Raw genomic sequence first — 53,400 nt, 5'->3', positions numbered from 1 at the left:
GCCCATATAGGTCGGCCCATGCATCAGCGCGGCCGTGGCCCGGTCGTCCCAGAAGGCTTCGAACACGCGGGTGGTGGCGATGGTCGCGGCCAGCGCCATGGTGCCGCCGGTCAATGCCTTGGACAGGGTCACGATGTCGGGCACCACATCCGCCGCCTCGCAGGCGAACATCGTGCCGGTGCGCCCGAAGCCGACGAAGATCTCGTCGAAAATCAGCAGGGCACCGATCCGGTCCGCCGCCCGGCGGAGCCGCGCCAGCACCTCCGGCCCATGCATCTTCATGCCGCCGGCGCCCTGCACCAGGGGCTCGACCAGGATCGCCGCGATGCGCTCGCCATGGGCATCGAGGAAGGCGTCGAAACCTTCGGCCTTTTCCTCGTCGGTCGGCAGGTCGACCACGAAATGCTGGGGCAGCAGGCCGGTGAAGAGGGAATGCATGCCCTCGTCCGGGTCGCAGACCGCCATGGTACCGATGGTGTCGCCGTGATAGCCGTGGCGGAAGGACAGGAACTTGTCCCGCCCGTGCAGGCCCCGGTTCAGGAAATACTGCATCGCCATCTTCATGGCGACTTCGACCGAGACCGAACCCGAGTCCGAGAAGAACACGCGGGAGAGATCGCCCGGCAGCAGGTCGGCCAGGCGGGCGGCCAGGCGGAGCGCCGGCTCCTGCACCAGGCCGCCGAACATGACATGGGGCAGGGCGGCCAATTGCGCCTCGGCCGCGGCGCGGATATGGGGGTGGTTATAGCCGTGGCAGGCGGTCCACCAGGAGGCGATGCCGTCGATCAGCTCCCGCCCGTCGGCCAGGCGGATGCGCGTGCCTTCGGTCGACACCACCGGCAGCGGCGGCGTCACCGTCTTCATCTGGGTATAGGGCAGCCAGACGTGCCCGTAGCCGGCCGAATACCAGCCGGGAACGTCAGCGCTCACGGGATCACTCGGCGGCGTCGGCCCGGGGGGCGGCCTCGCAGGGGGCCGCCATCGGGCGAATCCCTAAGCGCTCGAACAGGCGGCGGTCCTTTTCCTGGGCCGGGTTTTCGGTCGTCAGCAGCTTGGGGCCGATGAAGATCGAATTGGCGCCGGCCAGGAAGCACAGGGCCTGCATCTCGTCCGACATATGCTCGCGCCCGGCCGAGAGGCGGACCATGGAGGCGGGCATCAGGATCTTGGCGACCGCGATGGTGCGGACGAAATCGATCGGGTCGAGATCGGCCTCGTTGCCGAGCTGGGTGCCCTCGACCTTCACGAGAAGGTTGATCGGCACGCTTTCCGGATGCTCCGGCAGGTTGGCCAGGGTGAGCAGCAGGCCGGCGCGGTCGTCCAGATCCTCGCCCATGCCGACGATGCCGCCGCAGCAGACGTTGATTCCGGCGTCGCGCACATTGGCCAGCGTGTCCAGCCGGTCCTGATAGGTCCGGGTGGTGATGATCTCGGAATAGAATTCCGGCGAAGTGTCGAGATTGTGGTTGTAGTAGTCGAGCCCGGCGTCCTTCAGGCGCTGGGCCTGCACGGCGTTCAGCATGCCGAGGGTGACGCAGGTCTCCAGCCCCATGGACTTCACGCCGCGCACCATCTCGATCACCTGGTCGAGGTCGTGGTCCTTCGGGCTCCGCCAGGCGGCACCCATGCAATAGCGGCTGGCGCCGGCTTCCTTGGCGCGCTTGGCCTCTTCGAGCACGGCGCCGACCGCCATCAGCTTGGAGGCCTTGAGGCCGGTATCGAATTTGGACGACTGCGGGCAATAACCGCAATCCTCGGGGCAGCCGCCGGTCTTGATCGAAAGAAGCGTCGACATCTGCACGTCGTTGGCGTCGAAGAAGCGGCGATGCGCGGTCTGCGCCTCGAAGATCAGGTCGGCGAAGGGCTTGCGGAACAGGGCCTCGACTTCCTCGCGGCGCCAATCGTGGCGGAGCCCCGGGGCCCCGGCGGCGGAAGCGGTGGAAGTGGTGGCGGTGATCTCGGTCATGGGCGACCCAATCCTCGGCAACAGTCGAGACGTCGATCGACGGCGACGGCCGACGATCCTCAGCAGGTTAGCGCCGCAGACTATGCCGCTTTGCGGCGAGGTCAATAGCAGGATGGACTAGGTCCCTAGACCAGCAGGGGATTGACCCCCGCGTCGATTGGCGCCAGTGTGCGCCGCCCCTCAGGGAACACCATTCGCCATGCAGTCTCTCGATGCCTTTGCGGCGGCCAAACTGGCCGACTTGGACGCCCGTCACCAGCGGCGCACCCTGGTCGCCACGGCGCGCCTCGACGGGCCGCTGGTCAGTCGCGGCGGGCGGCAGTACGTCTCCTTTTCCTGCAACGACTACCTGAATTTCGCCACCGATCCGCGCCTGAAGGCGGCGGCGATCCGCGCGGTCGAAGAGCATGGCACGGGCGCCGGGGCCTCCCGCCTGATCACCGGCAACCACCCGCTGATCGAGGAACTGGAAGTGCGCTTGGCCCGGCTCAAGGGTACGGAAGCCTGCTGCGTTTTCGGTTCGGGCTATCTCGCCAATGTCGGCATCATCCCGACACTGGCCGGGCGCGACTGCCTCGTCGTGGTCGACGAGCTCGCGCACAACTGCATCAATGCCGGCGCCAGCATGGCCCAGGGCCAGGTCACTGTGTTCCAGCACAACGATCTCGACCATCTGGCCGCGATCCTGGCGGCCGAACGGGCGAAATTCGCCCATGTCCTGGTCGTCACGGACGGCGTCTTCTCGATGGACGGCGACCTCGCCCCCCTCGCTGAGATGGGCGAGCTCTGCGCCCGCCACGACGCTTGGCTGATGGCGGACGACGCCCACGGCATCGGCGTGCTGGGCGGCGGGCGCGGCTCGGCCCATGTCGGCGGGACCGCCGCGGTGCCGCTGCAGATGGGCACGCTGTCGAAGGCGATCGGTTCCTACGGCGCCTATCTCTGCGCCTCGCAGCCGGTGATCGACCTGATGAAGACGCGCGCCCGGACGGTGGTCTATTCGACCGGCCTGCCGCCGGCTGCCGTGGGCGCCGCGATCGAAGCCCTGAACATCATCGAGAACGAGCCCGACTATATCGAGTTGCCGGTCGCCAAGGCGCGGCGCTTCTGCCGCGCCCTGAACCTGCCCGCGGCCGAGAGCCCGATCGTGCCGATCATCGTCGGAACCGAGACCCGTGCCCTCGACGCCCAGCGCCTGCTGGCCGAACAGGGCTTCCTGGTCGCCGCGATCCGGCCCCCGACCGTGCCGGCCGGGACTTCGCGCCTGCGTTTCGCCTTCACGGCGCGCCATACCGATGCCGATGTCGACCGCGTCGCGAGCGTATTGCGGGAACGCGTATTGTGACGCGCTGCCTCTTCGTTTCCTCGCCCGGCACGGAAATCGGCAAGACCCTGGTCACCGCCTCGCTCGCCCACCAGCTCCGCGGGGCGAACGCCCGTATCCTGAAGCCGGTGGTCAGCGGCTACGAGCCCGAGACGGCGGCGGAGTCCGACCCCGGCCTGATCCTGGCCGCGCAGGACCGCGCGGTCGGCGAAGCGGCAGTCGCCGAAATCGCGCCCTGGCGCTTCAGGACGCCCGTCGCCCCCGATCTCGCCGCCCGCATCGAGGGCAAGGCGATGACTGCGGCCGAGATCGCCGCCTTCTGCATGAAGGCGGCGGAAGGGGCTGATTTCCTGGTCGTCGAAGGGGCCGGCGGCATCATGGCGCCGATCGCCGAGCGCGAGACTTTCCTCGACGTGCTGGCGCTCACCCGCTGGCCCGTGCTGCTGGTGGCCGGTTCCTATCTCGGCACGCTCAGCCATATTTTCACGGCCGTGGAGACGATCCGCGGGCGCGGCCTGACGGTCGCCGGCATCGTGATCAGCGAGAGCGTCGAGAAGTCGCAGGCGATCCCGGAGCTGCTCCGCTCGATCGCCGCATTTCTGCCGGAATTGCCGGTTTGTGTCGTGCCCCGGCTGGCGGGACCGCGGCCTTGGGCCCTGGCCCCTCCGATGACACAATTTCTTGTGGGTAAGTCATCATCTGGTGTGGCGCCAAAAGCGCCTGCCGAGATATAGTGTTTTTGTAGCGGTCAACGCCGTTTAGTGGGAGAGAGGACAACGATGTCCTGGACCGATGAGCGCATCGCCACCCTGCGCGAACTGTGGGAGCAGGGCCTCAGCGCCAGCCAGATCGCCGGCAAGCTCGGCAACATCACGCGCAATGCCGTGATCGGCAAGGTCCACCGTCTGGGCCTGTCCGGCCGGCCGAGCCCCGTGCGTGCCGAACGTCCGGCGGCCCCGGTCGCTGCCGCCCCGGCGCCGGCCCCGAAGCCGGCCGAACCCGTACGCGCCGCGGTGGCGCCGGCCCCGCGGCCGGTCCGTCTGGTCGGCACCCCGGTGGAGGCGGTCTCGGCCGTTCCCCGTGCGGCTGTCGCCAAGCCGGCGTCCGCGCCGGTGCCGGCCAACACCGAGGCGGAACCGATGGTCCGCGCCTCGCTGCTTTCGATCAACGATCGCATGTGCAAATGGCCGGTCGGCGACCCGGGCGAAGCCGGCTTCCACTTCTGCGGCCGCCGCGCCCAGACCGGAATGCCCTATTGCCAGGATCACGCCCGCATCGCCTATCAGGCGGCCACGCCCAAGGCGCGCGAGAAGCGCGACCGGGACCGGGAACGCGAGCGCGAGCGCCTGCTGCGCAGCCTGTCGTAATCCAAGAAACGGGGCCTTCGGGCCCCGTTTCGCTTTCGGCGCGACGGGCAGCTTAACCTTGTCTTGAGGGATATCGTGCCATTTTGGGGGCATGTCGAAACCAGTCGCCGAGTCGCTGATCTCCCCCCGACTGCGCCATCGCTTGGCGGAGATCGAAAACCTCGTTGCCCAAGAGGGTGACGGTATATTGGTGTGCGAAGCGGGAGACCTCGATCCGCCGTTTCCGCGCATCGTCTTCGCCAACGAGGCCATGGCCCGCCTGACCGGCTACGACCAGCGGGAATTGGAGGGTCAGACGCCGCGCCTGTTCCAGGGGGCGTCGACGGATCCGGAAACCAGGGCCGGGATCCGCAAAGCCCTCGCCGGCAAGCGCAAGCACCGGGCCGAAGTGCTGAATTATGCCAAGGACGGCCAGACCTATTGGGTCGAGATGGACGTCGTGCCGGTGGTCGATCCCGATTCCGGCCACCTGTTCTTCGTCTCTTTCGAGCGCGACATCACGCGCTGGAAGCGGCTGGAAGCCGAATTGTCCGAAGCCAACGAACGGGCCGACCGGGCGACGCGGGGGCGGAACGACTTCATCGCGACGGCGATCCGGGAATTGCGCTTGTCGGTGGGCAGCCTGCTAGGCCATCTCGAACTGCTCGAGCAGGGCGAAATGACAGCGCTACAGCCGCCGCTGATCGCCGCTTCCCTGCGCAATGCCCACAATCTGGCCGACCGGCTGGACGACATTCTGGATCTGGACCGGGTGGACGCCGGGGCCACGGACCCGGGTCAGGTACAGAGCCTCAATCTGCGGGATTTCGTGGCCGACATCGATCTGCTCTTCGGTGCCGTGGCCAATCGCTCCGGCCTGCATTTCGAGACTGTCTTGGGGGGCGGCCTGCCGACGACGGTCGACGTCGACATCCCGCACCTGCGACAGCTCGTCACCTGCCTGGTGCGTGACGCCATGCGCCGGACCGAAACGGGGGGCATCGCCGTGGTCCTGGAAGGCTGTGGCGAAGGGCGGTTGCAGGTGGCGGTGCACGACAGCGGCGCCACGCGCGACGAGGATTCCCTCGGGGTCGGTGTCGCGCGGCGCATCGCCGGGACACTGGGGACCGGCCTCGGGATCGACCTCGCCCCGGGCGAAGGTCTCTCCTGTTGGATCGATCTGGCCGCTCCGGGGGCGAGCGCCGCGGCCGATCCGCGGGGGTTTGCCGAGTGGCGGCAGGCGATGCGGGCCGGGGCGCAAATCGCACTCCCGAAACGAAGCCAGGTCCTGCGCGTCGAAAAGGGCGAGCCGGTCAGGGTGCTGGTCGCGGATTCCGACCCGATGGAGCGGGCCACCCTGGCGCGCCAGCTCCAGTCGCTCGGGGCGCGCGTGGACATCGTCGCCAACGGCGCCCAGGCGCTGATCATGGCGACGGCCGAGACGCCCTACGACTTGGTGCTGTTCGACATCGGCCTGCCCATTGTCGCAGGTGGCGATCTGGTGCGTGGCCTGCGCGCCCATGAGGAGCTTCATGGCCTGCCGCGCGTCCAGGCCGTCGCCCTGGCCGACGAGACGGAGAAGGCCGAGGGGGCCGGGGCCGACCTGGTCCTGCTGCGGCCGGTCGGCCTCGGCCAGTTGGTCGATCTGCTGAACACGGGCGACGAAGCGCCTTCCGATCAACCGGCGATCGACCTGGCGGTCCTGAAGGCACGGCTCGACATTGCCGATTCCTTCGACCTCGCATCGGTCCTGGCGGTCTTCGCCGAAAAGCTCGACGATCTCGAGCGGGGCCTGGCCAGGGCGATCGCCCGGCGCGACGCAGAGACGGCCAACGACCTGCTGCACGCCCTCACGGCCGAGGCCGATTGGGCGGTGGCCCAGCCGCTGCAGGCCGCAGTCTCTCGCTGCCGCCTCGCGGTCGGCAACAACGATTGGGATTTCGCCGATCGCAGCCTGCAACGGTTGGCGTCCGAAACGCTGCGCATTCGCGCCGTGCTGGACGGTATGCTGGGGGCCTAGCGATCCGGCTGTTCGCGCGCGTCCAGCCGGAGTTCCAGGAAGGCGAGGTCGAGCCAGCGCCCGAACTTGGCGCCGACCTGGTGCAGCAGGCCGGCATGTTCGAAGCCGAGCGCCTTGTGGAGGGCGATCGAGGTTTCGTTGCCGGCCTCGATCCCCGCCACCATGACATGCTTGCCGAGCGCCCGCGCCCGCTCGATCAGGGCGATCATCAGGGCGCGGCCGATGCCGCGGCCGCGGGCGTCGGCGGCGACATAGACCGAATGTTCGACCGTGTGGCGATAGCCGTCGAAGGCGCGCCAGTCGCCGAAACTGGCATAGCCGAGCACGGCGCCGCCGTCGTCGACCGCGACCAGCACGGGATAGCCGGCCAGGCGCCGGGCTTCGAGCCAAGCCGCCCGGTTGGCGGCATCGACCAGGGTCTCGTTCCAGATCGCCGTCGAATGGGCGACGGCGTCGTTGTAGATCGCCAGGATGCCCTCGACATCCCCGGGCCCGGCGTCGCGAATCTGCATGTCGATCGGCCTATACCACCTCGTAATAGCCCATCATGCCGGTTTCCTGGTGCTCGATGATATGGCAATGGACCATCCATTTGCCCGGCAGCCCGGCGACGAAGGCGATACGGATCCGCTCCTTCGGTTCGACCAGCACGGTATCGGCCCAATAGGCCGGCACGTCGGCCCGCTGGTTGTCCAGCACCTTGAAGCTATGGCCGTGCAGGTGGATCGGATGGCGGTGCGGTGTGCCGTTGAAGAGGGTGATCACATAGGATTTGCCGGATTGGAGCCGCGCCAGGGCCTCCGGCAGCTTGCCCGGGCCCATGCCGGGCCAGGCCTTGGTGTTCAAGGACCAGAACACCCGCTGGGTCGAGCAGATCTCGCCGGCACCGCCGATCAGCTTGACGAATTCCTCGATCGCCGGATCGCTCACCCCGGCACCGAGGTCGAGGCGGAGCTGTTCCGCCTTGTCCAGGTCCGGCTCGGGCAGGGCGGCCGCGGGCAGGGCCAGGGGGCGGTCGTCGCCCACGCGGATCGGCTCGCCCTCGCTGACGATGCGGGCGAGGGTGACCGGGGTCGATTGCCAGATGTCCTGCAGTTCCACGGTTTGGCCCGCGGGCGGCGCCACGAAGGCGATCTCGGCCCGTTGCGCGGGGCCGAGGGGCCAGGGCAGGGCGAAGGGCGTGCAGGCGTTGCCGTCGGTCGCGATCACCTTGGCCTCGGCCCCGACGACGTCGATCAGGGGAATGCGCGAGGCGTCGACACCGATGCAGCGAAGCCGCACCCGGCTGCCCGGGCGCACGGTCAGGCGCGGCGCGATCTGGCCGTTCGTGGTGCGCAGGCGGCCGAAGGTGCCAGCGCGGGCGGCGTTCTTGTCGGTCGTGATCGTGTCGTAACTGCCGTCCGGCCTCACCCGCCAGTCCATCAGGACCAGGGTGCGGTCGAGATCGAAGAGGCCGTCTTCCCGCGGGTCCTCGACGATCAGCACGCCGGCCAGCCCATGGGCCAGCGCGGTGATGTCGTCGCAATGGGGGTGGAAGAAGAAGAAGCCGGGATCGGGCGGGGTGAATTCGTAATCGAAACTCTGGCCCGGCTGGATCGGGTCCTGCGTCACATAGGGCACGCCGTCCATCGCCTGGGGAATGCGCAAGCCATGCCAATGGATCGAGCTGTGTTCGGCCAAATGGTTCAGGAAGGTCGCCCGGAAAGTCTCGCCGTGGCGGATGCGCAGTTCCAGCGGCCATTGCTCGGCATAGGTCCAGGCCGTGGTCGGGGCGCTGCAGGTCGGGAGTTGGAGAGGACGCGGCTTCGCCTCCAGGACCAGGCCGCCCGGCGCCGCATGGCCCAGGCGGGTGCTCAGGGGCAGGGCGAAGAGGGCGATACTGCCTGCCTTCAACAGGTCGCGGCGGTGAATGGCCATGTCGGATCTCCTTGGCGAGACCCACTATAATTGCGAATAATTCTTAGTTCCAGGACCTGCGGCAATCAGCCCCGGGTGCGGAAGAAGCGATGCAGCATCTCGTGATAGATCCGAGTCAGGCGCTCCAGGTCCTCGACCCGGACCTTCTCGTCGGCCTTGTGCATGGTCTCGCCCACCAGGCCGAATTCGATCACCGGGCAGTAGCGGGCGATGAAACGGGCATCCGACGTACCACCGCTGGTCGAGAGTTCGGGCCGCCGTCCGCATTCGGCCTCGACCGCGCCGGCCACGATCTCGGTCAGGGGGCCGGGCTCGGTCAGGAAGGCTTCGCCCGACGTCTTGGTCGAGAGCGCGTAGGGGATGCCGGTCTCATCCAGGGTCGCCCGTAGCAAGGCATCGAGCGAGGCGCCCGTATGAAGGTCGTTGAAGCGGATGTTGAAGGCGGCGGTCGCGACGCGCGGAATTACGTTGGTCGCCGGATTGCCGACGTCGACCGTGGTGAACTCCAGGTTCGACGGCTGGAAATGCGCAGTCCCGTCGTCGAGCTTCAGGGCATCCAGCGCCGCCATCAGGCGCAGGAGCTTGGGGATCGGATTGTCGGCCAGATGGGGATAGGCGACATGGCCTTCGACCCCGGTCACCGTCAGCACCCCGTTGATCGAGCCGCGCCGGCCGATCTTGGCCATTTCGCCGAGCTTGTGGGGGTTGGTCGGCTCGCCGACGACGCAGGCGTGCCAGACCTCGCCCCTTGCGGTCAGGGCCTCCAGCATCTTGGCCGTGCCGTTCACCGCCGGGCCTTCTTCGTCCCCGGTGATGAGCAGGGAAATGGCGCCGCCGCGCGGCACCTTTCCGTGATGCTGGGCCAGGAAATGGCTGGCGGCGGCGGTGAAGCAGGCGATCGCCGATTTCATGTCGGCGGCGCCCCGGCCGAGCAGCCAGCCCTGGTCCAGCGTCGCGCCGAAGGGATCGACGGTCCAGCGGCTGCGGTCGCCGACCGGCACCACGTCGGTATGGCCGGCGAAGCAGAAATGGGGACCGGCGCCGCTGCCGTCGCCGATCCTGGCATAGAGATTGTCGACGTCCGGCGTGCCCTCGTCCGCGAAGGGCATCCGTTCGACCGTGAAGTCCAGGCCCTTCAGCACGGCGCCCAGCGTGTCGAGCGCGCCGCCCTCGGCGGGCGTCACGCTCTGGCAGCGGATCAGTTCGATCGCCAGCGGCAGGGCGTCGAGGGCGAAGGGCATTTCGGTCAGTCGCGCAGGAGTTCGTTGATCGAGGTCTTGGAGCGGGTCTGGGCGTCGACCCGCTTCACGATCACGGCGGCATAGAGGCCGGGTTCGCCCGCGGTCTTGCCCGGGATGGTGCCCGGCACCACGACTGAATAGGCCGGCACCCGGCCGCGGAAGACTTCGCCGGTGGCACGGTCGACGATCTTGGTCGAGGCGCCGATATAGACGCCCATGGAGAGCACGGCGCCCGTTTCGACCACCACGCCCTCGGCCACTTCCGAACGGGCGCCGATGAAGCAATTGTCCTCGATCACCACCGGGCCGGCCTGCAGCGGCTCGAGCACGCCGCCGATGCCGGCACCGCCCGAGATATGGCAGTTGGCGCCGATCTGCGCGCAGGAACCGACGGTCGCCCAGGTGTCGACCATGGTGCCCTTGCCGACATGGGCGCCGACATTGACGAAGCTCGGCATCAGCACGACGCCGGGCGCGATATAGGCGGACTTCCGCACGAAGCAGCCGGGCACGGCGCGGAAGCCGGCGGCCTTGAAGCGGTTCTCGCCCCAGCCGTCGAACTTGCTCGGCACCTTGTCGAACCAGGCGCCGGCCAGGCCGGGGCCGCCCGGCACGGCGACCGAATCGTTCAGGCGGAAGGAGAGCAGCACGGCCTTCTTCAGCCACTGGTTCACCACCCAGCCGCCGTCCTTCGGCTCGGCTACGCGGACCTCGCCGGAATCGAGCAGTTCGAGCGCCGCCTCGACCGCCGCACGGGTGGCACCCATGGTCGCCGAAGTAATGCCGTCGCGCGCCTCCCAGGCGGCTTCGATGGTGGATTCGAGTTCGTGGCCGGCCATGGCTCCCTGCTCCCGCTTTGAAACGCCCCGGACATTAGGGGCGTGGGCCGCGCTGTCAACCGATCGCGGCGAGGAAGGCGGCCAGATCGTCTGTGACATGGTGGATATGGTCGCCCTGGCCCTGGGCGCCCCAGTCGGTGCCATTCGGGATCCACACCGTGGCCATGCCCATTTCGGCCGCCGGCAGCAGGTTGCGCGCCATGTCCTCGACCATGCAGGCGCGCGTCGGCTCGACCCCGAGGGCCGTGGCCATGGCGAGATAGGGCCCGACCTCGGGCTTCGGCGTGAAGCCGGCAGCGACGATGTCGAAAATGCCGTCGAAATGGCCGGCGATGCCGAGGCGGGCCAGCACGCGCTCGGCATGCATGGTGGAGCCGTTGGTGAAGATCACCTTGCGCCCCGGCAGGCCGGCCAGCACGGCATCGAGCGCGGGTGCCGCGTCGAGCGGCGACAGGTCGATGTCGTGCACGAAATCCAGGAAATGATGGGGATCGACGCCGTGATCCTGCATCAGGCCCTTCATGGTGGTGCCGTGGCGGTGGAACAACTCGCTCTTCAGGGCGCCGGCCGCTTCGCCGTCCAGGGCCAAGTGGTCCATGATATAGGCGCGCATCTTCGCCTCGATCTGGTCGAACAGACGGCAGGAGGCGGGATAGAGCGTGTTGTCCAGGTCGAAGACCCAGGTTTCGGTCGCAGACAGCGTTTTCGGAGCCATGGTGCGGCACATTGGCCGCAGAGGCCGCCGCTGACAAGGCCCGTCAACCAATTCTTGACGAAGGGCGGCTAGGCTGCCTGCGAGCTTCCCAGAGAACAGGACAGTACAGGCGTGATGACAGGCCGGGCCATGGACGAAAAGCCTGCCAGCCCCCGGAATGCGGCGGCGGCGATGCTCGATCGCCTGGTCGCCCAATATCCGGGGCCTGCCCTGATCATCGGCCAGGGCATCCGCGTGGTCGAGGAGAACGGCGACGCGCGTCCGCTGGTGCTCGCGCTCCGTGCCGGCCATTCCCGCCTGATCGACCTGGTCGAGACCGCGCGCCATGGCGCCCAGGGGGTGGAACGCGAAATCCTGATCGACCGCAGCGGCCTTTACCAGGTCACCGCCCTGCCCATGGGGGCTGCCGTCGTCCTGCTGGCCCGCGACGTCACCGAGGAACGGCGGCGTGCGCTCCGGCTGGCCGAAGAGGTCGACCGCCTGGGCGACATTCTCTCATGCCTGCCCGATTTCACCTTCGAAACCGACCGCGACGGCCGCCTGCTCTTTGCCGCCCCCGCCACGGTCTTCGGCTATGACGCCGCCGCCCTGATCGGCGCCTATGCCGCCGACCTGATCGATCCCGATTGGCTGTCCGGCCGCGCCAATCCCTTCGTCGCCCGCGAGGGGCTCGCCGACCTCGAAGTCTGGCTCCTCTCGCTGGAGGGCTCCCGGCGTTACGTTCGCCTCTCGGCCCGGCCGGTACTGGACGAGAACGGGGCCGTCGCCGGCCTGCGTGGCGTCGCCTGCGACGTGACCGCGGCGCGCGCCCGCGAGACGGCACTGACCCAGGCGCTCGACCGCGAGCGGCTGGGGAGCGCCGTGGTCAATGCCATGCGTGGTGCCGGCGGGCCCGAGCGGGCGATCCGCGTCGCCGCCGAGGCCGCCATGGCGACGCTCCATGCCCAGGGCGCGCTGATCCTGGCGCGCGACGGCGGCAGCGCCATGGTGCCCGTGGTGATCCTCGGCCAGGCCGGACCATTCGCCGGCCGCGTCGCCTCGGCCGTCACTCAGATGTCCTCTCTCGGGCCGGTGGTCGGCCGGGTCGAGCGCCTGGAAATCGACGGTATCTCCGTGCTGGCGGCGATCGCCGCGGAGGGCGGGGTCGCGGTCGGCGCCATCGTACTGCTGCGCGACGGACCGGATTGGCCGGGCGAGCAGGCCGGCATCCTGTGTGCCGTGGCCGACCAGCTCGGCCTCGCCCTCGGCATCCGGGAACGAGTCGCCCTGCTCGAGAAGCAGTCGCGTGTCGATGCCCTGACCGGCATCATGAACCGCCGCGCCTTCGACCAGGAACTGCCGGCCAAGCTGCGCCAGGCCGACCGCCACGGCGTCGGCGGTGCGCTCCTCCTGATGGACCTCGACGGATTCAAGCCGTTGAACGACCGTCATGGCCACGCCTGGGGCGACAAGGCGCTGACCCTGCTCGGCAGCCTGTTCCGCGATCATTTGCGCGCGGGCGACTTGGTGGCGCGCCTGGGCGGCGACGAATTCGGCCTGTGGCTCGATTCGACCGACCAGACCGGCGCCTTTGCCAAGGCCGGCGTGCTCTACGAGCTTCTGGAGGACCTGGACCGCAGCTTGGCGCTGCCGGAAACCAGCCTGGGCCTCTCGATCGGCATCGCCCTCTATCGGCCGGGCGGGGGCGAGGACATGGCGGCCTTGATGGCGCGGGCGGACAGCGCGCTCTATCGGGCCAAGGCGCGGGGCAGGAACCGGGCGGAGCTGGCAGCGCCCTCGGGGGGAGAGGGGACATGCTGAGGCGATTGATCCGCCGTGTCCGGGGCAGCGGCACGGCGCCGAACTACGAGGAACAACGAGACCGCCTCGAATCCGGCACGTTGGCCGAACGCCGCGACCTCGCCCTGCACGAGGACACGCGGCCCGAGATCCTGTTCTATCTGGCCGAGGACGAGGACGAGACGGTGCGCCGCAGCGTCGCCGCCAATCCCTCGACCCCCCATCAGGCCGACCACCATCTGACCCAGGACACGGCCGAGGAAGTGCGCCGCGAACTGGCGCGCAAGGTGGCCCGCCTGTTGCCCAATCTCCCCCCGGGGGAGCAGGACAAGCTGCGCGACCGGGTGATCGAGCTGATCGACATATTGGCCCGTGATCAGCTGCCGTCGGTCCGCCGCGTGCTGGCGGAAGAACTGAAGCGCTCGGCCGAGGTGCCGAAGCCGATCGTCCAGCGCCTGGCCTATGACCTCGACCTCATCGTGGCGGCGCCGATCCTGGAATATTCGCCGCTGCTGAACGACGACGACCTCTTGGAGATCATCGCGACCTGTCGGGTCGAGGGCGCCATTTCGGCGATCGCCCGCCGCCGCGAACTGCCCGAGGCGGTGTCCGACGCCATCGTCGCCACCCTGGACATTCCGGCGGTCACCGCGCTCCTGGCCAATCCGAGCGCCCGGCTGCGCGAGGAAGTGCTGGACAAGGTGATCGACGCCGCGGCCTCGATCGAAGTCTGGCACCAGCCGCTGGTGCTCCGGGCCGAATTGTCCATGCGGGCGATCCGGCGCATCGCCGGCTTCGTCGCCTCGTCGCTGGTCGACCAGCTCATGAGGCGGAGCGATCTCGACGAGGAGACCGCGGTGACCCTGGCCCGCCGCGTGCGCGAGCGCGTATCCGCGGGCGAGCACGAGGCGCCGCGCCAGCACTTCGACGACCTGATGGCGGCGCTGACCGAGAAGCACCGGCGCGGCGATCTCGACGAAGCCGTGATCGATCAGGCTCTGGAGGCGGGCAAGCGCGATTTCGTGGTGGCGGCGCTGGCCGTGCGCTCCGGCCTGAAGCCATCGGCCGTGCGCCAGGTGCTGGGCTCGCGCCTGGCCAAGCCGGTCTGCGCCCTGGTCTGGCGCGCCGGGCTCTCCATGCGCCTCGCCCTCAAGGTGCAGCGCCAGATCGCCCTGATCCCCCACAACGGCATCCTGCATCCGCGCGGCGGCATCAACTACCCGCTGACGCCGGACGAAATGGTCTGGCACCTCGAGTTCTTCTCGTTGGAAGACCGGCGCCCCGGCCGCTGAGGGCCGGGGAGGGAGAGCCTGGTTTCTGTTCAGGCGTCCTGGCGGGCGATCATGGTGCCGGCGCCATGCTCGGTGAAGGTTTCGAGCAGCAGGGCGTGGGGCGTGCGGCCGTCCAGGATGACGGCACCTTCGACCCCCTTGTCGACCGCGTCGAGGCAGGTTTCCACCTTGGGGATCATGCCGCCGTGGATGGTGCCGTCGGCGATCAGGGCGCGCGCCTGTTCGGCCGTCATGCGGTCGATCAGCTTGCCGTCCTTGTCGAGCACGCCGGGCACGTCGGTCAGCAGCAGGAAGCGCGAGGCGCGCATGGCCGAGGCGATGGCGCCGGCCGCGGTATCCGCGTTGATGTTGTAGGTGTGGCCGTCCTCGCCGATGCCGATCGGTGCCACCACCGGAATGAAGTCCGAGCGCTCGAACAGATAGAGGATGCGCGGGTCGACGGATTCGGGTTCGCCGACGAAGCCGAGGTCGAGCACCTTCTCGATGTTGGAATCCGGGTCGCGCTTGGTCCGCTGCAGCTTGCGGGCATGGATCAGCGGGCCGTCCTTGCCCGAAAGCCCGACGGCATTGCCGCCGGCGGCATTGATGGCGCCCACGATCTGCTTGTTGATGGAACCGGCCAAGACCATCTCGACCACTTCGACCGCCGCCTGGTCGGTGACCCGGAGCCCGTCGATGAAGGACGATTTGATCGCCAGGCGTTCCAGCATCTTGCCGATCTGCGGCCCGCCGCCATGGACCACGATCGGATTGATGCCGACCTGCTTCAGGAGGACGATGTCGCGCGCGAAGGCCGCCCCCGCCGCATCGTCGCCCATGGCGTGGCCGCCGTATTTGACGACGAAAGTGCGATCGGCATAGCGCCGCATGTAGGGCAGCGCCTCGGTGATGGTCGCCGCGGTGTGCAGCCAGCGGGTCCGCATCTTGAGGTCGGCGCGTTCGGTGGCGGCTGAATCGGGCTTTTCGCTCATCACTTTCCTCGCTGGCTTGGCGTGCCTCGCTTAACTCACATCGGCCGGCTTGCCAAGGGCTGCCAGGGCGGCGCGCAATTCGGGCACGCCGGCGCCGGTCTCGCTCGAGGTCGGCATGATCACAGGGTGGGCCGCGACATGGGCACGGATCGCCGTCGCCACCGTCTTCGTCATGGCGGCGAGCTGTCCCGGCGTCAGCTTGTCGGTCTTGGTCAGCACCACCTGATAGGACACGGCCGACTGGTCGAGCAGCTTCATGGCGGCGGTGTCCGGCGGCTTCACGCCATGCCGGCTGTCGATCAGGACGAGCACGCGCTTCAGGTTGGGGCGCCCGGCCAGATAGGTCTCGGTCAGGTTCACCCATTGGGCGACCTTGTCCTTCGAGACCTTGGCGAAGCCGTAGCCGGGCAGGTCGACCAGCGTGAGCCGGCCGGCGAGATCGAAGAAATTGAGCTGCTGGGTGCGCCCCGGCGTGTTGGAGACGCGGGCGAGCGTGGTGCGCCCGGTCAGGGCGTTCACCAGCGACGACTTGCCGACGTTGGAGCGGCCCGCGAAGGCCACCTCGGGCAGGGCAGGCGGCGGCAGGTCGCCGATCTTGGTGGCGCCCCAGGTGAAGTGGCACTCGCCCGCGAAGAGGCGGCGCCCCGCCTCGATCATCTCGGGCGTGGCGGCGCCGTCTTCGGGCCTGAGGGCGTCGCTCACCGCTTGGCCGGCGGCGTCTTGGGCGCCGGGACCTTGGGCGCCGGCGCCTTGGCGGCCCCGGCTCCGGCTCCGGCCAGGGCCGGCCTGGCCGGGGTCTGGCGGCGGATCAGCCACTGCTGGGCGATCGACAGCAGGTTGTTCCAGGTCCAGTAGATCACCAGTCCGGCCGGGAAGGTGGCCAGGAAGAAGGTGAAGATGATCGGCATGAACATGAAGATGCGCTGCTGCACCGGGTCGGGCGGCGCCGGGTTCATGCGCTGCTGCAGCCACATCGAAATGCCCATCAGGATCGGCCAGACGCCGATCGCCAGGAAGCCCGGGGGATCCCAGGGGATCAGGCCGAACAGGTTGAGGACGTGGGTCGGGTCGGGCGACGACAGGTCCTGGATCCAGCCGTAGAAGGGCGCCTGGCGCATCTCGATGGTGACGTAGAGCACCTTGTAGAGCGAGAAGAACACCGGGATCTGGATCAGGATCGGCAGGCAGCCGGCCAGGGGATTGATCTTTTCCCGCTTGTAGAGGGCCATCAGCTCCTGCTGCTGGCGCGCCTTGTCGTCCGCATAGCGCTCGCGCAGCCGCGCCATCTCGGGCTGCACGTCCTTCATCTTGTTCATCGCGCGGTACGACTTGTTCGCCAACGGATAGAACAGACCCTTGATCAGCAGGGTCAGGATCATGATGGCGATGCCGAAATTGCCGACCAGGCGATAGAGCGCATCGAGCAGGATGAAGATCGGCTTGGTCAGGAAGAAGAACCAGCCGAAATCCACGGCATATTCGAACATCTCGATGCCGAGGCTGTCGCGATAGGACTTCAGCAGGTCGACCACCTTGGCACCGGCGAAGAGGTGATGCGCGGCGGTGACCGCGGCGCCCGGCGCCAGCGCCTGGCCGCCGCCCAGATAGTCGACCTGGTAGCGGTCGCGGTCGCCCGACTTCACATGGTCGAAGCGCGCCGTCACCTCGGCCTTCTGGTCGGGGATCACGGCGGTCAGCCAATATTTGTCGGTGATGCCGAGCCAGCCGCCGGTGGTTTTGGCCTCCGGTACCGACTCGTCCTTCAGGGTCTTGTAATCATGTTCCTGGACGTGGCCGCCGACCACGCCGATCGGGCCTTCGTGCAGGATGAACAGGCCTTCGGTCTGCGGCGTCTCGACCCGTGCGACCAGGGCATAGGGGAACAGGGTGACCGGGGCGCCGCCCTTGTTCTCGACCTTGTCCTCGATCGTGAACATGTAATTGGCGTCGAGCGCGATCGTCCGGGTGAAGACCAGGCCTTCGCCGTTGTCCCAGGTCAGGACGACCGGGCTCTTCTCGGTCAGGGTGCCCGATCCGCTCCACTGCGTCTCGGTGCCGGGCAGCTTCACCGCCGTGCCGGGGGCCGCGGTCCAGCCGAATTCGGCGAAATAGGGGGTCGGCGAGCGGAGCGGGGAGAGCAGCTTGATCTCCGGGCTGTCGGGCGCCACCGTCTCGCGGTAACCGCGAAGGGTGACATCGTCGACCCGGCCGCCGATCAGGGCGATCGAGCCCTTCAGCTTGGCCGTATCGATCGCGATACGCGGGCTCAGCGCCAGCGCGGCGTCACGCTCGACCAGCACGTCGGGGCCGGGGGCGCCGCCCGGCGTCGCGGTGCCGGTGGGGGCTGCACTCGGGGTCGGCGCGGCGCCGGGCGCTGGAGCGTCGTTGCCGGCGGTGGCGGTGCCGGTCGCATTGGCGAATGGGGCCGCTTCCTCGCGGGCACGCTGGCGCGGGCCTTCGATGAAATACTGGAAGCCCAGCATGATCAGCACCGAAGCCACGACGGCCAGGATCAGATTGCGATTCTCGAACATCACCGGCACCTGTGGGCGTGATGGGAAGATCCGCCGTCACGGCGGCGGTAGAGCGGAGTACCCCGCGGGGGCACGGGGTCGTAGCCGTGGCCGCCCCAGGGATGGCAGCGGCACAGGCGGCGTACCGTCAATGCCGAGCCATGGACCGGGCCATGGACGCGCAGCGCTTCCAGGGCATATTCCGAACAGCTCGGCAGATAGCGGCAATTGGGCGGAAGGGCGGGCGAGATCAGGTAACGCCAGACCAATACCGGCAGCGACAGCAGGCGGGCGGCGAGGACGGAGATCCAGCCCATCACGGCGCGGTGCTCCGCAGCAGTTTCAGGCGGCCGAGAGCCTGCTCGAGGTCGCGCCGAAGGTCGGCGAAGGGGCGCTCGGCGGTATCCTGGCGGCACACCATGACATAGTCGGTGCCGCCCCTGGCGCGCACCGGCAGCATTTCGGCCGCCAGCGCCCGCAGCCGGCGCTTGGCCCGGTTGCGGGTGACGGCGTTGCCGACCTTGCGCGAGGCGGTGAAGCCGACGCGCAAGTCCTGCTCTGTCCCTTCCGGGCGGGCCATCGCCTGCAACATCAGGCCCGGGGTCGTGAACTTGCGTCTTGCCCCTGCCACCGCCAGAAACTCCTGCCGCGTCTTCAAGCGAACAAGCCGCAGCCGCATGATGGCCCCGGTCGGGGGGCCGTCATGCGGCTGCGGCGGATCGTTCGGGGCCGGCCCGCGATCGGCCGGCTGCATCGTCAGGCCGAAAGGCGCTTGCGCCCCTTGGCACGGCGCCGCGCCAGCACCAGGCGACCGCCGACGGTCGACATGCGCGAACGGAAGCCATGACGGCGCTTGCGCACCAGGGCGCTCGGTTGATAGGTCCGCTTCACCGGATCACTCCATTATCCTTGGTCGGCGTCGCCACGGGGCGCTGCCGAAAACGAGCCCCGGTCTATACGGTCGGGCGCGGGCGAAGTCAACCGCTGGCCGCTATTTTCCGTCGCTTATCGCTACCATCCGCCGTTCCACGGCTTTATCCTGCATTGCGGCAAGGTGACGGCAAGGGAATCGGGGGCGACAATGGCGGCGAAAGTGGTGACGGTGGCGCAGCAGAAAGGCGGCGCCGGGAAGACGACGGTCGCGGCCCATCTGGCGATCGCGCTCGCCGAGAAGGGCAAGACGGTCGTCGTCGTCGATACCGACCCGCAGCAGAGCCTGGCCGCCTGGGTCCGCGTGCGCGCCGCCTTCGGGGCCGGCGAAGTGCCGATCCAGGTCAAGGCCGCACCCGGCTGGAAGGCCGGAACCGAGATCGACCGCGCCAAGCGCGAAGCCGACATCGTCGTGGTCGACAGCCCGCCCCATACCGAGAGCACGGCAAAGACCGCGATTCGCGCCGCCGACCTGATGCTCGTCCCCATGCAGCTCTCGCCCATGGACATGTGGGCGACCAAGCCGACCCTCGACCTCGCCGTCTCCAGCCGGGTGCCCTTCCTCCTGGTGCTCAACCGTGTGTCGCCCCGCGGCAACCTGAACGAACAGGTGCTGCGCGAGATCGCCAAGGCCGGCTACCCGGTGGCGCTGGCCCGGCTCGGCAACCGCACCGCCTTCGCGGCGAGCCTGCTCGACGGTTTCGGCGTGACCGAGGCGCAGGGGAAATCCCCGGCCGCCGAAGAGATTCGCGGTCTCGCCGCCGAGGTGCTCGAGCGCCTGGGCTTCTGACGTGGCGGATTGGACGCGGCCGGTTCCGGGCCCGCGCAACCTGATCACCGACGTCTCCGGCCTTCGGGTCGGCAATGCCGAGGATGCGGGCCTGCGCAGCGGCTGCACCGTGTTGCTGCCCGACCAGCCGGCGGTGATGGCGGTCGACCAGCGCGGCGGCGCCCCCGGCACGCGCGAGACCGACAGCCTGGACCCGGCCAATTTCCTCACCGCCTTCCACGCCCTGGTACTGTCCGGCGGTTCCGTCTTCGGCCTCGCCGCGGCGGAGGGGGTGACGGCGGCGCTCTCGGCCGCCGGTGTCGGCCTTGCGATCGGCCAGGCACCCATGACGGTGCCGGTGGTGCCGGCGGCAATTCTCTTCGACCTCGGCAACGGCGGCGACAAGTCCTGGGGGCTGGATCCGCCTTACCGCCGGCTCGGCATCGAGGCCTTGCGCCAAGTCGGGCTCGACTTCCGTCTCGGCAATGCCGGGGCCGGCATGGGGGCGATCTGCGGCAAGCTGAAAGGCGGGCTCGGCTCCGCCTCGGTGGTGGTCGAGGGAATCGAGGTCGGTGCCCTGGTCGCGGTCAATGCCGTGGGCAGCGTGCTGATGCCCGAATCCCCTGTGTTCTGGGCCCATGCCCTCGAATGGGGCGACGAATACGGCGGCCACAAGCCGGGCAAGGCCGAAGCGGTGCGCCCGCCCGACTACGACCTGCCGGCCGACGGCAAGCTGGTGCTGGGCGGCCATACCACGATCGCCGCCGTCGCCACCAATGTGGCGCTGGACAAGGCGCAGGCGAAACGTTTCGCGATCATGGCGCAGGACGGGCTGGCGCGGGCGATCCGCCCGACCCATACGCCCTTCGACGGCGATACGGTATTCGCCGTCTCGACCGGGCGCAGGCCGCTCGACGGGATGCCGGCGCAGGCCCTCGCCCGGCTCGGCCATCTGGCGGCAGATTGCCTGGCGCGTGCCGTCGCCCGCGGCGTCTATGAAGCGGAAAGCCTGGGGGCCGCCCCGTCCTATCGGGAACGCTGGGGCGGCTGAGATTCAGCGGATGTAGATGCGGACTTCCGGCACCGAGGCGTCGCCGCTGGTGGTGGCGGCGACCGAGATGCGGTCGGATGGCAGGCCCATGTCGTTCAGGGTGCGCAGCACGCCCTGGGCGTTCTGCTTCGACTTGGTCTGGTTCATCGCCACTTCGGCGGCGGTGCCGCCGGCCGGGGAGACGGCGATCAGGTCGAAGCCGGTCTGCGGCCGCTGCTCCAGCACCTTGGAGACGGCGGTATAGAGCGCCTGCTGATAGGCGACGTCCGGCTGGTCGAAGCGGATCACCACGAGCGGACGGCGGTCCTCGATCGCGCTGCTGGCGCCGGCGCTGGGCGCCGGGCGGGCCGGAGCCTGGTCGAAATAGGTCGGCGTGGGCGAGACGCGGCTCGGCGTGAAGGTGCGGGTCGCGATCGATTCGCCGTAGAGCTCGCCGTTCTTGATCGCCAGCGCCAGGGTGGTGAGATTGTTGCGCTCGCCCGAGACATAGACGGTCTGGCGCGAAATCTGGTCCGACAGGGCGGTGTTCAGGCGGTCGATTCGCACCAGCAGGCGCGAAGTGTCGTCCTCGATCATGTTGAGGGCGACGCGGTCCTGGTCGATACCGCCGGAGAGGCCGAGGGCGGCCTGGGTCGACTGCATCAGATAGGCGGCCGAGCTCGAGGAGGCCCCCACGGAATTGGCGAGCTGGCCGAGCGCGGTCACATTGTTGGTGACCGAATCGAGTTCGCGCTGGGCCTGATTCCACTGCTGCACGAGGAGTGGATTGCCGGGCGTGGTGCCGAGCTGGAGGCGCGCCTGAATCGCGGCGACGACGCCGTGATAGGCCTCTGACGACTGCACGGTCTGCGCGAGTAGCGAATCATATTGCTGCTGTTCGGCGTCGACATTGCCCTTCAGGCGGCCGAGGTCGCCGCGCAGCTGCTCGACCTTGCGGCCCACGACGGTGCCGGTCGAGCTCACATCGAAACCGTTGAAAGCGCCGGTCGAAGCACCCGGCGTGGGTGCGAACCAGGAGCAGCCGCCGAGGGCGGCCAGCGACAGGCTCAGCGCGGCGGCACGGGCGACCCGGCGGCGCTTCGCAGCCGCAGAAGCACCGGTGGTTGCCGTCACGGCGTCGGAAACACGATCGTTCGCAGCAGCCATCCCGCTTCACTCGTCTTTTGTGGCGGGACGCCGCAAGCCCGTTGGCTCGCCCGTTTCAGGGCGATAAGCCGAAACAAACCGCACCCTGCAGTCCCCCTTTAAGCCGGGAGCGATACTAGCCATAAGCCCCCAGGTGCCACAAGCGCCTAAAACCGAAAGGATTCATAACGTTGCAAGAAGGTCGCGGCGCTGCGGCATGTTGTCGGCGGCCCGGCGCGGGGGCCTGCAAAATTCGCGAAAATTCCCTGTTGCAAGCGCCCGGCCCTTCGGCTAGCTTCCCGGCCTCCGAAGCGGATACCCGCCACAGGATGCGCGCCCGTAGCTCAGCTGGATAGAGCATCAGACTACGAATCTGAGGGTCAGGAGTTCGAATCTCTTCGGGCGCGCCAATCCTCCCCCTGCCGTTTCCCAAAGATTTCTGGCTTTTCCGCCAGAATCGTTTCCCGTGCGCCTTCAACCGTGACGGGTGACCGGGCCGCACCACGCGAGGATGCGGCCCGGCCGTCGGCTATGCCTGCTGGTCCAGGCCGAAGGCCGGATGATGGGTCAGCTCGCCGCAGGGCTCGGTGCCATCGAAGGGCAGGGCTTGGACCACCTCGGGCGGGCAACCGGGGATATGGAGGCCGGGGAAGGCCCGGAAGCCGAAGCGGCCGTAGTAGGCGGGGTCGCCCACCAGTGCCGCACCCCGGCAGGTCGTCCGCAGGCGGCGGAGGGCTTCCGCCATCAGGGCCGAGCCGATTCCCTGGCGATGCCGGGGCGGCGAGACGGCGAGCGGGCCGATCAGGCCCCAGCCGTCCTGCGCCCCGATCCGCGCCGCCGAGGCGGCCAGATGGCCGACCACCTGGCCCCCATCCTCGGCCACGAGCGAGAGGGCGAGAGCGCCCTCCGCCCGCAGCTTCTCGACGATGCCGGCTTCGGTCCCGGTCGCCTGCGGCAGCAAGCGCATGGCATCGGTGATCAGCCGGCCGATCGCCGGAATATCGGCGGCGGTTTCGTTGCGGATCAGCATGTCAGGCTCCCTGGTTGTCGAGTTGCGCGCGAACCGAGCTGCGACCGCGGTGCGAGATCCGGTAGGGGCTGCCCGACCGGGATTCGATCAGCCGCTTCCGCCGCAAGCGGTTGAAGACGGTCAGGTCGAAGTCGGCGAGGATCATGCCCTCGCGCGTGAGGCAGGTCGCGGACGTGATTTTGGCGCCGTCGCCACGCTCGTGCAGGATGCGGCCGCCGAGGGCCAGAACGTGCAGTGCACGTTGTTCGTTCCGTGAGAGATTCATGGAAGTCTCGTATGACAGACGTGAAAAAACACCCCGGGCGCTCAAGCGCCCGGCGGCTTCGACTTCACGAGGCTCTCTGAGATTCAGAGAGCCCTGTCACACAAGCTCTGACATCCAATCTCCATGGACCGAACGGCGCGCGATGGCGCCGTTCCGTTCACAATTTAAGAAGCGCGGGTCTCCGTTACAAGCCCGCGCGATCGCGGGTCAGCGGGCGTCGCAGGCGATGCTGTAGCCGCTGACCGAAGGTCCCGGCGGAACGCCCGGATCGCCCGCCGTGACCACCGAGAGGGCGGCGCCCTTGGCCCGGTAGTCGAAGGCGCAGAAGCCGAAGCCGGTGCCGGCGCAATCCTCGACCTCGGTCAGGCCGGCCGCCGCCAGATCCTTGGGATAGCCGTCGCGCGCGGCGGGATCGCCGTGGTCGACCGGCAGCCAGCCATGGTCCGCCAGCAGGCGGCGGGCGACGGTGATGGGCAGGCCGTTGACATAGGGCACCGCGACCGCGCCGCCGCAGGCCGTCTCCTCGGTCGCCAGGGGGCTCGCGACGATCGCCTCGGTACCGAGGGCGTGGAGGTCGGCCACGGGCTGCGACAGGAAGTCGCCGTCCCAGATCCGCCCGCCGTCCGCGCCGAAGCCGACGATGCGGCCGATCGACAGCGCCTGCCCCCGCGGCACATAGAGGAGGCCGATCAGCCGGGCGCCGGAAAAGAAGCCGATATTGCCGTCGGTCAAGGCGCAGGAGCCGCTGGTGCCCGGTTCGAAGCCGCCGACGAAACTGACCGCCTGAAAGGCGCCGATCGCTACTTCGCCGGTCACCGCCCAGCCCTTGGCGGCCACCGCGCGGCCGGCGGCGGTCCCGGGCGTGGCCAGGAGATGTTCGCAGCCCTGACGGTCGGCGGCGCCGGCCGGGGCGGCCGGCAGGGCGGTCAGCGGGGTGACCGCGAGGCCGCGCACCTGGGAGGCGATCTGCACCGGACCGCCGGCCCCCTCGGGCACCGTAGCTCCGGCGGCCTGGGGGGCGAGCGCCGACAGCGCCAGGGCCGCGAGCGCCGCCAAGGGGTATCGGGTCATCGAGCCGGTTCCTTCCTGTTCTGACGGGATCGGCACGGGCGCCTCAGCCCCGCCGGGCGATGCAGCGGCTGAGCCAGTCGCGCGCCGCGAGGCCGCTGTGCCATTCGCCCCGGATCACGGTCGCCCCGTTCATCGCGATCTGGAAATCCTGGCGGTCCTCGATCGAGGTGATCAGGGCCTCGGTCGAGGGCACCGTGAACATGATCATGCCGAGTTCCTTGGCCCAGGGGAACGGCATGTGGAAGGCCTTGACCGTCTGGGCCTCGCCCGACTGGGTCAGCGTGACCCGGACCTTGTCGAGGCCCTGCGCCTTCGGGATGGCGGCGCCGTAGAAGGCCAGGAAGGTGCCGCGGAAGTCCCCGGCCCAATCCATCAGGAGGACGCCGCCGTTGAGCTGCAGGAACGACGCCTGGCACAGCCGGCGCGTCTCCTGGGGCGGCGATTCGCTGTAGTCCCAGCTGCCGAGCTTCAGCGCCCGATAGGCCGGGTCCTGCAGGAGCTTCGCCTCCGCCGCGCGGGCATTGTCCCGCTCCCAGGCGAGCAGGGCGGCGAATTCGTCGGCGGAGAAGATCGGCGGCTCGGGCGGGCCGGAGTCGTCCTCTTCGTCGTAGAACATCGAATAGTCGTAAGGGATGCAGAAGGCGTCGCCCGCCGGATAGGTGTCGGGCGGGCAGGCGAGCTGCGCGCTGGCGGGCGCCGGCGGCAGCGCCAGTGCCAGCAGGGTGGCGAGGCAGAGGGCAAGCGTCGCGGCCGGGCGGCGCGGCCATCGTTTCGCGGCGATCGGGATCATGGGGCTTTGTCCTTGCCGGAAGAATGTGCCGGGCGCGTCACTGGCCCTGGAGGCGGCTGTCGGCGATCAGCGTCCAACAGTCCGCGGTCGGCTCGAGGAGCAATTGGCCGTCGGTTCGCACCATCGGGTCGTAGGGCCGGCCGTCGAGGGTGACAGGCGTGCCGAGGTCGTCGCCGCCCTGGGACGGGCCGACGAAGCGGACCCGCGTCCATTCGATCGAAATCTGGTCGGATTGGCTCTGGTTGAATTCGAGGAGGACATAGTCGTCCCCCTCGGTCGAAGCCTTCGCCGGCTTGTAATATTCGTCGACCTTGGCGACCGGGAAATCGGTGTAATGCGCCAGGTCGATCTTCCGCATCTCGACCGTGCCGCCCGGCTTGACCACGGTCAGCTCGATCTCCGGCGCGGAATAGCGCTGCCGCACCACGGCGGACATCGCCATCGCATCGAACAACGCGCGGAAATCCCGGGCCTGGCAGGCCCGCGCAGCCTGTTCCAGCAGGATCCGGTCCGATTCCGTTGGCGTGGCCGCGTGGGCCGGCCCGCCGGCGGACAGGACGGATGCGAGCAGGACGGCGGGCAGGAAGGCGAACGGGCGGGTGGCGAACGGCGGCATCTTTCCCCTCGGGGTGGTCGGCCGACAGGCTAGGGCAGGGCGGGGGCCGGTGGTCAGAGGCTTTGGTGTACCAGTACCTCGACCGGTGGCCGGCGCACCGGTACATCCCGTTACTGGCCGGCCGCGGCGCATGGTGTGCAAATGGCCGTCGATCGTTGATCCGCGTGAGGTTGCCGATGCGCTCGATTGTTCGCCTCCGTGTGCTGGGGGCGCTGCTCTTCGCGCTGCTCGGCCATGCCCTGCCGGCGGTGGCGGGAACCGCGCAGGGCTGTCCGGGAGAGGATTTCGCCACCTTCTTCCGCCAGTTCGTCGAATCACCAGCGGTCCGCGACAGCTTCACGGCACCCGCCGTCGACCGGGGAGCCCCTTTCCCGATCGCCTTTCACGGTTGGAATTTCATCGCCGCCAACAGTCCGGCGGGGGCGCCGCGCTATCTCGCGGTCGTGCTGCGCCACCCGACGGCCCGGGAATGGAGGGTGGAATGGGTGGCGATGCGCTATGACGCCGAGCCTGCCGACGGCCGCTGGATCGGCGTGCCGGTCGAAGCCCTGGGCGCGCCCGGCCGCCTGACTTTCACCGCGGCCGAGGACGGCTGTTGGCGCCTCACGGACGACGCACGGGCGGTCGCGGATTCGCCCTTCCGGCCCGGCTTGCAGCGTCTGCCCTGTCACGTCCGTTCGGACGACTATGCGGCGGCATTGGCGCAGGCGGCGACCGGTCTGCCTGACGATCCGGCGGCGCTCGAATTGGGTTGGGACCTCGCGTCCTGCCTGCGGCTCGGGCAGGAGATCGAGCGGATCATCCGCGACGATCCGGCCTTGGCCGCCCTTCGCCACGCGGGTGAGGCGCAGCTCGCCGCCCTGACGGTGCAGCGGCCGCCGGCCTGGCGGGCGGCGCTGGAACGGGACGAGGCCCGTTTCCGGCGCGGCCTGATGCGCGACGTCTTCATCTTGGGCGACGGCAGTTTCGGCGAATGGGACCCCCGCCCCGACCTGAGCGCCCGGCTCGAAGGGCGGCTCGCGCTTCTGTCGCGGCTGGACCAGCCCCGGCAGGGCGTCGAGGGGCGGTGGCGCAACGCCAGCGGTACCGTCACGGTCGGCCCGGCCGAGCGCGGGCGCTACAGTGTCGAGGCCGATGCCGCCGATATCGACTTCCTGGGCTGGACCTGCGAAATCGCCGAAACAATGGTCCCCGCGGGTGGCGGGCTGGCCAGCGAGGTGACATCCGGCGCCGTGATCCGCCTTCGGGTCGAGGGCGGGCTCCTCGTGGTCGAACAGGATGGCGCCAGCGAATTCTGCGGTGCCGGCGGCACCTTGGCGGGAACCTATTTCCCGCTCGGCCCCGAGTGACGGCGCCGCAACAGGAGGACGAGGGGATAGACGGCGGCCAAGGCCAGATAGGCGGCCAGCAGGGCCGCGGCGCTGGTGCGGCTGCGGCAGGTCAGGACCGTGAGGCTGGCGCTGCCCGCTTCTTCCGGCCCGGCCGGGACATAGGGCTCGATGCTGCCGGGCAGGCAGTCGCGGACGGCGAAGGCAGCATCCCCCGGCCGCATCGGTTCCACCCGGGCGGATGGAGCGCCGTAGTCCGCGGGTGTCCAGCCCCGCAGGTCGGGCCGGGCAAAGAGGATCGCCACCAGCAGCAGAAGGCCCGGCAGGGCCAGGCCGAGCCAATAGCGGCGGCCGGCCATCTCAGCGGCGCTCCCGGCGGGCCGGTGCGGGGATGAAGAGGGCTGGGGCATGGGGCGCGGGGCTTCCGATCGGGTGGTGGGCTTCAGCCTCGGGCGCGCTGCGAACCGGCACAAGACCCGGCGCGGTACCAGTACGCTGGGGCGCCGCGTCAGCCGCGCGGGCGCAGGCGGTTCAGCTTTTCGATCGCGGCGCGGCGGGTCGGCACGCCGAGCAGGCGCAGGAGCTGCGAAATATGGTTCCGCACCGTGAAATGGGACAGCGACAGCAGCCGGCCGATTTCCTTGTTCGACAGGTCGCGGGCGAGCAGGTCGAGGATCTCGCGCTGGCGGGCGGTCAGTTCGGGCAGGGTGCCTTCCGCCGCGGCCGCTGGCCCCGGCGGCGGGGGCGCGGAGCGCCTGGCCGTGCCGCCGGTCGCCGGCTGGATCTGCAAGCGGCTGCCTTCGGGGAGGGCGGCGCGAATGCATTCCTCGGCATTGGCCGCATCGGTCTCGATCGTCAGATAGAGGACGGTGGCGCCCGATGCCCCGTCCGCCTTCCGCCACGCTGCCGGGCGGGGGGATGGCACGGGTTGCCCCGCGTTCCGCCGGCGGCGGTTATTGCCGGTGGGGCGGCGCGGACGAGACGAAGAAAGTCTTCTCATGACCGAGAGGTTAGGGGCAGGCACCGGTGCGATGCAATCCCGGCGCGGCCGGGTTGGCCGACCGCGCCGGTGCCGTCATGATGGCGGCCATGGAATCGGGGCTTGAAGCTGGGCTCGTGGGGGCGGTCCGCCAGGCGCTGACCGTGCTGGCGGCCGTGGGGGACGATGGCGAGGCGGCGTTGCGCCGCGTCTTCGGCCATGTCTTCGCCGGCATGGCGGCAGCGCGCGGCCTTATGGCGCCCGCCGATCTGTTTCCGGTTTTGGACGACGGCGATTGGGCCGACCGGGTGGCTTGGCCCGATTGGGCGGCGGTGGCGGTGGATGCGCCGGGGGCCGCCTATGAAGCCCTGCTGGACCTGCCGGCCGGCCACCGGCGCAAGACCTCGGGCAGCTACTATACGCCGGCGCCGCTGGTCGATGCGCTGCTCGACCGGGTGCTGGCGCCGGTGCTCGACCGGGCCGCGCATTCGGCCGATCCGGTCGCGGCCCTCTCGGCCATCCGCGTGCTCGATCCCGCCTGCGGGGCCGGGCATTTCCTGCTCGCCGCGGGGCGGCGGATCGCGGTGCGGCTGCGCCGGGCGGGCCGTGCCGACGATGCCTTCGCGCTGGCCGCCGCCTGTCTGGCCGGGGTCGATCTCGACCCGTTGGCGGTCGACCTGACGCGGGCGGCGCTCCGGCTCGAGGCCGGTCGGCCGGTCGAGAGCCGGATCCTGTGCGGCGATGCGCTGCTCGGCTTGATCGACGGTGGGGTGCTGGAACGGGGACTGCCCGATGAAGCCTTCGATCTCCGGGCGGGGGACGATCCGGTCGTGGCCCGGGCACTCGCTCGCCGCAACCGGGCGGAAGCGCCGCCGGTTCAGGCCGGCGACCGCTGGGGGGCGGCGGCCGATGCCTATGTCGCCGCCTTCGTGATGGCCAAGCGGCCGGGCGTGCCGGTGCCGACCAATGCGACGCTGGCGGCGGCGCTGGCCCGCGCGCCGCTCGATCCGGCGGTGGCGGCCGCGGTGGCGGCGGCCCGCCCGCTGCATTGGCCGCTGGCCTTCCCCGAAGTGATGGCGCGGGGCGGCTTCGATGCCGTGTTGTGCAACCCGCCGTGGGAACGGATCAAGCTCCAGGAAGTCGAATTCTTCGCCGGCCAAGCCGGTGATCTCGCCGGCCCGGGCACCAAGGCGGCGCGCAGCCGGGGCATCGCCGCCCTCCGCCAAGCCGCCCCGGACAGCGCCGAACGCACCCTGTCCGCCGCCTATGACGCGGCCAAGGGCCGGGCCGAAGCGCTCAGCGCCTTCGTCCGCCTGGACCCGGCGGCGGGCGGCCGCTTCCCGCTGACCGGGCGGGGCGACGTCAATACCTATGCCCTGTTCGCCGAATTGGTCGACCGCCTGACCGGGCCGGGCGGCCGGGCCGGCTTGATCGTGCCGAGCGGGATCGCCACCGACGTCACCACGGCACCCTTCTTCGCCGATCTCCTGGCGCGCGGCCGGCTGGCCGAACTGTTGGATTTCGAGAACCGGGCGGGGCTCTTCCCGGCCGTCGATTCCCGTTTCAAGTTCTGCCTGCTCACGCTGGCCGCGGGTTCGGCGGCGGCGCATTTCGCCTTCTTCCTCCAGGACCCGGCAGAGGCGGCGGACGTAACGCGACGCTTCATCCTGTCGCCGGCCGCGATCGCGCGGCTCAATCCGAACAGCCACACCGTGCCGGTGTTCCGCACCGCCGCCGACGCCGCGCTGGTGGGGCGCATCCAGGCACGGGTGCCGGTGCTCCTGGACCGCACGCGGGCGGGGGGCAATCCTTGGGGCCTCGGCTTCCTCCGGCTGTTCGACATGTCGAACGACAGCGCGTCGTTCCGCCCGGGCGACGACGGCGGCGAGGATCTGCTGCCGCTCTATGAAGCCAAGATGCTGCATCAGTTCGACCATCGCTGGGCCGGTTTCGCGAACGGGCGGGCGGTCGAGCCCGGGCCGGCGCTGAAGGCCGATCCGGCCTGGGAGCCGGCGCCCCGCTACCGGATCGCGGCCACGGCGGTGGCGGCCCGGCTGCGTGCCCAGGATTGGACGCGGGACTGGCTGCCGGCCTTTCGCGGCATCGGCCGGGCGACCGACGAACGCACGCTGATCGCCACCGTGCTGCCCCGGGCCGGGGTCGGCAACAGTGCCCCGGTGATCCTGGCGCCGGGCATGGCCCCGCTCCGCCTGGCCTGCCTGATCGCCAATATGAATTCCCTGGTGGCCGACTATTGCGCCAGGACCAAGGTCAACGGCGCCAACCTGAACTTCTTCCTGGTCGAGCAGTTTCCCCTGCTGCCGCCCGATTTCTACGGTGCGGCGGAAATCGGCTTCCTGCGGCCCCGGCTGCTCGAACTCTTCTACACGTCGGAAGGTTTGCGGGGCTTCGCCCGCGATCTCGGCCACGACGGGTTGCCCTTCGGCTTCGACGAGGGGCGCCGCGCCCTGCTCCGGGCCGAGCTGGACGCCTTCTTCGCCCATGCCTACGGCCTGACACGGGACGAACTCGGCCACATTCTCGACGCGGCGCCGCCGTCCGAGAGTTTCCGCGTGTTGAAGGAGAAGGAGATAAGGCGCTTCGGCGACTACCGGACGGCGCGCCTGGTGCTCGCCGCCTTCGACCGTTCGGCTCAGGCGCCGGTCGAGATGGTGACGCTGTAGGTCAGGGTCGCGGTCACGCCATTGGCATAGAAGCCGCCTTCGACCGGCATGGTCTCCGCCTGGTTGGGGGCGGCGGACAGGGCGACGTGGCCTTCGCCCACGGGCAGGCCGTGGGTCGGGTCGTAGCCGATCCAGCCGAGGCCGGGCAGGAAGACTTCCGGCCAGGCGTGGAGATGGCGGCGGCCGTCGACGCTCTCCGCCTCGGCCTGATAGCCGCTGACGAAACGGGCCGGGATGCCTTGCGAGCGGCAGGCCGCCATGAACAGGACGGAAAGATCGCGGCAGGCGCCCCGGGCGCTGGCCAGCGTATGGGCGGGCGACTGGGCGGCGCCTTCGATCCGGATGTGGCGGTCGGTCCGGGCGAACAGGGTGCGGTTCAAGAGGTCGAGGAAGCCGGGCGCGCTGTTGCCGGCGGCATTGGCGATGTCGATCGCGAAGGCGCGCACCGTCCAGTCGGCATCGTCGGCCAGCAGATATTCGGCCAGGTCGCCGCCCAGAGGGGACCAGGGCAGGGGCGGCAGCGAGCCGTCGTCGGCCGGCCGTGGCACCGCCCGGGTCTCGACCTCGAAATGGCTCACGATCCCGAGGCGGTCGGTGTCGCCGCTGAAATCGACCAATGTCATCGGATTGCCGAAACGATCGAGCACATCGCTGCGCCGCCAGGGCAGGGGATCGACGATCAGTTCCTGGCGCAGGTTCGCCGTCCCCAGCGCACGCGGCGTCATGCGCAGGACATGGGGTGCCAGGCGGATCGGCACCGAATAGCTGTAGAGGGTTTCGTGGCGGACGGAGAAGCGCATGGCTTTTCAGAATGGGGCAGGGTCGGGGCTCTGTCGAGCGCCCGAAGCCCTGCCATGCACGCCCCGCGACCGGGCCGGCGGTGCGGGAATCCCTAGAGTTATGCGCGGATCGATCGAATGGCCGCCGGCCAGTGGCACTGGCGCCGGTGCCGGTGGCGGATTACTCTGGCCGGCAGACCCAAGAGGAAAAGCGGGACAAGGGCTCGATCCCCCGCCCGGTACGAGGCGGCCCGCGCAAGGGAGTGGGCCGTCATGAGTATCGATTTCGATTTGGAACAGACCGTCGACGCGGTGAAACGTTTTGCCGATACGTCCCCGGTCGCGCGCCTGCAACCCGCCGACCACCCCGGACCCAGCGTCGCCCTGTGGCGCCAGACGCCGCGGCTGCGGGTTTTCGAGGGGCATAGGCGGCGTTTTCTGGCGATCTCGCTCCAGGGGGATTCGACGCTCGAACAGATCGTGCGCGGCCGGTCGGTCTGGCGCGGGGCGGCGCGCGGCACCACCGTGCTGCTGGAGCCCGGCTTCGAATGCGATTGGCGCTTCACCGGCAATTTCGAGATGCTGCAAATCTACCTGGGGCCGGAATTCGATTTCGCGGCCGAACGGCTGGGCAGCGTGACCACGCCCTTCCGCGACCCGGTGCTGTGGCAATATGCGACCACGATCGCCATGATCCTGCGCGAAGGCTCGACCGCGGCGGCCGCCCTGCCGTCCCTGCTCCAATCGACCCAGGCCTATTTCCAGGGCAAATACGGCCGGGCGGAGGTGGCGGCGGAACATCCCGCCGGTCTCGCCCCGGCGATCCGCCGGCGCATCGAGGGCTTCGTCCGCGATTCCCTGGGGCGGCGCATCAGGGTCGAGGAAATGGCGGCGCTGGCCGGTCTTTCGGTCGGCCATTTCGGCCGCGCCTTCCGCCAGAGCTTCGGCGTCGCCCCCTATCAATATGTCCTGGATCAGCGGATCACCAAGGCGCAGGCCCTGCTGCTCGGCAGCGACATGCCGGTCGCCGCGATCGCCGACGCCTGCGGCTTCGGCGGGCCAAGCCAGTTCGGCGCCCTGTTCCAGCGGGTCGTCGGCCGCTCGCCCCGTGCCTTCCGCCAGGCGGGCTGACGGCCGCACTCTAGGAATTCGCGCCCGACCCTAGAATTTCGGACATGAAGCCGCCGCCGGCCGCCGAAACCATATTCCGGTTCCATTGAGAAAGACCAAGCATCGCCCCGGAAGAACGAGGGGGCGGTCTCGAGCCGCCCCCCGACAACAAGACCGGGGAGAGTGCGGGAAGTGGTCCATTGCGTGTCCATCCATCCTCTCGGCGCCGGTCTTTCGGTGAGAGGTGAGGGATGAGCATCTACGAAACGAAACCCTGGCTGGCCCATTATGCCGAGGGCCGGCCGGCCGAGATCGCGCCCGAATTCGGCGATGCCCTGGCCCTGTTCCGGGCCTCGGTCGCGCGCAATCCGGACGGCGACGCGATCCGTTACTTCGGCGGGCGCATCACTTACGGCGAACTCGACGCGCTGACCGATGCCTTCGCCGCCGCCCTGCTCGACCGGGGCTTCGCCCGTGGCGAGCGGGTCGCCCTCTATCTCCAGAACGTGCCGCAATTCGTCATCGGCCTGGTCGGCACCTGGAAGGCGGGCGGCATCGCCGTTTCGATCAACCCGATGAACCGCCAGCGCGAACTCGAACTGCTGCTGAAGGATTCCGGCGCGGCCGTGCTGGTCTGCCTCGAAGGGCTCTACCGCGACGTCGCGGCCGAGGTGGTGCCGCGCACCAATGTTACCACCGTGATCACCACGTCCGAACTGGAATACCGCGGGCACGACGATGCCCGCCTGTTCGCCGGCATGACGCGCGAGCGTTTCGACGGGACGGAGGCGATGGATGCGCTGCTCGCGGCCTATCGCGGCCGGCCGGTGCCGCCGGTCACCTTCGCGCCCGGGGAAACGGCCATCCTCACCTATACTTCCGGCACCACCGGGGCGCCCAAGGGGGCGATGAACACCCACGGCAACATCGTCTTCAACGCCCAGACCTACCGCGACTGGTGCGGGCTGACCTCGGACGACGTCGTGCTCGGCATTGCGCCGCTCTTTCACATCACCGGGCTGATCGGCCATGTCGCCCTCGCCCTGCTGCTGGCGGCCCCCCTGGTGCTCATGTATCGCTTCGAGCCTTCGGTGGTGCTGGAGACGATCGCGACCGAACGGCCGACCTTCACGATCGGCGCCATCACCGCCTTCATCGCCCTGATGAACCACAAGGATGCGGCCACCGCCGATTTGAGCTCGCTCCGCAAGGTCGCGTCCGGCGGCGCGCCCATCCCGCCCTCGATCGCCAAGGCCTTCGAGGCGCAGTTCGGCCACTATATCCACAACGCCTATGGCCTGACCGAGACGACGTCGCCGTCGCACTGCGTGCCGCTCGGCACCGAGGCGCCGGTCGATGCCGCTTCGGGCGCGCTCTCGGTCGGCGTGCCGGTGTTCAACACGGTGGTGCGCATCGTCGGCGAGGACGGCCGGGACCTGCCCGTGGGCGAGGTCGGCGAGATCGTCACCGCCGGGCCCCAGGTGGTGCCCGGCTATTGGAACAAGCCGGAAGAGACCGCCCATGCCATGCCGGGTGGCGTCCTCCATACGGGCGATGTCGGTTACATGGATGCCCAGGGCTGGTTCTACATCGTCGACCGCAAGAAGGACCAGATCAACGCGGCCGGTTACAAGGTCTGGCCGCGCGAGGTCGAGGATGTGCTCTACGAGCATGGTGCCGTGCGCGAGGCGGCTGTGGTCGGCGTCATGGACCCCTACCGGGGCGAGACGGTGAAGGCCTTCGTCAGCCTGCGCCCGGGCCAGAGCGTAACCCCTGAAGAGCTGACCGCCTTCTGCAAGGAACGCCTCGCCGCCTACAAATATCCGCGCATCGTCGAAATCCTCGACGAATTGCCCAAGACCGTGACCGGCAAGATCCTGCGCCGCGAATTGCGCGACCGCCCGCAGGCCTGAACCAACCATAACCAGGGAGAGAGACATGACCAATCCAGCGCCCTATGTCGGCGACCTCTTGCGCGACGCGCCCAAGAATTGGGGCAAATGGGGCCCGAACGACGAACTCGGCGCCTTGAACTACCTCGGTGCCGCGGAAGTGCTGCAGGCCGTCGCCCTGGTCCGGGCCGGCAAGGTCTTCACCCTGCAGGTGCCCATGGGCAATCCGGTGGGCGATCCGGTGTGGCCGGGCCGGCGCGGCGCCGAGCGTTACCAGATCCTCGACGAAGGCTATTGGACCGTCGGCAAGGGGCCGAGCTTCCCGGGTGGCCTCCATTATGCCGACGACGCCATGTCGGCCTTCCTCCAGGGCTCGACCCAATATGACGCGCTGGGTCACGTCTGGTACGACGGCCAGCTCTACAACGGTTACGACGCGAACAGCACGATCGGCGGCATGGCCAAGGCCAGCGTGCTGCCGATCGCCGAACGCGGCGTGGTCGGCCGCGGCGTGCTGATCGACATGGCCAAGTATCGCGGCAAGGAAAACCTCGAAAAGGGCGAGACCTTCGACCACGAGGACCTGATGGCGGCGGCGGCGAAGCAGGGCGTCGAGATCACCCCGCGTTCCATCCTGGTCATCCGCACCGGCTGGATCGAGACCTATTTCCGCGACGGCAAGGAGGAGTTCTACGACGGCTTCGTCGAGCCGGGCCTGACCTATTCGCCCGCCTTGGTCGAATGGTTCCGCGCCATGGAGATCCCGAACTTGGTGACCGATACGATCGCCAACGAAGTGACGGTCGATCCGGTCAGCGGCGTCGCCCTGCCGCTCCACTGCGCGCTGATGCGGAACCTCGGCGTCACCTTCACCGAGATCTGCGACCTGCGCAAACTGTCGGACGATTGTTCGGCCGACGGGCAGTGGGATTTCCTCTATGCCGCGGCCCCGCTCAAGGTGGTGAACGGCACCGGCTCGCCGGTCAATCCGATCGTCCTGAAATAGCCACGGGGGGCGGCGCGGATGTGCGATTTCCAGACCAGGGCCATGCTGGTCGCCCGCTCGATCCGGGCCGCCCGCCTCGCGATGGCGGGCATCCAAGCCCCGCCGCCGGCCGAGGGAGCCGTGCCCGAAGGGCCGGCTCCCGGCCCCCTGCACGGCTTCGGCTGCGCCTGCGGCTGGCCGCAAGCACGCGGCAAACGTCCGGTCTTCGCGGCCGTGGCCGCGACTGACGGGGAGTGATCATCTGAGATGAGAGACGCTCTGCCGGGCCTGGTCGCGGGCCATCCTGGCGGATGGCGTCCCCAAGGGGATTCGAACCCCTGTTACCGCCGTGAGAGGGCGATGTCCTAGGCCTCTAGACGATGGGGACAGGCCGGGAGAGGCGCGTTGATAGCCTCTCCCGAAGCCGCGATCAAGTATTTTCTTCGGTCGCCTTCCGGGCCGTCGCGATCAGGGCGTCGACCGCGGCGGGGTCGGTGTCGAAGGCGGTGACCAGGCGGAACAGGCCGGGGGCGTCGCCTTCCGGCGGGGCGCCCCAGGGATAGAAATGGAAGCCGGCGGCATAGAGGGCACCGGCCACGCCCATGGGCAGGCGGACGAAGATCTCGTTCGCTTCGACCGCCTGCTCGAGGTCGACGCCGGGCAGATCGATCAGGCCGAGGGCGAGGCGCTTCGCCTGTTCGTTGGCATGGGCGGCATTGGCGAGCCAGAGCCCGTCCGCCACATAGGCGTCGAGCTGGGCCGAGAGGAAGCGCATCTTCGAGAAGAGATGGCCGGCGCGCTTCCGCCTGAACAGGAAATTCTCGGCCAGGGCGGCATCGAAGAAGATGATCGCTTCCGCCGCCAGAGCGCCGTTCTTGGTGGCGCCGAAGGAGAGCACGTCGACCCCGGCCTTCCAGGTCACCTCGGCCGGCGTGCAACCGAGCGAGACCACGGCATTGCCGAAGCGCGCCCCGTCCATATGCAGGCGCAGTTTCTCCGCCTGGCAGAAGGCGCCGAGGGCGGCGACGGCGTCCGGCGCATAGACCGTGCCGGTCTCGGTCGCCTGGGTGATGGAGACGGCGGCGGGCTGGACCTGGTGCTGGTCGCCCCGCCGGATCGGGGCAAGGCGGCGGGCCAGGGCTTCCGGCGTCAGGCGGCCGTCCGGCGTCTCGATGGTCATCAGCCGCGTGCCGCCGCCGATCGCCTCGACCGCCCCGCATTCGTCGGCATCGATATGGGCCTCGGCGGCGCAGAGCACGCCGCCCCAGGGCGGGCACAGGGCCGAGAGGGAGAGGGCGTTGGCGGCGGTGCCGGTGGCGACCGGGAAGACCGTGACCTCATGCTCGAAAAGCTCGGCCAGGCGGGAATTCAGGCGCTCGCTGATCGGATCGGCGCCGTAGGGCGGCATCGGGCCGGCGGCGGCCGCCTCGGCCAGGGCTTCGACGATCTTCGGGTGGGCCCCGGTGACATTGTCCGACGAGAAGTTCATGACGCCCTCACGATACGCGCTTCGACGAAACCCTGTGGCCCCGGCCACCAGGCGCGGCAAGCGCCGTCCTGCCCCACGATCAGCCAGACCAGGCCGAAGTCCCAGGCCCCGGCGCGGTCGCGGGCCGAGGGCAGGGGGGCGGAACGGGGGTGGGAATGATAGATGCCGACGACGCGGCGGCCCCGCGCCCGTTGCTCCCGCTGGGCGGCGAGATGCAGGGCGGCGTCGATCTCGAAGGCGTCTTCGGTACCCGCGGGCGCCAGATTGGGCGAGGGCAGGGCCTCGTCGGCGATGGCAGCATCGCCCGCGGGGCCGGCCAGCAGGCCGCAGGCTTCGCGGGGGGCCGCCGCGGCGGCATGGGCGCGGAGGGCGGCCAGGGCGCCGTCGTGGAGCAGCAGGTCGGCCGCGCTCACGGCGCGGTGACGAGGCTGGTGGCGCCGAGCGAGGCGCCGGTCTGCGGATCGATATAGAGCAGGCGCTCGGCCCCGGTGGCGTCACGGAGGCGGAGCACGACGCGGTCGGCGGTCGAGGCCATGTCCAGCACCGTTTCGCCGGGCGCGAGGGCGACACTCGCCGCAACCGCGCCTTTTTTGCCGTTCATCCTGGTCACGATCGCATAACCGAACAGGATCAGCAGCGCGCAAAAAATGATGCCGAGAATGGCGACGACGGCCTTGAGCCGGCGGAGGTTGGCGGGCAACTCTTCAGACATGATGGCTGCGCTCGAAACCCTGCATCGTGTGACCGTGGACGAAACCGACGGTGGTGACCGACTGGACCGATTCCTGGCCCGGGCGACCGGCCTCAGCCGGATGCGCCTCAAGGGCCTGATCGAGACCGGCCAGGCGACCGTCGACGGCGCGACCATAGAGGACGCCTCGGCCAGGGTCAAACCGGGCCAGGTGATCACCCTGGGCGTGCCCCCCGCGGCCCCGGCGACGCCCGAGGCGCAGGAAATCCCGCTCACGGTCGTCTATGAGGACGAGGACCTGATCGTGATCGACAAGCCGGCAGGCCTGGTGGTCCATCCGGCGCCGGGCAATCCGGACCGCACCCTGGTCAATGCCCTGCTGGCCCATTGCCGGGGTTCGCTCTCGGGGATCGGCGGGGTGGAGCGGCCGGGCATCGTGCATCGGATCGACAAGGACACATCGGGCCTCATGGTGGTGGCGAAGAGCGAGACGGCGCATCATTTCCTGGCCGATCTCTTCGCCCGGCACGATCTCGAAAGGGGCTACAAGGCGGTGGTCTGGGGCAGCCCGAAGAGCAATGCGGGCGCGGTGGACGGGCCGATCGGCCGCTCCCGCGCCGACCGCAAGAAGATGGCGATCGTCGAGGGCGGCAAGCATGCCATCACCCATTGGCGGGTCGAGCGGCGCTTCGGTGCGCCGCCGGTCGCCGCGCTGATGGACTGCCGGCTGGAGACCGGGCGGACCCACCAGATCCGCGTCCATCTGGCCTCCCTCGGCCACGGATTGGTGGGCGATCCGGTCTACGGCCGGGCGCCCAAGGGGGCGCCGGCGGCGGCCAGGGCATTCCCCAGGCAGGCGCTGCATGCATGGCTGCTCGGCTTCCGTCATCCGAGAAGCGCCGAAATGCTGCATTTCGAGAGTAACTTGCCGAGCGATATGAGCGAACTACTTGACAGCTTGGAACGGATCTAAACAATGGCCTATATCCGATTGCCGCAGTCAGGTATTGCACGACGAGGGCAATCTGCCGTCTTTTTGCTTTCGAAATGCAACGCGTGCCAGCGTTCCGATCCCGGCCATCGCCAGGAGGTAGTCCGATGAGTGTCCCGACAACGATGAAACTGCCCGCCCTGCCGGACGAGGGCAGCCTCAGCCGTTATCTCGCCGAGATCCGCAAGTTCCCGATGCTGGAGCCGGAGGAGGAGTTCATGCTCGCCAAGGCTTGGCGCGAGCATGGCGATTCCGACGCGGCCCACCGTCTGGTCACCAGCCATCTGCGCCTCGTGGCCAAGATCGCCATGGGTTATCGCGGCTACGGCTTGCCGGTCTCCGAGCTGATCTCGGAAGGCAATGTCGGCATGATGCAGGCGGTGAAGCGCTTCGAGCCCGACAAGGGGTTCAGGCTCGCGACCTATGCCATGTGGTGGATCCGGGCGGCGATCCAGGAATATATCCTGCGCTCCTGGAGCCTGGTGAAAATTGGCACCACGGCGGCACAGAAGAAGCTCTTCTTCAACCTGCGACGCATGAAGGGCAAGCTCGAAGCCTTCGAGGAAGGCGACCTCCGGCCGGAGCATGTGAAGCAGATCGCCCACAAGCTGGCGGTGCCGGAAGCCGACGTCGTCTCGATGAACCGCCGCCTGGCTGCCCCCGACCACAGCCTGAACGCGCCGCTCCGCGCCGACAGCGAGGGCGAATGGCAGGACTGGCTGGTGGACGAGACGCCGGACCAGGAGGAACGCCTGGTCGACCGCGAAGAGATGGACATCCGCCGCAGCTTGCTGACCCAGGCGATGGGTGGCCTGACCGACCGCGAGCGTGACATCCTGACCCGCCGCCGCCTGGTCGAAGACCCGGTGACCCTGGAAGACCTGAGCCAGGAATACGGCATCAGCCGCGAGCGCGTGCGCCAGATCGAGGTGCGGGCCTTCGACAAGCTGCAGAAGTCGATGCGCAGCGCCGCCCGCAACAAGCTGGTCCCGGTCGCCGCCGACTGAGCGGTACCGAAGCCGGGCGCGACGACAGCGGGGGCGGCACCGCCGCCCCCGTCTCCCCCCGATCAGTAGATCGAGAAGGGGAAATACTTGTCGTTGATCTTCTTGTAGGTGCCGTCGGCGACGATGTCCTTGATCGCCTTGTTGAGGGCGAGGCGGAGTTCGTCGTCACCCTTGCGCACCGCGATGCCGACACCGTCGCCCAGGATCGAGCGGGGTTCCAGCATGGCCGGGCCGACGAAGTCGTAGCCCGCGGCTCCCGGCGTCTTCAGCCATTCGAAGGTGACCAGCTTGTCGACCAGGGCGGCGTCGATACGGCCCGAAGTCAGATCGGCATACATTTCGTCGACCTTGGCATAGAGCTTGATGGTCGAGTCTTTGTACTGGGCATCCAGCAGGTCGGCCTGGATGGTCGAGGACTGGGCGCCCAGGGTCTTACCCTTCAGCGCGGCCGGCGAGGTGTCGGTGACGCCCGCGGTCTTGGCGGCCACGAACTGGGTCGGCGTCTCGTAATATTTGTCGGTGAAGTCGACGATCTTCTTGCGTTCCTCGGTGATCGACATGGAGGAGATGATGGCGTCGTACTTCTTGCTCTGCAGCGCGGGGATGATGCCGTCCCAGTCCTGGGCGACGAATTCGCACTTCACCTTCATCTTCTCGCACAGCGCCTTGGCGATGTCGGTGTCGAAGCCCTGGAGCTCACCGTTCGAGTCGACGAAATTGAACGGCGGATAGGCGCCCTCCGTACCGATGCGGACCACCTTCTCGGCCGCATTGGCCGAGGAGAGGCCGAGCGCCGCGACGACGGAAGCGGCCACGGCCAGGGTGCGCAGGCCGAAGACCGCGCGAATGCCAGAGAACATGACGGGATCCCCCAAAGTTTCCGAGGGTTAGAGCCTCGCGCGCTTGCCGGGGGAGATCAAGCGCCAAGCGGGCTCAGGCTTCGGCGGCGGGCGGTTCGGCCGAAGGCGGGGTCTCGTCCAGGTGGACGGCGTCATCCTGGGCGGCACGGCGGCGGCGGCGCAGCCAGACCAGGGCGAGGGCGCCGATGCCGCCCAGCAGGCCGCCGACCACGGCGCCGACCAGGGCGGTCGAGCCCATGGCACGCCATTCGTTGCGGCTGGGCACCGGCAGGGGCGCCGGCATGTCGACGTCGTCATTGGTGAACTGGAGGTCGGAAATGGCCGCGGTCATCTGCTCGACCAGCCTGTCGAGGGCGGCGGCGCCCGACGCCTTGTCGCCGGCATAGGCGCCGAAGATGTTGATGTTGACCGGAATCTGATGGACCAGGGTGACACCGGCGAGGCCGGCCACCAGGGTCTTCTCGTCGCCTTCGCCCTGCAGGCTGGTGGTCCCGATGTAGAGGGCGAGTTCGTCGCGGCCGAGCACGGCGAAGATCGGCTTCGGCCGGTCGGACGGCTTGCCCGCCTTCATCTGCGCTTCGCCGTTGGCGGCGATATCGGCCACCGTGGCGCTCGGCATCGGCTTTGCCACCGCGGCCAGATAGTTGGCGCGGGTTTCGGGGATGCGCTGGACCTTGTCGCCCTGGGCGACCAGCAGGATCTGGCCGAAATGGTCGAGCAGGGGGCGCTTGCCGTCACGCAGTTCGACCAGTTCGCCGCAGTCGCCGAAAGCGAGCACGACGCGCATGGTCTCGCCAACCGCACCGCGCATGGCACGAATCAGATTGGCCTCGGGCGGGCGCGCCTCGTCCAGTGCGCAATAGCCCGCGGGCGGCGCCAGTTCGAGCGACTGACCCTGGCCGACGTCGACCTGGACCGCGGCGGCCGGCCCGGCCAGGGCGCAGGTCAGCCCGGCCGCGAAAAGAGCGGCAGGGGCGGAGAGCTTGCGGCGAAGGCGGGTCATCGGTCCTGTCTCTGCGTCGGCGGGATGCGGCGGGGCCGGGCTGTCGACTCGTTCGGCTTGATGCCGGGGTTCGGGCAAAGTTACCGTTCAGCGCGCGCGGGGAAAGACAAAAAGCACCCGCTCCGCCGCCAAAGGGAGGGAAAAGTGACAGCGTTTCGCGAGATCTGTGCCGGGCTTCGTTTCCCGGAAGGGCCCGTCGTGCTGCCCGACGGCGACCTTCTGGTGGTCGAGATCGCCCGGGGAAGCCTGACCCGCGTCCGCCCCGACGGGCGCACCAGCGTGGTCGCAGACCTGGGTGGCGGACCCAACGGCGCGGCCCTCGGGCCGGACGGCGCCGTCTATGTCTGCAACAACGGCGGTTTCGAATTCACTGACCTCGGTGGCCTGCTGGTGCCCGGGCATCAGGCGCACGACTATGCCGGCGGCTCGATCCAGCGGGTCGACCTCTCGACCGGAAAGGCGGAAGTGCTCTATACCCATGCCGGCGACATCGCCCTGAAAGGGCCGAACGACCTGGTGTTCGACGCCTATGGCGGCTTCTGGTTCACCGACCACGGCAAGTCACGGGAACGCGAGCGCGACACGACGGGCGTCTTCTATGCCAAGCCCGACGGCAGTTTCATCGAGGAAGTGATCTTCCCCCTGCAGGCGCCGAACGGCATCGGCCTGTCGCCCGACGGTGGCACGCTCTATGTCGCCGAGACCTTCACTGGCAGGGTTTGGGCCTTCACGGTGACCGGGCCCGGCCGGATCGGGGGCGAGCCCAACCTGCTCGGCCATACCGGGCGGCTGTTGCTGGCGCCCGGCGGGCTCAACCTCTTCGACAGCCTGGGCGTCGACGGCGACGGCCATGTCTGCGTCGCCACCCTGGTGAACGGCGGCATCACCACCGTGGCGCCCGACGGCGGGCAGGTGACCCATATTCCTTTCCCCGACCCGCTGACCACCAACATTTGCTTCGGCGGCGATGACCTGCGCACCGCCTATGTCACCCTCTCGGGCACCGGTCGGCTGGTCGCTTTGGAGTGGCCGCGGCCGGGCCTGCGGCTCAACGCCGCATGAGTCTTCGGCATGGCGTTCCGGCCCGGAACGCCATGCCGCCGAGGAAAAAAGAAGCCATTTTGGGTATTAATTGCCGAGGCTTTCGACCTGTGCCACTATGACGTGCGTCCAGGCGGGCGGTGACAAATCGTCAGCGCTAACCCTTTGTTGCGCTGCGGTTTTCGGCGCTGTTGCCGAAACGCCACTGTTGCGATGCGACAGGATCCGCGGCGCAACGGTGGAGACTTGACACCGTTTTGGGAACGGTGTCGGGTAAGGAAGACATGCAGCTTGCGCATTGCTGCAATGCAATAAGGCGGTCAGCCGCCAACAACAACAATCCCGGCAGGGGATCGGGAATCAGGGGTGGGAGGCAATGTTGAAAAACGTCGGTACTCTTCGTGCGCGTCTCGCGTCGACAACAGCGCTGGGCGCCGGCATCGTCGCCGCGAGCCTGGCGATGCAGGGCGGCCCGGCACGGGCCAGCAGTTTCGCGGTGGGTGAGGTCCAGGTCGACACGCAGGTGACGATCTCGACCGGCTTCGGCATCCGCACCCAGAATCGCGATCCGCGCCTGATCTGCCCGCAGAACTATCCGGGCGGCTCGGCCACCACCTGCAACGGCGACGACGGCAACCTGAACTTCGACAAGGGCGACTTCGTCTACGCCCCGGTCCGCGTGCAGGGCGAGGCGACGGCGACCTGGCAGAATTTCACCGCCTATGTCCGCGCCCAGGCCTTCTACGACTATGTCTACGACCACGGCGATTTCGATCAGCAGGGCGGCAACCCGGCCTATGTCGCCAATTACCGCGACCTTTCCGGGCGGCAGACCGATGCGGCACAGAATGCCGCCGCCTATGACTACGCGCTGCAAGACCTCTGGGTGCGCGGCTCCTTCGACATCGGCGAGCGCCAGCTCACCGTGAAGCTCGGTCAGCAGACGATCAACTGGGGCGAAGCCGCGGTGACCCCGCTCTCTCTCGCCCAGGTCAATTCCTTCGACCAGTCGAAGCTGCGCGTGCCGGGCGCCGAGATCCGTGACGCCATCCGTTCCATGCCGGCGATCTTCACCACCTTCGAGGCGGGCGGCGGTCTCAGCGTCGAAGCCTTCTACCAGTTCCAGTTCCGCCGCAGCAAGACCGACGCCGCGGGCAGCTTCTTCTCGACCACCGACATCGGCGGCCAGGGCGGCACCGGCTTCGGCGCCAACGGCGACTACGACCAATACGCGCCCGACGCCACGAATTTCGCCATCGGCAACGTCAACCTCTCGGTGCCGCAGGCGGACTACAAGATCAACTCGGACGGCAAGAACTGGGGCGTCGCCGCCCGCTACTTCTCGCCCGAGCTGAACAACACCGAATTCGGCTTCTACTTCGCCAACATCCAGCCGCGCAGCCCGGTGCCGGTGTTCTACACGGCGGATTCGGCGCATTACGTCGGCAACGCGGCGGTGGTCGCTACGGTGACCACCGCCGTTACCAACTACGTTACCGCGAATCCCTTCAACCCGGGGACCGAGACGCCGGCTCAGTTCGGTGCCCGCGTCGCGGCCTTCCAGTCCCAGGCGACGTCGCTCGCGACCGCCCAGGCGGTGCAGCAGAACGCGCGCAACAGCCAGATCGTCCTGGAGAACCCTGGCGACGTCCAGATGATCGGTTCCAGCTTCAACACGACGCTGGACGCGCTCGGCGTCTCCCTCGCCGGCGAACTCGCGCTGCACCACAACCTGCCGGTCCTGATCGACGGCGAGACCTGGGCCACGGCCTTCGCCTGCGGCCTGATCCCGACGGCGATCAGCGTGCCTTGCAGCTTGGCGGGCCCGTCCTACAAGAACCAGCTCAGCGATTACCTCGGGATCGGCACTCTCCGGCCCGGCACGCGCCTCGCCGGCTACACCCTGGAGGACGTCTATACCTACGTGCTCCGCGGCATCAAGCAGCTCGGCGCCTCGGACTTCCCGGTTTCGGTGATCGGTGCCGACTCGATGTCGCTGCTGATGGAATTCGGCGGCGTCTACGTCAACCTGCCGGACAAGAGCGTGCTGGCCTTCGACGCGCCGGGCACAGGCAAGGCGGACGACGGTTCCGCCACCGACCCGTTGCACAGCAAATACGAGCCGGCGACCGACTGGTCGGGCGGTCTCACCCTGGTCGTCTCGGCCGCCTATCCGGACGCGATCGCCGGCATCAACCTGACGCCCAGCGTCCGCTTCCAGACCGGCCTGTTCGGCAATACGCCGCTGACCGGCGGCTATACCGAGCACGCGAGTGCGATAACCTTCCAGATCGACGCCGAATACCTTCTCGCCTGGAAGGCCTCCATCGGTTACACGGACTACTTCGGCGCCGGCCGGCAGAACCTCCTGAACGACCGCGACTTCTTCCAGATGACCCTCTCCTATTCGTTCTGATCGGGGGGCGAAGGGCAAACGGGAACAAGAAAAAGAACGAACCGGGCCGCCCGCGAGCGGCCCAAGTGGGAGACACAGCATGAAACGTTTTGCGTATCTCGGATTGAGCCTCGGCCTGGCGGTCGCCGGGGGCTCGGCCCTGGCCAAGGGCGGCGCCGATCAGATCGCCCGGCTGGGCACCGACCTCACCCCCATGGGGCGGTGAAGGCCGGTAATGCGGATGGTTCCATCCCGGCCTGGGACGGCGGCCTGAAGGCGCCTCCGGCCGGCTTCCAGCCCGGCCAGCGCCTGGTCGATCCCTTCGCCTCCGACCCGGTGAAATTCACCATCACCGGGCAGAATGTCGACCAGTATGCGGCCAAGCTGTCGCCCGGGCAGATCGCCCTGCTGAAGACCTATCCGACCTATAAGATGAACGTCTATCAGACCCGGCGGAGCTGCGGCTACAGCCAGAAGGTCTATGACGCCAACCGTCGCAACGCCGATGTCGCCAAGCTCTCGGCCGATGGCAACGGCCTCGAAGAGGGTCTGGTCGGCGTGCCCTTCCCGCTGGCGACCGAAGGGGTCGAGTTCTTCTGGAACCACCGCTTCCGGCCGCGCCTCGGCTTCAAGTTCCGCCGCGCCTTCGCGCTCGCCGCGGTCAACCGCAACGGCGACTACAATCTGGTCAAGAGCCAGGACGAAGGCATCCTGCACTACATGGGGCCGGGGCTCCGCGAAGAGGGCGACGCCACCAGCCTGAAGCAGCTGAACAACGTCTGGATCACCTATCTGTCGATGACCACGGCGCCGGCGCGCATCGCGGGCTCGATCATCCTGGTCTACGACAACATCAACGATGCCGACGGCCCGCGTCAGGCCTGGCAGTACAACCCCGGCACCCGCCGCGTGCTGCGCGCCCCCGATCTCGCCTTCGACAATCCCGGCACCAATGCCGACGGCCTGACCACGATCGACCAGTTCGACGTCATGAACGGCTCGCCCGAGCGTTACACCTGGAAGCACACGGGCAACCAGGAGGCCTATATCGGCTACAACGCCTATAAGGCCAATTCGACCACCTACAAGGACTTCCTGACCCCGAACCACCCGAACCAGGACGTGATGCGTTACGAACTGCACCGCGTCCATGTGGTCGAGGCGAACCTGCGCGAGGGCGCCCGGCACATCTACGCCAAGCGCGTCTTCTTCCAGGACGAGGACAGCTGGACCTTCACCAATGTCTCGCTCTACGACAGCCGCGGCCAGCTCTGGCGGGTTCAGGATGCGCCGATCCTGAACTATTACGACGCCCAGTCCTGCAACCAGGTCTTCGAAATCGACTATGATCTGCAGTCGAGCCGTTATCTCGCCCAGACCATGAACATGGAAGAGACGCCGATCCAGACCAACGTCACCGAGCTGCAGCCGGAACGCTATACGCCGGACGCCATCCGCCGCCTCAGCACGCGCTGAACGGCAGCCTTCGACCTGACGGACGGGCGGCTTCGGCCGCCCGTTTCTTTTGTTCTTCGACGCCCCCGCGAGATATGACCGATCTGGTCCCTATTACCTGAAAATTGACGCCAACAGCAGGCGACAAGCGCCCGGCCTGCATGGAACAATTCTCATTAGAAGCGAAAAATTCGCACAGGCGGGGAGGGGCGGCGAGCGACCCCCCCGTCGCTCGGGGGAGCGTCTGGATGGCACGAAACAGGGGATGGGCGGGGCTGCGTGCCGCGCCGAACGGGATTGCCTGCGGAACGGCTGTGGCTTGCGCCGCCCTGCTCGGCGCCGGCATCGCGCAGGCGGTCGACGTCGAATGGGGCGATGTGACCGGCAGCATCATCACCTCGCTGTCTGTCGGTACGCAGGTCAGGATGTCGGACCGCGATCCGCGCAACATCGGCTATTCGAACGGCGGCGCGATGCCCACCGCCGGCAACGACGACGGCAACCTGAACTTCGACAAATACGACCTGATCACCCTGATCGGCACCGTAACCAGCGAGGTCAATCTGCGCTGGCGCAACTTCGGCCTCTATGCCCGCGGCACGGCCTTCTACGACTATATCGCCGACCATAACAAGCTGGCGGTCAATGGCCCCGAAGAACGGCCGATGCGCGGCAGCTACGCGATGGACGGTCAGCAATTCGCCCGCTACGACGCCGAAATGCAGGATTATTACGTCACCGGCGATCTCGACATCGCCGGCCGGCCGCTGACCTTCCGGCTGGGCAGCCAAGTGCTGAACTGGGGCGAGGCGCTGTTCACTATCAACGCGATCTCGGTCATCAATCCGATTGACGTTGGCCGCATCCGGGCGCCCGGCTCCGAACTCCGCGACGCCCTGATCCCGATCCCCATGGCCTGGGCGTCCTACCAGTTGGCCGACCGGCTCTCGCTCGAAGGCTTCGTCGCCCTGGACTTCAAGCCCTACAAGCTCGATGCCTGCGGCAGCTTCTTCTCGGAGACGGATGCCTATTGCACGGGGACGCGCGGCGTCGGTGTCGGCACGGATTACAGGGACTCGCGCTCCTACTGGGTGAGCCACGACGACCCGAACGACAATGGTGCGGCCTATGACGGCCTTTCGGCCGACATGGGGATCGACGATTCCAGCCATCATACCGACTGGGGTATCGCCCTGCGTTACTATGCGCCGGAGCTGAACAACACCGAATTCGGCTTCTACTACGTCAACTACCAGAGCCGCCTGCCGTCGATCAAAGCCCATTCCGACTATCTCAACCCGGGCACCGGCGAGCTGCTCGGCCTGCCGCTGATCAACAGCCCGCGCTTCGGCACCTTCCCGCGCTCGGTCGTGCTCGACAATCTCGATCACGGCACCTTGACCCTCTACTACCCGAAGGGGGTGGAGCTCTACGGCTTGAGCTTCAACACCACGGTCGATCCCCTCGGCATCGCGGTCAACGGCGAGATTTCCTACAAGCACAATGTGCCGGTCTGGCTCTCGGAAGGGACGCTGGCCTTCACCACCTATAATTCGGCGGGCGGCAATCCGCTGCTGGCCAGCGAAGCCTTCGGCATCGCGCCCTATGTCGACACCGGCTACCCCTACGACGACCTGCCGGACGGCCCGGTGACGCTCCGCCTGGACGAGCCGCACGACATGTGGAACGCCAACCTGCGCGTCACCAAGATCCTGCCCACCACCCATTGGCTGGTCTCGGCCCTGGGCGCCAATGCCATGACCGTGCTGGCCGAAGCGGCGGCCTTCTATTTCGACATCAATGCCGACGGCCAGTATTTCTATGCGTCCTACGGCCAGAACGGCTTCACCAATTTCCAGACCCGGCCGCTCAATGCCGCCCCGGGTGTTACCCTCTTGCCGCCGCAGAAGCTGGACGAGGCGGGCGACCCGCGCGTGCCGCCGACCTGGAAGCCGCCTACCCGCTGGTCCGGCGGCATCACCGCCCTGGTCTTCGCCGATTATCCTGACGCCTTCAGCTCGGGCGTGAACCTGACGCCCATTCTCGCCTTCCAGACCGGCCTCTTTGGCACCACGCCGGCCCCCAATCCCGGCTTCACCAAGAGCATGAACAGCCTCTACCTGGCTTTGAAGGCGGAGTATCGCGGCAACTATTCGCTCGAACTGTCCTATTTCAAGAGCTGGGGCGCCGGCGGTGGACCCGGCGGATCCCGCAATCCCTATATCGACCACGACTATATGGGAGTGTCCTTTTCCTACGTCTTCTGACGGCACCGCAAAAAAATGACGCTGAATCTGGTTCACGATCGAACGCGCGACCAACCCGTTTTGGGTTGTTTGGGTGATCGCTCGGATTCATTTTGACGCGACAGACCACCCCCGCTATGCCTTAAAAGAAATTCGTCCCGTCGTTACGGGCGAAAAAATGGCCGCCGGTCCGCCAATCTGGGCAAGGCCGAGCTGTACGGGTGTAGTGGAGGGGAGCTTAGGAAATGGGTACCGCCGAAAGCGGGACGTCGCGCCGGCGCGCGATGTCGCCGACCGCCGCCGAAAAAATGACGCCATTCTCACCGGGGAAGCGCCGTCTGCGGCTGCGTTGGCCGATGCTGACGGCTGCCGTGGCGCTCGGCTTCGGCGTGCCCGCGCTGGCCGTGGATTTCGAGCTGAGCGACGAGGTCACCGGCTCGATCATCACCTCGCTGTCGACCGGCTTCCAGATGCGCGTGTCGGACCGTGATCCGCGCAACGTCGGCCTTTACAACGGCGGCACCATGCATGCCGCCAGCACCGACGACGGCAACCTGAACTTCGACAAATACGACCTGTTTTCGCAGATCAGCTCGATCTCGACCGAGCTCAGCCTCAAGTGGCGCGACTTCTTCGTCTATGCGCGGGGCACCGCCTTCTACGATGCCGTGGCCGATTTCAACGACCTGGCGGAGAACGGCCCCTCGGCCCGGCCCTATCGCGGGGAATACAACCCGAAGGCCCAGGAAGACGCGCGCTACGGCGCGCAGATGATGGACTATCTGGTCGGCTATAATTTCGACCTCGGCGGTCACTACGGCGTCGTCAAGGTGGGCAACCAGGTGTTGAACTGGGGCGAGGCCCTGTTCACCATCGGCGGCATCTCGGTGATCAATCCGATCGACGTCTCGAAGATCCGGACGCCGGGCGCCGAGCTGCGCGACGCACTGGTGCCGGTGCCCATGGTCTCGGCCTCGATCGACCTCTTCGAGGGGACCTCGCTCGAAGCCTTCTACCAATGGGGCTTCGAGCCCTTCAAGCTCGATGCCTGCGGCAGCTTCTTCTCCTTCACCGATGCGCTCTGTGAAGGTGCCGAAGGCATTTCGGTGCTGACCGATTATGGCGATACGCGCAGCTACAACGGCGGCACCGGCCAGGACACGGCACAGTTCGACCGGCCGAACGCGGTCGGCGGGCCGCGCATGGTCTCGGTCAACATGCGGCTCCAGGACGACAAGCCGGATTCGGTGAACGACTGGGGCGTCGCCCTGCGCACCCTGGTGCCGGAGCTGAACAATACCGAGTTCCAACTCTACTACATGCGCTATACGAGCCGCCTGCCCTCGATCAAGGCTGTGGTCCCGCATGACGCCCAGGGCACCGGCCATGTCAGCGGCACGGAACTGGTGACCAATGCGCCGGCCCTGCTGAGCGGCGTGCTGAGCGGCCTCGGCGTCACCCAGCTGAACGGCCTCTCGACCGCGCTGAGCGGCCTCCTGCAGACCGGCGTCGGCGCGACCGTGACGGACATCGTGCAGGCCCTGGTCGATCCCCTGGCGCAGCCGCTGGTCGACTCGCTGATCGGCAACGGCTCGGGCGGCGTCTATGGCACCTACCCGCGCTCGGCCGTGCTCGACAATCTCGACCGCACGATCCTGCACAAATACTATCCGTCCGGCATCGACATGATCGGCTTCGCCTTCAACACTCTCGAAGAGTGGACCGGCGTCGCGATCAATTTCGAAATGTCCTACAAGCACAATGTGCCGGTCTTCGTGTCCGAGACCGATTTCGTCGTGCGCACCTACGACGCCGCCGGCGGCGTGCCGATCGACCCGGTGACCGATGCGCCGATCACCGCGCTCGGCCTGCCGGCGCGCAATCCCGGCATCGCCCCCATCGTCAAGGTCCCCGGCGAGGAGACGCCGAGCCTGTCGGGCAGCGGCCCGGACACCGTCTATCTCGACCGCAAGCAGGACATGTGGCTGGCGGCGATGCGCTTCACCAAGCTGTTCGCCGAGACCGACCCGCTCACCGCCCTGCTCGGTGCTTCGCAGGTGACGGCGCTGGTCGAATTCGGCGCCATGTATTTCGACCTCGACAAGTCGATCTCCTATGCCTCCTACGGCCAGTTCGGCTACAGCGGCTTCGGCACCGCGCCGCTGACGGTCGCGGGGCTGACCGTGGTTCCGGCGCTGCTGGCGACCGATCTGCCGGACTATGGCATCGATGGCTTCTATTTCCCGGCCACGGGAAAGAAGCCGACGCGTTGGTCCGGTGGTGTCCAGGGCTTGATCTTCTGGGATTATCCGGACATTTTGACGGGCGTCACACTCACTCCGGGCATTGGCTTCTCGGCGGGTCTGTTCGGTACGACACCGTCGCCCCAGCCCGGCTTCACCAAGAGCGTCAACTCGGTAAACCTGCAGCTTAAGGCGGCTTACCTCGCCAACACTTCGGTCACCGTCAACTACTTCAAGAGTTGGGGTGGCGGCGGTGGTGACGGTGGATCGCGCAACCCGTACCTCGACCGCGATTTCGTGGGCCTGACCTTCAACTATCAGTTCTAGAAACGACTGAGAGTGACTCTGAGGAGGAGACAATAATGAACCGCACAATGGCCGCGCTCGCCGGCTTGATGCTGGCGGGTATCGCCGGCGCGTCGGCCTATGCCAAGGTGCCCCAGTCGGAAGCCGACCATCTGGGCAAGGACCTGACGCCGCTCGGTGCCATCAAGGCCGGCAATGCCGACGGCTCGATTCCGGCCTGGGACGGCGGGCTGAAGGCGCCGCCGGCCGGCTATACCCCGGGCGGCAAATATGTCGATCCGTTCCCGGGCGACCAGGTCAAGTTCGTGATCGACGGCAAGAACGTCGACCAGTACAAGGACAAGCTCTCGGCCGGCCAGATCGCCCTGCTGAAGACCTATCCGGCCGCCAAGCTGCGCATCTTCCAGACCCGCCGCTCGTGCTCGCTGCCGGAACGCGTCTATCAGGCGACGATCAAGAACGCCACCACGGCGACCATGACCGACGACCAGAACGGTCTCACCGACGCGCTGGTCGGCAATCCGTTCCCGATTCCGAAGAACGGCGTCGAGGCGATCTGGAACCACCGGCTGCGCTATCGCGGCTTCAAGTTCCGCCGCTATTTCGCCTCCGCTGCGGTGAACCGTGATGGTTCCTATACGCTGTTCAAGAACGAAGACTTCGGCATTTTCCACTACAACGGTCCGGGCCTCTCGACCGTGGGTGACGTGACCGATATCAAGCAGCTCAACAACATCGGCATTTCCTACGTCAACATCACCACTTCGCCGGCCCGTCTCGCGGGTAGCGTGGTGCTGGTGCATGACACCATCAACGCCAAGGAAATGCCGCGCCAGGCCTGGGTCTACAACCCCGGCACCCGTCGCGTGCTGCGCGCCCCGGAACTGGCCTACGACAACCCGCTGTATAACACCGACGGTCTCGCCACCACGGACCAGTTCGACATGTACAACGGCGCCACCGACCGCTACAACTTCGAGCTGCTGCCGAAGAAGGAACTGTACATCGGCTACAATAACTACGCGGTCAATGCGAAGTATGCCGAGATCCTGACGCCGAACGTGCTCAATCCGGACCTCGGGCGTTACGAGCTGCACCGCGTCTGGGTGGTCGATGCCAAGCTGAAGGAAGGCACCCGTCACGTCTACGGCCGCCGTACCTTCTACCTCGACGAGGACAGCTGGAACATCGCCCAGGTCGACCTCTACGACAGCCGCGGCCAGCTCTGGCGCGCCCAGGAAGGCCCGATCTCCAACGCCTATGAACTGCCGCTCTGCTCTTCGGCGCTCGAAGTGACCTACGACCTGCAGTCCGGCCGCTACGTCGTCTTCGCCCTGAAGAACGAGGAAAAGCAGTTCACCCTGAATGCTCAGGACGTCGATCCGTCCCAGTTTACGCCGGACGCCATTCGTCGCCTCGGCACCCGCTGACGGCAATTCACAGCAAATCGGGGAAGGGCGCGGCCAAGGTCGCGCCCTTTCTGTTTTTGTTACCAGTTTGGGCGAAAACGCGGCGTTTCGCTTTTGCCGGCGCGCGCTTTGCATTTAATTGGACGGATATCAAAGAACCCGCGTGAAGGCCGGAGACACGGTCCACGCAGGCAACAATAGCGACGGGGAGGGACGGACCACCGGACGACGAGCCGGGGCCGGATCCGCCAGGGGGGAAAAATGAAGGTTGCGCCGCGTTGCGTGGGCGAATCCGCCTGCGCTGTCGAGTCCGGTTCGGGTCGCCCGTCGTTCCATGCTCAGAACTTCCGCCGGGGACGATCGGCCCGCAGGATCGCCACGGCCGCCGCCGCCCTGGCCCTGGCCGCCGGCCTCGCCGCGACCGCGCGCGCCTATGAATTCGACCTCACGGACGAAATCAGCGGCTCGCTGATCGTCTCGCTGTCGTCGGGCGCCCAGTTCCGCATGGCCGACCGCGACCCGCGAAACTACGGCTATTATTACGGCGGCAAGATGATCTCCGCCGGCAACGACGACGGCAATTTCAATTTCGACAAATACGACATGATCAGCCAGATCTCGCAGGCGACTGCCGAGCTCAGTCTGAAATGGAAAAACTTTTACCTCTTCACGCGCGCCAAGGCGTTCTACGACTCGGTCGCGTCCGACAACGACCTTGCCACCTTCGACTCGGCGGATCGCACCTTCACCAACGGCGGCTATACGCCCTGGGCCAAGAAGCGGGCCGATTCCGGCGCCGAGATCCTGGACTATTACATCGGCGGTAACTTCACCCTGCTGGACCGGCCGTTCAGCGTGAAGATCGGCAGCCAGATCCTGAACTGGGGCGAGGCGCTGTTCACCATCAACGGCATCTCGGTGGTCACTCCGATCGCCG

The 53,400-nt window shown here is 68.1% G+C and carries 51 protein-coding genes and 2 tRNA genes; 25 read left to right on the top strand and 28 right to left on the bottom strand.

Going from position 1 to position 53,400, the window contains the following annotated elements:
• Together bioA and bioB are read right to left on the bottom strand one after the other, a co-directional pair.
• Nucleotides 1-930 (bottom strand): adenosylmethionine--8-amino-7-oxononanoate transaminase (gene bioA / locus WC493_RS06385; protein WP_373063700.1); only part of this gene is annotated, 930 nt, incomplete at its 3' end.
• Between the two features lie 4 nt (nucleotides 931-934).
• Nucleotides 935-1,966 (bottom strand): biotin synthase BioB, encoded by a 1,032-nt coding sequence (gene bioB / locus WC493_RS06380; RefSeq protein ID WP_373063698.1) that lies wholly within the window; start codon nucleotides 1,964-1,966, stop codon nucleotides 935-937.
• A 199-nt stretch (nucleotides 1,967-2,165) separates the two neighbouring features.
• On the opposite strand from bioB, the gene WC493_RS06375 reads away from it, so the two are divergent.
• The 4 genes from WC493_RS06375 to WC493_RS06360 all read left to right on the top strand — a co-directional run bounded on the left by WC493_RS06375 (nucleotide 2,166) and on the right by WC493_RS06360 (nucleotide 6,656).
• Nucleotides 2,166-3,311 (top strand): aminotransferase class I/II-fold pyridoxal phosphate-dependent enzyme, encoded by a 1,146-nt coding sequence (locus WC493_RS06375; protein ID WP_373063696.1) that lies wholly within the window; start codon nucleotides 2,166-2,168, stop codon nucleotides 3,309-3,311.
• Nucleotides 3,308-4,024, top strand: coding sequence for a dethiobiotin synthase (bioD, locus tag WC493_RS06370; RefSeq protein ID WP_373063694.1), 717 nt, complete (start codon nucleotides 3,308-3,310; stop codon nucleotides 4,022-4,024). The genes WC493_RS06375 and bioD overlap by 4 nt, the downstream gene beginning before the upstream one ends.
• A gap of 45 nt (nucleotides 4,025-4,069) precedes the next feature.
• Nucleotides 4,070-4,657, top strand: coding sequence for a GcrA family cell cycle regulator (locus tag WC493_RS06365; RefSeq protein ID WP_373063692.1), 588 nt, complete (start codon nucleotides 4,070-4,072; stop codon nucleotides 4,655-4,657).
• A 190-nt stretch (nucleotides 4,658-4,847) separates the two neighbouring features.
• Nucleotides 4,848-6,656, top strand: a complete 1,809-nt coding sequence (locus WC493_RS06360; protein WP_373063690.1) for a PAS domain-containing protein — start codon at nucleotides 4,848-4,850, stop codon at nucleotides 6,654-6,656.
• Here WC493_RS06360 and WC493_RS06355 read toward each other — a convergent pair.
• The 5 genes from WC493_RS06355 to WC493_RS06335 all read right to left on the bottom strand — a co-directional run bounded on the left by WC493_RS06355 (nucleotide 6,653) and on the right by WC493_RS06335 (nucleotide 11,368).
• Nucleotides 6,653-7,168 carry an N-acetyltransferase family protein gene (locus WC493_RS06355; protein WP_373063688.1) on the bottom strand — a complete coding sequence of 172 codons (516 nt, stop codon included), beginning with the start codon at nucleotides 7,166-7,168 and terminating at the stop codon, nucleotides 6,653-6,655. The two genes, WC493_RS06360 and WC493_RS06355, sit on opposite strands and share 4 nt — an antisense overlap.
• 10 nt (nucleotides 7,169-7,178) lie before the next feature.
• Nucleotides 7,179-8,573 carry a multicopper oxidase family protein gene (locus WC493_RS06350; RefSeq protein WP_373063686.1) on the bottom strand — a complete coding sequence of 465 codons (1,395 nt, stop codon included), beginning with the start codon at nucleotides 8,571-8,573 and terminating at the stop codon, nucleotides 7,179-7,181.
• A 65-nt stretch (nucleotides 8,574-8,638) separates the two neighbouring features.
• Nucleotides 8,639-9,814 carry a succinyl-diaminopimelate desuccinylase gene (gene dapE, locus WC493_RS06345; protein ID WP_373063684.1) on the bottom strand — a complete coding sequence of 392 codons (1,176 nt, stop codon included), beginning with the start codon at nucleotides 9,812-9,814 and terminating at the stop codon, nucleotides 8,639-8,641.
• Nucleotides 9,815-9,819: 5 nt separating this feature from the next.
• The gene (gene dapD, locus WC493_RS06340) at nucleotides 9,820-10,653 is read right to left on the bottom strand and encodes a 2,3,4,5-tetrahydropyridine-2,6-dicarboxylate N-succinyltransferase (protein ID WP_373063682.1); all 834 of its coding nucleotides are present in this window, start codon (nucleotides 10,651-10,653) and stop codon (nucleotides 9,820-9,822) included.
• Between the two features lie 55 nt (nucleotides 10,654-10,708).
• On the bottom strand, nucleotides 10,709-11,368 hold the full coding sequence (locus WC493_RS06335; protein ID WP_373063680.1) for a pyrimidine 5'-nucleotidase: 660 nt from the start codon (nucleotides 11,366-11,368) through the stop codon (nucleotides 10,709-10,711).
• Between the two features lie 129 nt (nucleotides 11,369-11,497).
• On the opposite strand from WC493_RS06335, the gene WC493_RS06330 reads away from it, so the two are divergent.
• Together WC493_RS06330 and WC493_RS06325 are read left to right on the top strand one after the other, a co-directional pair.
• Complete coding sequence (locus WC493_RS06330; RefSeq protein ID WP_373063678.1) at nucleotides 11,498-13,168, top strand: diguanylate cyclase domain-containing protein; 1,671 nt, start codon at nucleotides 11,498-11,500, stop codon at nucleotides 13,166-13,168.
• Nucleotides 13,162-14,439 (top strand): DUF2336 domain-containing protein, encoded by a 1,278-nt coding sequence (locus WC493_RS06325; RefSeq protein WP_373063676.1) that lies wholly within the window; start codon nucleotides 13,162-13,164, stop codon nucleotides 14,437-14,439. The genes WC493_RS06330 and WC493_RS06325 overlap by 7 nt, the downstream gene beginning before the upstream one ends.
• Nucleotides 14,440-14,468: 29 nt before the next feature.
• On the opposite strand, the gene argB is transcribed toward WC493_RS06325, so the two are convergent.
• From argB to rpmH, 6 genes are all read right to left on the bottom strand, one after another.
• Complete coding sequence (gene argB, locus WC493_RS06320; RefSeq protein WP_373063674.1) at nucleotides 14,469-15,410, bottom strand: acetylglutamate kinase; 942 nt, start codon at nucleotides 15,408-15,410, stop codon at nucleotides 14,469-14,471.
• A gap of 30 nt (nucleotides 15,411-15,440) precedes the next feature.
• On the bottom strand, nucleotides 15,441-16,067 hold the full coding sequence (yihA, locus tag WC493_RS06315) for a ribosome biogenesis GTP-binding protein YihA/YsxC (RefSeq protein ID WP_373063704.1): 627 nt from the start codon (nucleotides 16,065-16,067) through the stop codon (nucleotides 15,441-15,443).
• 41 nt (nucleotides 16,068-16,108) lie between these two features.
• The gene (yidC, locus tag WC493_RS06310; protein WP_373063672.1) at nucleotides 16,109-17,944 is read right to left on the bottom strand and encodes a membrane protein insertase YidC; all 1,836 of its coding nucleotides are present in this window, start codon (nucleotides 17,942-17,944) and stop codon (nucleotides 16,109-16,111) included.
• The gene (yidD, locus tag WC493_RS06305) at nucleotides 17,944-18,240 is read right to left on the bottom strand and encodes a membrane protein insertion efficiency factor YidD (RefSeq protein ID WP_373063702.1); all 297 of its coding nucleotides are present in this window, start codon (nucleotides 18,238-18,240) and stop codon (nucleotides 17,944-17,946) included. Before yidD ends, yidC begins: the two co-directional genes overlap by 1 nt.
• Nucleotides 18,240-18,602, bottom strand: a complete 363-nt coding sequence (gene rnpA / locus WC493_RS06300) for a ribonuclease P protein component (RefSeq protein ID WP_373063670.1) — start codon at nucleotides 18,600-18,602, stop codon at nucleotides 18,240-18,242. The genes yidD and rnpA overlap by 1 nt, the downstream gene beginning before the upstream one ends.
• 77 nt (nucleotides 18,603-18,679) lie before the next feature.
• On the bottom strand, nucleotides 18,680-18,814 hold the full coding sequence (rpmH, locus tag WC493_RS06295) for a 50S ribosomal protein L34 (protein WP_373063668.1): 135 nt from the start codon (nucleotides 18,812-18,814) through the stop codon (nucleotides 18,680-18,682).
• Between the two features lie 190 nt (nucleotides 18,815-19,004).
• On the opposite strand from rpmH, the gene parA reads away from it, so the two are divergent.
• Both parA and WC493_RS06285 read left to right on the top strand, forming a co-directional pair.
• Nucleotides 19,005-19,643: a ParA family partition ATPase gene (gene parA, locus WC493_RS06290; RefSeq protein WP_373063666.1), complete on the top strand. Its 639-nt coding sequence runs from the start codon at nucleotides 19,005-19,007 to the stop codon at nucleotides 19,641-19,643.
• Between the two features lies 1 nt (nucleotide 19,644).
• The gene (locus WC493_RS06285) at nucleotides 19,645-20,673 is read left to right on the top strand and encodes a P1 family peptidase (protein WP_373063664.1); all 1,029 of its coding nucleotides are present in this window, start codon (nucleotides 19,645-19,647) and stop codon (nucleotides 20,671-20,673) included.
• 3 nt (nucleotides 20,674-20,676) lie between these two features.
• On the opposite strand, the gene WC493_RS06280 is transcribed toward WC493_RS06285, so the two are convergent.
• A complete protein-coding gene (locus tag WC493_RS06280) occupies nucleotides 20,677-21,819 on the bottom strand; it encodes a hypothetical protein (protein ID WP_373063662.1) in 1,143 nt (380 codons plus the stop codon).
• 312 nt (nucleotides 21,820-22,131) lie between these two features.
• Between WC493_RS06280 and WC493_RS06275 the strand changes: the two genes are divergently transcribed.
• Nucleotides 22,132-22,208 (top strand) — tRNA-Arg (locus WC493_RS06275).
• Nucleotides 22,209-22,327: 119 nt separating this feature from the next.
• Here WC493_RS06275 and WC493_RS06270 read toward each other — a convergent pair.
• The 5 genes from WC493_RS06270 to WC493_RS06250 form a co-directional block, all read right to left on the bottom strand.
• Nucleotides 22,328-22,828 (bottom strand): GNAT family N-acetyltransferase, encoded by a 501-nt coding sequence (locus WC493_RS06270; RefSeq protein ID WP_373063660.1) that lies wholly within the window; start codon nucleotides 22,826-22,828, stop codon nucleotides 22,328-22,330.
• A gap of 1 nt (nucleotide 22,829) precedes the next feature.
• Nucleotides 22,830-23,093, bottom strand: a complete 264-nt coding sequence (locus WC493_RS06265; protein WP_373063658.1) for a YjhX family toxin — start codon at nucleotides 23,091-23,093, stop codon at nucleotides 22,830-22,832.
• 207 nt (nucleotides 23,094-23,300) lie between these two features.
• A complete protein-coding gene (locus WC493_RS06260; protein ID WP_373063656.1) occupies nucleotides 23,301-24,164 on the bottom strand; it encodes a hypothetical protein in 864 nt (287 codons plus the stop codon).
• A gap of 43 nt (nucleotides 24,165-24,207) precedes the next feature.
• On the bottom strand, nucleotides 24,208-24,954 hold the full coding sequence (locus WC493_RS06255) for a hypothetical protein (RefSeq protein ID WP_373063654.1): 747 nt from the start codon (nucleotides 24,952-24,954) through the stop codon (nucleotides 24,208-24,210).
• Between the two features lie 37 nt (nucleotides 24,955-24,991).
• Complete coding sequence (locus WC493_RS06250) at nucleotides 24,992-25,570, bottom strand: hypothetical protein (protein ID WP_373063652.1); 579 nt, start codon at nucleotides 25,568-25,570, stop codon at nucleotides 24,992-24,994.
• A gap of 176 nt (nucleotides 25,571-25,746) precedes the next feature.
• Here WC493_RS06250 and WC493_RS06245 point away from each other — a divergent pair, with 176 nt between their 5' ends.
• The gene (locus tag WC493_RS06245; protein WP_373063650.1) at nucleotides 25,747-26,919 is read left to right on the top strand and encodes a hypothetical protein; all 1,173 of its coding nucleotides are present in this window, start codon (nucleotides 25,747-25,749) and stop codon (nucleotides 26,917-26,919) included.
• Here the strand turns inward: WC493_RS06245 and WC493_RS06240 are convergent.
• Nucleotides 26,895-27,257 carry a hypothetical protein gene (locus WC493_RS06240; RefSeq protein ID WP_373063648.1) on the bottom strand — a complete coding sequence of 121 codons (363 nt, stop codon included), beginning with the start codon at nucleotides 27,255-27,257 and terminating at the stop codon, nucleotides 26,895-26,897. The two genes, WC493_RS06245 and WC493_RS06240, sit on opposite strands and share 25 nt — an antisense overlap.
• 149 nt (nucleotides 27,258-27,406) lie before the next feature.
• Entirely contained in the window at nucleotides 27,407-27,823 is a 417-nt protein-coding gene (locus WC493_RS06235) for a response regulator transcription factor (RefSeq protein ID WP_373063646.1), read from the bottom strand.
• Nucleotides 27,824-27,987: 164 nt separating this feature from the next.
• Here WC493_RS06235 and WC493_RS06230 point away from each other — a divergent pair, with 164 nt between their 5' ends.
• Nucleotides 27,988-30,561: an Eco57I restriction-modification methylase domain-containing protein gene (locus WC493_RS06230; protein WP_373063644.1), complete on the top strand. Its 2,574-nt coding sequence runs from the start codon at nucleotides 27,988-27,990 to the stop codon at nucleotides 30,559-30,561.
• On the opposite strand, the gene WC493_RS06225 is transcribed toward WC493_RS06230, so the two are convergent.
• The gene (locus WC493_RS06225) at nucleotides 30,531-31,361 is read right to left on the bottom strand and encodes a transglutaminase domain-containing protein (RefSeq protein WP_373063642.1); all 831 of its coding nucleotides are present in this window, start codon (nucleotides 31,359-31,361) and stop codon (nucleotides 30,531-30,533) included. The genes WC493_RS06230 and WC493_RS06225 overlap by 31 nt on opposite strands.
• 252 nt (nucleotides 31,362-31,613) lie before the next feature.
• On the opposite strand from WC493_RS06225, the gene WC493_RS06220 reads away from it, so the two are divergent.
• From WC493_RS06220 to WC493_RS06205, 4 genes are all read left to right on the top strand, one after another.
• Nucleotides 31,614-32,471, top strand: a complete 858-nt coding sequence (locus tag WC493_RS06220) for a helix-turn-helix domain-containing protein (protein WP_373063640.1) — start codon at nucleotides 31,614-31,616, stop codon at nucleotides 32,469-32,471.
• Between the two features lie 230 nt (nucleotides 32,472-32,701).
• Nucleotides 32,702-34,363 (top strand): class I adenylate-forming enzyme family protein, encoded by a 1,662-nt coding sequence (locus tag WC493_RS06215; RefSeq protein WP_373063638.1) that lies wholly within the window; start codon nucleotides 32,702-32,704, stop codon nucleotides 34,361-34,363.
• A 25-nt stretch (nucleotides 34,364-34,388) separates the two neighbouring features.
• Nucleotides 34,389-35,348: a cyclase family protein gene (locus WC493_RS06210; RefSeq protein WP_373063636.1), complete on the top strand. Its 960-nt coding sequence runs from the start codon at nucleotides 34,389-34,391 to the stop codon at nucleotides 35,346-35,348.
• 18 nt (nucleotides 35,349-35,366) lie between these two features.
• Nucleotides 35,367-35,585: a hypothetical protein gene (locus WC493_RS06205; RefSeq protein WP_373063634.1), complete on the top strand. Its 219-nt coding sequence runs from the start codon at nucleotides 35,367-35,369 to the stop codon at nucleotides 35,583-35,585.
• A 54-nt stretch (nucleotides 35,586-35,639) separates the two neighbouring features.
• On the opposite strand, the gene WC493_RS06200 is transcribed toward WC493_RS06205, so the two are convergent.
• The 4 genes from WC493_RS06200 to WC493_RS06185 form a co-directional block, all read right to left on the bottom strand.
• A tRNA-Glu gene (locus tag WC493_RS06200) sits at nucleotides 35,640-35,715 on the bottom strand.
• Nucleotides 35,716-35,757: 42 nt separating this feature from the next.
• Nucleotides 35,758-36,816 (bottom strand): low specificity L-threonine aldolase, encoded by a 1,059-nt coding sequence (locus WC493_RS06195; protein ID WP_373063632.1) that lies wholly within the window; start codon nucleotides 36,814-36,816, stop codon nucleotides 35,758-35,760.
• Nucleotides 36,813-37,229 carry a M67 family metallopeptidase gene (locus WC493_RS06190; protein ID WP_373063630.1) on the bottom strand — a complete coding sequence of 139 codons (417 nt, stop codon included), beginning with the start codon at nucleotides 37,227-37,229 and terminating at the stop codon, nucleotides 36,813-36,815. Before WC493_RS06190 ends, WC493_RS06195 begins: the two co-directional genes overlap by 4 nt.
• On the bottom strand, nucleotides 37,226-37,528 hold the full coding sequence (locus WC493_RS06185) for a hypothetical protein (RefSeq protein WP_373063628.1): 303 nt from the start codon (nucleotides 37,526-37,528) through the stop codon (nucleotides 37,226-37,228). Before WC493_RS06185 ends, WC493_RS06190 begins: the two co-directional genes overlap by 4 nt.
• Between WC493_RS06185 and WC493_RS06180 the strand changes: the two genes are divergently transcribed.
• Both WC493_RS06180 and rpoH read left to right on the top strand, forming a co-directional pair.
• Complete coding sequence (locus WC493_RS06180; protein WP_373063626.1) at nucleotides 37,527-38,480, top strand: RluA family pseudouridine synthase; 954 nt, start codon at nucleotides 37,527-37,529, stop codon at nucleotides 38,478-38,480. The genes WC493_RS06185 and WC493_RS06180 overlap by 2 nt on opposite strands.
• Before the next feature lie 125 nt (nucleotides 38,481-38,605).
• Nucleotides 38,606-39,505, top strand: coding sequence for an RNA polymerase sigma factor RpoH (rpoH, locus tag WC493_RS06175; protein WP_373063624.1), 900 nt, complete (start codon nucleotides 38,606-38,608; stop codon nucleotides 39,503-39,505).
• A gap of 62 nt (nucleotides 39,506-39,567) precedes the next feature.
• On the opposite strand, the gene WC493_RS06170 is transcribed toward rpoH, so the two are convergent.
• Nucleotides 39,568-40,365 carry an ABC transporter substrate-binding protein gene (locus tag WC493_RS06170; RefSeq protein ID WP_373063622.1) on the bottom strand — a complete coding sequence of 266 codons (798 nt, stop codon included), beginning with the start codon at nucleotides 40,363-40,365 and terminating at the stop codon, nucleotides 39,568-39,570.
• A gap of 73 nt (nucleotides 40,366-40,438) precedes the next feature.
• On the bottom strand, nucleotides 40,439-41,368 hold the full coding sequence (locus WC493_RS06165) for a hypothetical protein (RefSeq protein WP_373063620.1): 930 nt from the start codon (nucleotides 41,366-41,368) through the stop codon (nucleotides 40,439-40,441).
• Nucleotides 41,369-41,512: 144 nt separating this feature from the next.
• On the opposite strand from WC493_RS06165, the gene WC493_RS06160 reads away from it, so the two are divergent.
• From WC493_RS06160 to WC493_RS06125, 8 genes are all read left to right on the top strand, one after another.
• Nucleotides 41,513-42,430: an SMP-30/gluconolactonase/LRE family protein gene (locus tag WC493_RS06160; RefSeq protein ID WP_373063617.1), complete on the top strand. Its 918-nt coding sequence runs from the start codon at nucleotides 41,513-41,515 to the stop codon at nucleotides 42,428-42,430.
• Between the two features lie 355 nt (nucleotides 42,431-42,785).
• A complete protein-coding gene (locus WC493_RS06155; protein ID WP_373063615.1) occupies nucleotides 42,786-44,825 on the top strand; it encodes a DUF1302 domain-containing protein in 2,040 nt (679 codons plus the stop codon).
• Nucleotides 44,826-44,904: 79 nt separating this feature from the next.
• On the top strand, nucleotides 44,905-45,030 hold the full coding sequence (locus tag WC493_RS06150) for a hypothetical protein (protein WP_373063613.1): 126 nt from the start codon (nucleotides 44,905-44,907) through the stop codon (nucleotides 45,028-45,030).
• A complete protein-coding gene (locus WC493_RS06145; protein ID WP_373063611.1) occupies nucleotides 45,027-46,280 on the top strand; it encodes a DUF1329 domain-containing protein in 1,254 nt (417 codons plus the stop codon). Before WC493_RS06150 ends, WC493_RS06145 begins: the two co-directional genes overlap by 4 nt.
• Before the next feature lie 293 nt (nucleotides 46,281-46,573).
• Nucleotides 46,574-48,526, top strand: a complete 1,953-nt coding sequence (locus WC493_RS06140; protein ID WP_373063609.1) for a DUF1302 domain-containing protein — start codon at nucleotides 46,574-46,576, stop codon at nucleotides 48,524-48,526.
• Between the two features lie 335 nt (nucleotides 48,527-48,861).
• Complete coding sequence (locus WC493_RS06135; protein ID WP_373063607.1) at nucleotides 48,862-51,075, top strand: DUF1302 domain-containing protein; 2,214 nt, start codon at nucleotides 48,862-48,864, stop codon at nucleotides 51,073-51,075.
• Nucleotides 51,076-51,110: 35 nt separating this feature from the next.
• A complete protein-coding gene (locus WC493_RS06130; protein ID WP_373063605.1) occupies nucleotides 51,111-52,484 on the top strand; it encodes a DUF1329 domain-containing protein in 1,374 nt (457 codons plus the stop codon).
• A gap of 240 nt (nucleotides 52,485-52,724) precedes the next feature.
• The coding region (locus WC493_RS06125) for a DUF1302 domain-containing protein (RefSeq protein WP_373063603.1) at nucleotides 52,725-53,400 on the top strand (676 nt) is incomplete at its 3' end.

This window comes from Zavarzinia sp. (genome assembly GCF_041650655.1).
GTDB lineage: Bacteria > Pseudomonadota > Alphaproteobacteria > Zavarziniales > Zavarziniaceae > Zavarzinia.
The sequence above is the reverse complement of the archived record's forward strand: the minus strand, read 5'-3'. Positions and strand labels throughout refer to the sequence as shown.

What these genes read in the sequence shown, in the direction of transcription:
- WC493_RS06335 (WP_373063680.1), bottom strand. Translation starts at nt 11,368, where the DNA reads ATGGCTCCGAAAACGCTGTCTGCGACCGAAACCTGGGTCTTCGACCTG.
- WC493_RS06170 (WP_373063622.1), bottom strand. Translation starts at nt 40,365, where the DNA reads ATGTTCTCTGGCATTCGCGCGGTCTTCGGCCTGCGCACCCTGGCCGTG.
- WC493_RS06280 (WP_373063662.1), bottom strand. Translation starts at nt 21,819, where the DNA reads ATGGCTGCTGCGAACGATCGTGTTTCCGACGCCGTGACGGCAACCACC.
- WC493_RS06205 (WP_373063634.1), top strand. Translation starts at nt 35,367, where the DNA reads ATGTGCGATTTCCAGACCAGGGCCATGCTGGTCGCCCGCTCGATCCGG.
- WC493_RS06210 (WP_373063636.1), top strand. Translation starts at nt 34,389, where the DNA reads ATGACCAATCCAGCGCCCTATGTCGGCGACCTCTTGCGCGACGCGCCC.
- WC493_RS06195 (WP_373063632.1), bottom strand. Translation starts at nt 36,816, where the DNA reads ATGAACTTCTCGTCGGACAATGTCACCGGGGCCCACCCGAAGATCGTC.
- WC493_RS06270 (WP_373063660.1), bottom strand. Translation starts at nt 22,828, where the DNA reads ATGCTGATCCGCAACGAAACCGCCGCCGATATTCCGGCGATCGGCCGG.
- WC493_RS06220 (WP_373063640.1), top strand. Translation starts at nt 31,614, where the DNA reads ATGAGTATCGATTTCGATTTGGAACAGACCGTCGACGCGGTGAAACGT.
- WC493_RS06150 (WP_373063613.1), top strand. Translation starts at nt 44,905, where the DNA reads ATGAAACGTTTTGCGTATCTCGGATTGAGCCTCGGCCTGGCGGTCGCC.
- WC493_RS06260 (WP_373063656.1), bottom strand. Translation starts at nt 24,164, where the DNA reads ATGACCCGATACCCCTTGGCGGCGCTCGCGGCCCTGGCGCTGTCGGCG.
- WC493_RS06250 (WP_373063652.1), bottom strand. Translation starts at nt 25,570, where the DNA reads ATGCCGCCGTTCGCCACCCGCCCGTTCGCCTTCCTGCCCGCCGTCCTG.
- WC493_RS06180 (WP_373063626.1), top strand. Translation starts at nt 37,527, where the DNA reads ATGATGGCTGCGCTCGAAACCCTGCATCGTGTGACCGTGGACGAAACC.
- WC493_RS06230 (WP_373063644.1), top strand. Translation starts at nt 27,988, where the DNA reads ATGGAATCGGGGCTTGAAGCTGGGCTCGTGGGGGCGGTCCGCCAGGCG.
- argB (WP_373063674.1), bottom strand. Translation starts at nt 15,410, where the DNA reads ATGAGCGAAAAGCCCGATTCAGCCGCCACCGAACGCGCCGACCTCAAG.
- dapD (WP_373063682.1), bottom strand. Translation starts at nt 10,653, where the DNA reads ATGGCCGGCCACGAACTCGAATCCACCATCGAAGCCGCCTGGGAGGCG.
- rnpA (WP_373063670.1), bottom strand. Translation starts at nt 18,602, where the DNA reads ATGCGGCTGCGGCTTGTTCGCTTGAAGACGCGGCAGGAGTTTCTGGCG.
- bioB (WP_373063698.1), bottom strand. Translation starts at nt 1,966, where the DNA reads ATGACCGAGATCACCGCCACCACTTCCACCGCTTCCGCCGCCGGGGCC.
- WC493_RS06330 (WP_373063678.1), top strand. Translation starts at nt 11,498, where the DNA reads ATGGACGAAAAGCCTGCCAGCCCCCGGAATGCGGCGGCGGCGATGCTC.
- WC493_RS06165 (WP_373063620.1), bottom strand. Translation starts at nt 41,368, where the DNA reads ATGACCCGCCTTCGCCGCAAGCTCTCCGCCCCTGCCGCTCTTTTCGCG.
- yihA (WP_373063704.1), bottom strand. Translation starts at nt 16,067, where the DNA reads ATGATCGAGGCGGGGCGCCGCCTCTTCGCGGGCGAGTGCCACTTCACC.
- WC493_RS06155 (WP_373063615.1), top strand. Translation starts at nt 42,786, where the DNA reads ATGTTGAAAAACGTCGGTACTCTTCGTGCGCGTCTCGCGTCGACAACA.
- WC493_RS06375 (WP_373063696.1), top strand. Translation starts at nt 2,166, where the DNA reads ATGCAGTCTCTCGATGCCTTTGCGGCGGCCAAACTGGCCGACTTGGAC.
- WC493_RS06185 (WP_373063628.1), bottom strand. Translation starts at nt 37,528, where the DNA reads ATGTCTGAAGAGTTGCCCGCCAACCTCCGCCGGCTCAAGGCCGTCGTC.
- WC493_RS06130 (WP_373063605.1), top strand. Translation starts at nt 51,111, where the DNA reads ATGAACCGCACAATGGCCGCGCTCGCCGGCTTGATGCTGGCGGGTATC.
- dapE (WP_373063684.1), bottom strand. Translation starts at nt 9,814, where the DNA reads ATGCCCTTCGCCCTCGACGCCCTGCCGCTGGCGATCGAACTGATCCGC.
- WC493_RS06135 (WP_373063607.1), top strand. Translation starts at nt 48,862, where the DNA reads ATGCTGACGGCTGCCGTGGCGCTCGGCTTCGGCGTGCCCGCGCTGGCC.
- WC493_RS06350 (WP_373063686.1), bottom strand. Translation starts at nt 8,573, where the DNA reads ATGGCCATTCACCGCCGCGACCTGTTGAAGGCAGGCAGTATCGCCCTC.
- WC493_RS06225 (WP_373063642.1), bottom strand. Translation starts at nt 31,361, where the DNA reads ATGCGCTTCTCCGTCCGCCACGAAACCCTCTACAGCTATTCGGTGCCG.
- WC493_RS06255 (WP_373063654.1), bottom strand. Translation starts at nt 24,954, where the DNA reads ATGATCCCGATCGCCGCGAAACGATGGCCGCGCCGCCCGGCCGCGACG.
- yidD (WP_373063702.1), bottom strand. Translation starts at nt 18,240, where the DNA reads ATGGGCTGGATCTCCGTCCTCGCCGCCCGCCTGCTGTCGCTGCCGGTA.
- rpoH (WP_373063624.1), top strand. Translation starts at nt 38,606, where the DNA reads ATGAGTGTCCCGACAACGATGAAACTGCCCGCCCTGCCGGACGAGGGC.
- yidC (WP_373063672.1), bottom strand. Translation starts at nt 17,944, where the DNA reads ATGTTCGAGAATCGCAATCTGATCCTGGCCGTCGTGGCTTCGGTGCTG.
- WC493_RS06325 (WP_373063676.1), top strand. Translation starts at nt 13,162, where the DNA reads ATGCTGAGGCGATTGATCCGCCGTGTCCGGGGCAGCGGCACGGCGCCG.
- WC493_RS06240 (WP_373063648.1), bottom strand. Translation starts at nt 27,257, where the DNA reads ATGGCCGGCCGCCGCTATTGGCTCGGCCTGGCCCTGCCGGGCCTTCTG.
- WC493_RS06245 (WP_373063650.1), top strand. Translation starts at nt 25,747, where the DNA reads ATGCGCTCGATTGTTCGCCTCCGTGTGCTGGGGGCGCTGCTCTTCGCG.
- WC493_RS06215 (WP_373063638.1), top strand. Translation starts at nt 32,702, where the DNA reads ATGAGCATCTACGAAACGAAACCCTGGCTGGCCCATTATGCCGAGGGC.
- WC493_RS06355 (WP_373063688.1), bottom strand. Translation starts at nt 7,168, where the DNA reads ATGCAGATTCGCGACGCCGGGCCCGGGGATGTCGAGGGCATCCTGGCG.
- WC493_RS06365 (WP_373063692.1), top strand. Translation starts at nt 4,070, where the DNA reads ATGTCCTGGACCGATGAGCGCATCGCCACCCTGCGCGAACTGTGGGAG.
- WC493_RS06265 (WP_373063658.1), bottom strand. Translation starts at nt 23,093, where the DNA reads ATGAATCTCTCACGGAACGAACAACGTGCACTGCACGTTCTGGCCCTC.
- parA (WP_373063666.1), top strand. Translation starts at nt 19,005, where the DNA reads ATGGCGGCGAAAGTGGTGACGGTGGCGCAGCAGAAAGGCGGCGCCGGG.